Raw genomic sequence first — 55641 nt, 5'->3', positions numbered from 1 at the left:
CCGCCGACCCTGACCCGTCACGCAGCCGACACCGCCCGGCTCGCCGCGCCGCTCGCCATCGCGCAGCTCTCGCAAATGGCCATGGGCGTCACCGACACGATCCTGCTCGGCTCGCTCGGCCCCGACGCGCTGGCCGCCGGGGGCCTCGGCGCGAACCTGTTCTTCGTGGTGGTCACGCTGCTGCAGGGCGTGCTGACCTCCGTCAGCGTGAGCGTGTCGCACGCACGCGGCGCTCAGGACGAAGGCCGCGTGCCGCACATCTACTGGACCGGCCTCGTGCTGTCCGTGCTGCTGTCGGTGCCGGCGTTCATCCTGCTGTCGTTCGCCACGCCGATCCTGCTGGCGTTCGGCGAGCCGGCCCTGCTCGCGCACAACGTCGGCGAATACGCCGCGGTGTTGCGCTGGGGCTCCCTCGGCAGCCTGATCGGCGTCGGTCTGATGCGCTCCTTCCTGCCGGCCATCGGCGCAGCCAAGCGGCTGTTGTGGGTGTCGCTCGTGAGCGTGGGCGTGAACGGCTTTCTCAACTACGGCCTGATCCACGGCGCCTACGGCCTGCCGCGGCTCGGCTTTCTCGGCTCGGCGGCGGCGACGTCCATCACCGTCTGGCTGAGCGCGCTCGTGCTGATGGCGCTGCTGCATCTGCGTCCGCGCTACCGTCATTTCGTCGTCGCCACGCGGCCGAACGTGCCTTTGATGAGCGAGTTGTTCGGCATCGGCTGGCCGGTTGCGATCACCTACGGCGTCGAGTCGACGCTCTTCCTCGCCACGGGCCTGATGGTCGGCCTGCTCGGCGAGTCGCAACTGGCCGCGCATCAGATCGCGCTGAACGTTGCTTCGGTGGCCTTCATGGTGCCGCTCGCGATCGGCCAGGCCGCCAACGTGCGGGTCGGCTTCTGGTCCGGCGCGGGCCAGCCGCTCGCCGCGCGTCACGCGGGCTTTGTCGCGCTGGCGCTCGGCATCGGCTTCATGTCGATGTCGGGGCTCGTGCTGATCGCCGCGCCGCACTGGATCGTCGGCCTCTATCTGCATCTCGACGACCCGGCCAATGCCGCCACGGTCACGCTCGCGAGTTCGCTGCTCGGCGTAGCCGCGATCTTCCAGATCGTCGACGGCATGCAGACAGTCGGCTCCGGCTGCCTGCGCGGTTTGAAGGACACGCGCGTGCCGATGATCGCCGCCGCGTTCGGTTACTGGGTCATCGGTTTTCCGACCGGCTACACGCTGGCGTTTCACTTCGGCCTCGGCGCGCGCGGCTTGTGGTGGGGGCTCGCCGCCGGCCTCGCGAGCGTCGCGCTGCTGATGACGCTGCGGTTTCACAAGCTGAGCCTGCAGCATGCGCCGGACGCAGCTGGCGCCCCGCCCGCCCAATCCGTCTGAGCAAAACAAAGCGCCGCTTCGCACGTTGATGACGGTCCGGTGCCGAACGCGCGAACGCGGCCTGATTCCCCTTAGAATGAATTTTGCTACTGCATGGGTTACTCACGCGCAGCAGCGATGAGAAGCCCGCAAACAAGGGGAACAGTGTGCCGTCGAATCACAATCAGAACCTGACCACACCGCAGCACAAAACCGCGTTCGTCATATCCCGCAGAAAATCACGCTGGGAGGCAACGCGGCATGTCTTCCTGCTGTGCTGTGCCACGGCCATGCTGACCGCCTGTGCCACCAGGCCCCCTGCCACCGCGTTCGAGCGTCACGTCACCCACGCACTGCCGGTGACGCAAACCACGCCGCTTCACACAGCGCTCGCACCGTTCGAGGCCGCGCACCCGGATCAGTCCGGTTTCCGCGTGCTGGCAAGCGGCACCGACGCCCTGCAGATGCGCATCGCGCTCGCGCGCGCCGCGACGCAAACCCTCGACATGCAGTACTACATTGCCAACGAGGACACCACCGGCAAGCTGCTGCTCGGCGCCGCGCTGTATGCGGCGGATCACGGGGTGCGCGTGCGCATGCTGGTCGACGACCTGAACTTCAATGATATCGACCGCGTGATGGCGGGGCTGAACTCGCACGAGAACATCGAGATTCGCGTCTTCAATCCGTTCGGCAGCGCGCAGCAAGGCGTGTTCGAACGCACCACGAACGTGTTCACGCAGATCGGCCATTTCACTCGCCGCATGCATAACAAGGCGATGATCGCGGACAACCAGGCGGCGATCGTGGGCGGCCGCAATCTCGGCGACGAATACTTCAGCGCCAGCGAAACGCTGCAGTTCCGCGACCTCGACGTGCTGGCCGCCGGCCCGATTGCCGCCGACATCTCAGCCAGTTTCGACGACTACTGGAACAGCAGCATTGCCTATCCGTTGCGGGCGCTGAACAAGCAGAAATTCGACGCCAAGGTGCTCGACCAGACACGCGACGAGTTGCGCCAGCACTGGCGCACCAACGCCGATCCGTACAACGCGAAGCCGCTGAACGCCACGCCGCTCGCCGCGCAGATTGCCGGGCAGCAGTTGGGCCTGACATGGGCGCGCGCCGAGTTCAAAGCCGACCTGCCGGAGAAAATCGAACATCCGTCGCCGGACTATGTCAGTCCCCCCATGCAGCGTCTGGGCGAGCTGATGCACGATGCGAAGAAAGATTTCCTGATCACCTCGCCCTACTTCGTGCCGCATGATGCGGGCGTCAAGGCGCTCGGCGAACTGACGCAGCGCGGCATTCGCATCGCCATCCTGACCAATTCGCTCGCCGCGACCGACGCCGTCGCCGTGCAGGCGGGCTACAGTCCGTTTCGCGTGCCGTTGCTGCGGGCGGGCGTCGAATTATACGAATTCAAGCCGCAGCAGAACACGGCACCCACCAGTGCCGCCGGGTCGGGATCGCGGGCCAGCCTGCATGCCAAAACCTATGTGATCGACCGCGAGATTCTGGTGATCGGCTCGATGAACCTCGATCCGCGTTCGGCCAATCTGAATACCGAGCTGGCGTTGGTCATCCATAGCCCGGCGCTCGCCGGGCAGGTGGCGCAACTCTTCGATCGCGCCACCGCGCCCGAAGTGAGTTATCGCGTCACGCTCGCCGACGCGGCGCAGTTCGCCTACCTGCGCTCGATCGGAGCGCCGCCCTCGCCGCTCGTCTGGACCGATGTCGAAAACGGCACGCGCCGCACGTACATCTTCGATCCGCAAGCGGGGTTATACCGGAATGCGCTAACAGGTCTATTCTCCCTATTGCCCGTCAACGCAGAACTTTGAAAAGCGGAGTGGAACATGACTGAAGACGTACGAATGGAGCGCGACACGTTCGGTGAGATCGCCGTGCCGAACGCCCGTCTATGGGGCGCGCAGACTCAGCGCTCGCTGCAGAATTTCCGCATTTCGACCGAGAAGCAATCGCCCGAACTGATTACCGCGCTGGCCGTCATCAAACGCGCCGCCGCCGAGGTCAACCTGGGCCTCGGCGTGCTCGACGAAGGCAAGGCGAAGGCGATCATGCAAGCAGCCGACGAGATTATCGACGGCAAGCATCCGGAGGAGTTTCCGCTCGCGGTCTGGCAGACCGGTTCCGGCACGCAGACCAACATGAACCTCAACGAGGTGATCGCCAATCGCGCCAGCGAACTGCTCGGCGGCGAGCGCGGCGAGGCGCGCAAAGTGCATCCGAACGACGACGTGAACCGCGGCCAGTCGTCCAACGACGTGTTCCCTACCGCCATGCACGTGGCGGCTGCATACGCAATCGTCAAACATCTGCTGCCGGCGTTGAAAACGCTGCGCGATACGCTCGACGGCAAGGCCAAAGCCTTCGCCGAGATCGTCAAGATCGGCCGCACGCACTTGCAGGACGCCACTCCGCTCACGCTCGGCCAGGAGTTCTCCGGCTACGTCGCGCAGCTCGAACAGGGCATGCGTCATGTGGAATCGGCGTTGCCGCATCTGTACCAGCTCGCGCAGGGCGGCACCGCGGTCGGCACGGGCCTTAATGCGCATCCGGAGTTCGCGGACAAGGTGGCGGCGGCGATCGCGAAGCTGACCGGCGTGCCCTTCGTCTCCGCACCGAACAAATTCGAGGTGATGGCTGCGGCCGATGCACTGGTGTTCGCGCACGGCGCGCTGAAAACGGTGGCGGCCAGCCTGAACAAGATCGCCAACGACATCCGCTGGCTCGCGAGCGGCCCGCGTTGCGGTCTCGGCGAACTGTCGATTCCGGAGAACGAGCCGGGCAGCTCGATCATGCCAGGCAAGGTCAATCCCACCCAGTCCGAAGCCTTGACGATGCTGTGCTCGCAGGTGTTCGGCAACGATGTGGCGGTGAATATCGGCGGCGCCAGCGGCAACTTCGAGTTGAACGTGTTCCGTCCGATGATCGCGCACAACGTGCTGCAATCGGTCCGTTTGCTCGCCGACGGCGCGCATAGTTTCAACGACAACTGCGCGGTGGGGATCGAGCCGAACCGCGAGCGCATCGACACGTTGCTCAACGAATCGCTGATGCTCGTGACGGCGCTCAATCCGCACATCGGCTACGACAAGGCCGCGAAGATCGCGAAGAAGGCGCACAAGGAAGGCACCACGCTGAAGGCGTCGGCGCTCGCGCTCGGCTATGTCACCGAGCAGCAATTCGATGAATGGGTGCGCCCCGATGATATGGTCGGGAACACGGCGGGGTAATCAACCGTAAAGCCGCGCCAGGAGCGGCAGGCTCAGGCCACCAGACCACGGGGCCACCAGACCGCCGGGGCCATGCCGCGCCGAGCGGCTGGCGTGCTTCACCACGGGCCACGCAAACCTCAAGTTTGCGCGGCCGCCTGCCGATACCGGCGCGCCGCGCCCAGGCCATTCCCTCAGGCCTTGCCTTGCGCGACTTCTTCCGGCTTCAGTTCGACGATCGCGTCGAGCGCTTCCTTCACATCCATCGCGTATTTGGCAAGGCGTTGCTGCTCCTCCGTCTGCGGCACGAACGCGGGCACCGGCACCGGGTGGCCGTTTTCGTTGACGGCGACCATCACGACGAGGCAATCCGTGGTTTGCAGCAGCTCGCCGCCCTTCGGATCGCCCGCCTGCACCGACACGTGGATATGCATGCTGGTGCGGCCCGTTGCCACGACTCGCGCGCGCAATTCGACCAGATTGCCGACCAGAATCGGCCGGCGGAAACGGATATTGCCGACGCTGACCGTCACGCAGTAGCGCCCCGACCACACCGCCGAACACGCATAAGCGGTCTCGTCGATCCACTTCATCAGCGCGCCGCCATGCACCTTGCCGCCGAAGTTGACCGAAGTCGGTTCGGCGAGAAAGCGGAAAGTGGTCTCAGAACGGTCCATCGGCGCTACGGGAGGGGTGCTCATCTTGACTCCGGTCAATCGGATGCATTGAAAGGAGGCGATTATACGAGCGCATTATTGAGCGCGTCGCGGGTTGGCCGCACCTTCCGTGCGAAATTCCGTGCGGACCGGCGCCAGGTTTGCCAGGCGCCTGGCTTTTTGCGGTCCGTCTAATTCGTCTCGGCGACGGCTGAAACAGCGCCGCCATGCGGCGCGGCTGCCGACATGAAACGCTCGCGATAATCGAGCGGAAGCACGCCGAAGCGCCGCAAAAAAGCCCGTCGCAAGTTCTGTTCGCTGCCGAAGCCGCAATCGAGCGCAATCCGTTTGAGCGGTCGGCGCGATTCCGCCAGCGCCCGCGAGGCCGCCTCGAGACGCAGCGCCGACACGGTTTTGGCGGGCGTGCGGCCGACTTCGTCGACGTAGCGCCGCGCGAATGTCCGCGGACTCATCTGCGTGCGCTCGGCAAGCCGTTCGACTGACAGGTCGTCGCACAAGTGCGCCGCCATCCAGCCATGCAGCGCTTCGAATGGCCCGTCGGCCGAGGCCTGCGCCGCCAGCGCCGCGCTGAACTGCGACTGCCCGCCCGGCCGCTTCATGAACACCACCAGCCGCCGCGCCGCCTGCATCGCGACGGCGTGGCCGACGTCTTCCTCGATCAGCGCGAGCGCCAGATCGATGCCCGCCGTCACACCCGCCGACGTCCACACGACGCTCTCGCTTGGCCCCCGCCCGGCGTCGCGAATGAAGATCGGATCGGCATCCACCTGCACTTTGGGAAAGCGGCGCGCAAGCTGGGAGGCGTCGCCCCAGTGCGTCGTCGCGCGACGGCCGTCGAGCAGGCCGGCCGCCGCCAGATAGAACGCGCCGGTGCACACCGAGCACACCCGCCGCGCGCGCGGCGCATTACGCCGGATCCAGGCGACGAGTTCCGCTTGCAGCGTGCAGTGTGCATCGATCGGAACGCCGGGAATGATGAGCGTGTCGATGGGCTGATCGTCGAGCGTATCGAGCCGTTCGGTGACGATCGGCAAGCCGGGAAAGGTTTGCAGCGCGCCGCCGTCGATCGAGGCGACCGTCGTGCGGTAAGCCACCGGTTGTGCGGAGGTGCCCGCGGACCCGGCTGATCGGCCCGAATCGCCGGATCCGGCGGGCCTGCCTGCGGCGGCCGAGGCGGCAATAGTCAACTCCGCACGCCAGAAGGCCTCCAATGGCCCGCAAGCATCGAGCAGCACCAGATCCGGTGCGACCGCGAAAACGATATGACGCACTGCCATCAGGACATCTCCCTCATCGAGCTCTGCTTACGCGACCATGCATAACCCAGCGTGGCCAGCGCCGCCGCCCCGAGGAGCGGAAAGATCGCGGCGTTGATCGTCGCCCAGCCGAAGCGAGCCAGCAACTGGCCGGCGAACAGGGAGCCCAGCGCGGAGAACGCAAAGGTCGTGAACTCGCTGGCAGCCTGGGTCCTGGCCCGCTCAGACGGCCGGTACGACTGCGTCAGAAGCGTCGTGCCGCCGACGAACATGAAGTTCCAGCCCACGCCCAGACACGCGAGCGCGGCGTAAAAATGCGGCAGATCGGTCGACCGCAGGGCCAGCACGCCGCACAGCGCCGACAGCACGATGCCCGCGCCGATCACCCGCAGCACGCCGAAGCGCTGGATCAGCCGCGCGGAAAACAGCGACGGCGCAAACATGCCAACCAGGTGCCACTGGATGATCGCGGCACCGTCGCCGATCGTGTGGCCACAGGCGACCGCGGCGATGGGTGTCGCGGTCATCACGAACATCATGACGGCGTAGCCGAGCGCGTTGTTGGCCAGCGCCGCCATGAAGATCGGCTGTCGGACGACTTCGCCGAGCGGCCGCGCCGGCTCGTGAGTCGACGCCGTGTTCACGACCGGCGCCGCATCGCGATACAACAGCGCCAGCAAGGCGATCGATAAGAGCGCGAGGCCTGTGACGAGCGCGTAAGAACCCGCGAACGCCACCGGCGCCAGCCAGTCCTTGCTCCACGCGGCCAGCAGCGGCCCGCAGACGGCGGCGACCACACCGCCCGTCAGCACGGTCGAAATCGCGCGGCTTTTGCCTTCCATGCCGACGGCATCCGCGGCCGCCAGCCGGTAGTACTGCGCGAACGCCTGAAACACGCCGACCGTGGTGGTGCCGGCGCAGAACGCCCAGAAACTGTGGTGGAAGATCGCCCAGACGGAGACCGCGCCGCCCAGCGCGCCGACGCCCGCGCCGAGCACGAAGCCCGCGCGCCGGCCGATCCGCGCCATCAGAAACGACGCGAAGACCGTCGTCAACGCGGCGGCGACGGTGATCAGCGAGAACGGCAGCGTGGCGAGCGCCTTGTCGTCGGCGAGCGTGTAGCCGACCAGGCCGGTCAAAGTCAGATCGATCGAGACCGATGAGGTGTACAGCGCCTGGCACACGGCCACCACGCGCGCGGCACGCCGGCCATGCGGATCGAAGTCGCGCAAGCCAGCCGAACGAGGGGACAGGGAGGAGGCGGCGGAAGGTGGCATGAGCAGGTTCCGGGGCAACGGCAGTGGGGATGACACGATCGTCACACGCGCACCGATGGCAGAAGTGACAATGATGCATCAATTTCTGCCAGTTATTGCTTCGACCTGCTGGCCTCGACCTGATGAAATGCCCGAGCGGCGCTTATTTGCGCACGGTGATGCCCTCGTCGATCGTGCCGTACATCGTGATGCTGCCGGTGCCCGCGCCCGACCCCGAAGCACCGCCGCCTTGCGCGCACGCAGTGCACAACAGGACTGCGGCAATAGCGGCAAAAAGCGTTTTCATGACAGCGTGTTCCTGCAAGGACAGAGTTCGATTCTAGCCTGGCCGGCCCTGGCGGCGCCTGAGCGCAGGCTCGCCCGGACGGCCCCCGCCTGCCCTGCCCGCTCCGGGCGCCAGGTTTTCGTAGCTGCCGCATCCCACAGTTCACGCTAAGCTGAAACATCGAATACCGCAGCCGGATACAGTAGGCTGCATGGCGCCATGACGCGCCGCTCACTGGATGGAGACATCAGATGCCCGCTTCCCTCGCAGACGAACAGAATCACTTCCCTGGCTTGAGCCGCATTGGCGCGCTGCTCGCCGACCCTGGCCGCGCCGCGATGCTGTGGGCGCTGATGGACGGCAGCGCCCGCCCGGCCGGCGAGCTGACGATGATCGCCGGCCTGTCGCCATCGGCGGCCAGCGCCCATCTCGCGCGCCTGACCGACGGCGGCTTGCTGGCGCTCGAGGTGCGCGGCCGGCACCGCTATTTCCGGATCGCGTCGCCCGACATCGCCGCTTCGATCGAAGCGCTCGCGAACGTCGCACAGGTCAGCGCGCAGCAACGGCCCGTGCCGCGCCCCGTGCGCACCGTGCCGCTCGACATGCGCTACGCCCGCACCTGCTACGACCACATGGCGGGCGAACTGTCGGTGCGGGTGTTCGAGCGGCTCGTGCAAAGCAGGCTGCTGACGCTGGACGGCACCTCGCTGGAAGCGACCGACGAAGGCGCCGCGCGCTTCGCCGACTGGGGGATCGACATGTCGGCGCAGAAGACCCGCCGGCGCCGCTTCGCCTGCACTTGCCCTGACTGGAGCGAGCGGCGTCCGCATCTGGGCGGCGCACTAGGCGCGGCACTCCTCGATTCGTGGTCGGCGCATGGCTGGGTCGAACGCACGGAGCGGCCGCGTATGCTGCGCATCACTCCGGCCGGCCACCGTCATTTCGATACGTTTCTTGCGGCCTGACGCACTCCCAAGCTCCTGATGCCATTACAGGAAATCCGCAATCAGCTTACGAATCGCCTTATCGAGACCTTTTGTTACATGCTGGTGAGGCGGCCTTACAAAAGTGGGGGCCTTGAAACATACGCCGCTAGTACAGTGACTGCACGGATGCCGCAAAATGCCGGCTCCGTCGGAGATAGACCATGAGAACAGTCACCAAACACCGCCAATCGAACCGCCGGGTCATCGGCTACACGCTGATTGCAGCTGCCACCTTCCTGTTTGCCGCGCAGGCCACGTTCGCCCAGGAAAACCAGGAGGCGTCGCAGGGCGCCGTCGCCCTGCAGAATTCCGATCCGCCGGGGCGCGTGGCGCGCCTGAACTACACGTCAGGCGCCGTGACCACCGAACCGGCCGGCGCCAGCGACTGGTCGTACGCGCAGATCAACCGCCCGCTCACCACTGGCGACCAGTTGTGGAACGATCAGAACGCGCGCTCGGAGCTGCATATCGGCTCGACCGCGGTTCGCCTCGGCCAGTCCACCAGCCTCGACCTGCTGAATCTCGACGACAACAGCGCGCAGCTCAAGGTCGTTCAAGGCTCCTTGTCGGCGCGCGTGCGTGAACTGCCGCCGGGCTCGTCCTACGAGATCGACACGCCGAATCTGGCGCTCGGCCTGAACGGCCCCGGCGACTATCGCGTCGATGTCGCGCCGGACGGCAGCAGCACGACCGTCACGGTGCGCAGCGGCGGCGCGACCGTGTACGGCGACGGCGGCCAGGTGCCGGTCGCGGCCGGCCAGCAGATTACCTTTGGCGGCACCAACCTGCAGCAGGTCGCCGACAATTCCGCGCCCGGCCTCGACGGCTTCGATCAATGGGCCGCCAGCCGCGATGCCGCGGAAGACCGGTCGGTGTCGGCGCGCTACGTGTCGCGCGACATGCCCGGCTATCAGGATCTCGACAACAACGGCACGTGGCGCGAGAGCCCGCAATATGGCGAAGTCTGGGTGCCGCGCGCCACGCCCGCCGGCTGGGCGCCTTATCACGACGGCCACTGGGTATGGCAGGCGCCGTGGGGCTGGACCTGGGTCGACGACGCGCCGTGGGGCTTCGCGCCGTACCACTACGGCCGCTGGGCCTATGTCGACGATTCGTGGGCATGGGTGCCGGGCCCGGTCGCGGTCAGCGAGCCGCCCGTCTACGCCCCGGCGCTGGTCGCCTTCGTGGGCGGCGGTGGCGGCGGCGTGAGCTGGGGGGTGGATCTGGCAATCGGCGGCGCGGTGGCGGCCGGCTGCGCGTGGTTCCCGCTCGGCCCGGGCGAGCCGTGGCATCCGCACTGGGGCGATCACGATCACTGGAGCCCCGGTTACTACAACCGCGTCAACCAGACGACGATCGTCAATAACTACAACCGCAACGTGACGAACGTGAATGTGACCAACATTCACAACACGTATATCAACTACCGCGCGCCGGGCGCTGTAACCGCGGTGCCGGCAACGGCATTCGTGCACGGTCAGCCGGTTGCACGCTTCGCCCAGAAGGTCGACCCGCAACAATGGCGCAACGCGAAGATCAACCCGGGCGGTCCGGGCATCGCGCCGGTCAAGGAGAGCTTCGGGCCGGGCCTGCGGAATGCGAATTACCGGCCGCCCGCCGCCGTGATGGCGCGCCCGGTCGTGGCAACACGCACGCCCGCGACGCCGGCGGCTTACCACGACACGCTCGCGCAACGTTTCGCGCAAGGCGGCGGACAGGTGCCGGGCGCGGGTCAGCCGATCGTGCGGACGTCGGTGCCGGCGCACATGGCGGGCGGTCCGAGCGCGTTACCGGTGCAGAACGTGCGCGTCGTGCAGTCGCATATCGCCGGACGTGCCCCGGGCATGGCACAGGGTGCGCCGGGCGGGCCTAACGGCATGCCGCAGGCCGCAGCTCGGCCGGGCGAAGCACCGCGCGCCGGCGAGCAGCAGGCGCGGCCAGGCATGCCGCCGCAGATGGCCAACCAGCGTCCGCAGCCGGGCGAGGCGGGACATCCGGCGAATGGTGTGCCGCGTCCGCCGCAAGCGAACGGCGGTATCCCGCCGGCGGGGTTTGCGCAGCAGGCCCAGCAGCACGGCATGCCGCAACAGGCAGGCCAGCAGCCGGGTGGCAACGAGCGGCACGAACCCGCCTGGACGCAACCGCATACGCCGATGGCGCAGCAGGCCCAGCAGCACGGTGGCCCGCAGCAGCAGGCCCGTCAGCCGGAGTTCCGTGCGCAGCCGCAGCCTCAACAGGTGCAGCGTCAGCCGGAACCGCAGCAGATGCAGCGTCAGCCCCAGCCGCAACAGGTGCAGCGCCAGCCTCAGCAGATGCAGCGCCAGCCGGAGCCGCAAGCACCGCGCCCGGCTGAAGTCCAGGCGCAGCAGCCACGGCAGGAATACCATCCGCAGCCAATGCCGCAGCAGCAACCGCAGCCGCGTCAGGAACCGCGCCCCGAACCGCGTCAGCAGCAGGTGCAACAGCAGCCCCGGCCGGAGTTTCATCCGCAACCCGCGCCGCAGCCGCGTCCTGAGCCGCACCCGCAACAGGCGCAGCAACCACGGCCGCAACCGCAACCGCAGCCTCAACACGCCGAACAACATTCGGGCGGCGGCAATCGCGATGAGCATCACAAGGGCTAAACGCCCTGGCGCGTCCGGCTGTACGTTCAGGCGTCGGCCGACAGCATGAAAAAACCCCCGCAATTCACATTGCGGGGGTTTTTCTTTATACGGAGCGCGGAGCCCGCCGGGCTGACGCTCAAACGGCCATGGGCGCCGTGAGCGGTTCGTGATGCCGGTAGCCGACCAGCGAGAAATCCGACGGTTCGATCTTCTCGAGCCATTCCGGCTCGTACACACCGGTCTTCGCGTATTCCGGCACTCGGTCCGAGATCGCGAACGCCGGGCTTTGGTACGGCTCGCGCAAGAGCTGCTGCTGCAGCATGTCGAGCTGGTTTTCGTAGATGTGCGCGTCGCCGATGAAGTAGGTGAACCAGCGCGGCGTATAACCCGTCAGGCGGCCCACCAGGTGCAGCAACGCCGCTCCTTCGGTCAGATTGAACGGTGTGCCGAGGCCAACGTCATTGCTGCGAATATAGAGGCACAGCGAAATTTCGCGGCGCGCCGCGTTCGGCAGGAATTGGTAGAGCAAGTGACAAGCCGGCAGCGCGATCTGGTCCAGCACCGCGGGGTTCCACGCATGAAACAGAATGCGCCGGTCGGCGGGATTCTGCATGATCGTGTCCAGACACTGGCGCAGCTGGTCGATCGCCTTGTAGAGCAGCACTTTGCGGCCGCCGGCTTCTTCGAACTCGGTCACCACCTGAAAGCCGCGCGCTTGCGCATCGGCAAGCTGGGCGCTCGCACTCGCATCCAGCACCTTGTAGGCCGGCCACTGACGCCACTGCACGCCGTACACGTCGCCCAGATCGTCCGGCCCCTGCCGGTAGGGGTTGGCCAGCCATTGCGGATTCTGGTTGGCGTTTGCGTCCCACACCTTGCAGCCGAGGTCGCGAAAGTCCGCGGCGCTGCGCGATGCGCGCAAAAACCCGACCAGTTCGCCCACCGCCGACTTGAACGCCAGCTTTTTCGTGGTGACGGCCGGAAAGCCCTGCTGGAGGTCGAAGCGCAGCATGGCGCCCGGCATGCTGATGGTGCGGATGCCGGTGCGGTTCTCCTGCCACGTGCCGGTGTCGAGAATCGTGCGGACGAGGTCGAGGTATTGTTTCATGCGGGTTCCTTCGGCGAGGCGTGTGCCGGAACCGATCCGGACGCCACGAAGATTGAGCGGAAAACCCGATTTTAACAAGCGCGGCCGAAGGCCGTTCTGATACCCGCGTTCTGATACCCGTTTTACAAGCCGTGCTTTGCAAAACGGACTTTGGAAAAAACGTGGCCGGCCCACGAGACTCGTGAAGCCGGCCAGACGATTTGCAGAAGCGTTTTTACAGATGCGGCACCGAAGCGGGCAATTCTCCGTGCGGTGCGGCGAGCGGCTCGCCTTCCATATGACGCATGCCGTGCGAGCACAACAGACGGTAAAGCGTGACGCGCGAGATGCCGAGTTCCTGCGCCGCGTCGCCAAGCCGCCCGCGATGACGCAGCAGCGCCAGCTCGATGGCCTGACGTTCGGCCGCTTCGCGGGCCTGCGCGAGCGACACCGGCACGATTTCAACGTACTCGGCGAGCTCCAGATCACGCGCCGTGATAGCCCGCCCTTCCGACATCACGATAGCGCGCCGCACCCGGTTGATCAGCTCGCGCACGTTGCCCGGCCAGCCATAGTTATGGAGCGCCGCGATCGCGTCGGGAGCGAAGCCGCGCAAGCGGCGGCTGGCATCTTTCTTGAAACGTTCCAGCATGTGCCGCGCGAGCAGTTCGATATCCTTGCCACGCGCGCGCAGCGGCGGTTCGTCGATCTGCAGCACGCACAGCCGGTGATACAAGTCGGAACGGAAGCGTCCTTCGATCATCGCTGCCGTCATGTCCACGTGCGTGGCCGAGATGATGCGCACGTCGACCTCGATCGCACCGTGCCCGCCCAGCCGCTCCACCTTGCGTTCCTGCAGGAAGCGCAGCAGGCTCGCCTGGCTTTCGAGCGGCAGGTCGCCAATTTCGTCGAGAAACAGTGTGCCGCCGTTCGCCGCCTCGACCCGGCCGATCTTGCGCTGATTGGCGCCGGTAAACGCCCCGCGTTCGTAGCCGAATAGTTCGGATTGCAGCAGATGCGGCGGAATCGCGCCGCAGTTGATCGGCACGAAAGGCGCATTTCGCCGCGCCGAGCGTTCGTGGATCGCAACCGCCGTCAGTTCCTTGCCCGTGCCCGACTCGCCGGAAATGAACACGGGCGCGTCGGTCATCGCCACTTTGCGGATCGAACGGAACAGCGCGAGCATGGCGTCGCACGAACCGACCATTTCGCCCTCGGCCCCTTGCGAGCCGTCGTTGGACGCCGGTTCACCCAGCGAAATCATGCCGTATGCATGACCGACTGAGTCGACGATCCTGTCGCCCGAATACGGCACCGTCACATAGTCGAAGCAATAGTCGCGCACGAGCCGGCGCAGCGCGGCGTCCTGGAGTTGTCCGGGCATGGTGGCCGCCACCCAGCCGACGTTCGGCATGGTCAGGCAGGATTCGAAGGCGGCGATTTCGTGTGGCTGGAATTCACTAGACAGATCAAGCAGGCCGCCCGCAGCCATGCCGGCGCGAACCGCACGGCGCACGTCGCGCGCGGACCCCACGACTTCGACATGCCAGCCGCGCTGGTGAAAACGCGTGTTCAGTTCCGCGCTTGGATCACGCGAAACGTAAATCAGTTGCCGCGTTGCGGGTTCCATTATTCAGATCCTCTCGTCAACGAACGTTAAGGATGACGCACGCACCTGAACCGAGTTCAGACACGCTGACTCGTCCGGGATTGCGCAATAGCAAAAACCGAACGGCCATTCCATTCCGTGCGGACAGCTGATCCCCAAGAAAGCGGCGTGTGTGTTTGAGACGGCCCGTTAGTGGGCTTTTTTAAATCTGAAGCTCTTTTTCGAGAGCTTACTATACGCGCGCTGCTTGGAAAACAATTATGCGAATTTAATCGCGCACCCCTTACACAGAAAGGCTTCGCGGGCGATAAACAGTTATTCAGCCGACGAATAAAACATTAGTGGAAGCGCTTTTCCTGGCACAGACCCCAAGGTAGCTCCTACCGCGCGGATTAACAAATTACAGGTATTTCCTGCGTGCCGTTTCAGCGCTGAAACGTTTTCGACCGATTTTTCGAATCCTACTCCGAAGTTTTTACTCGCATCCTCATGGATCAATGGGTTGCGAGCGATGGCACACGTTTCGCTAAATGCCATGCACCAAGGAGACACATCATGCGATTCGCTTTCCGCATCGATTTGAACGGCATTGCACCATGTGCGGCACTCTGCACCGCCATTGCTCTGCTTGTGCCGCCCGTTGGCGTCCACGCACAGGAAACCCTGCAGGCCCAATCCGCCATGCTGGCGGAAGCCGGCGAGGCAGGATCGGCCACGGTTCCCGGCACCACGCTCGCCACAGCAGCCTCATTTGATCAAACGCTGCACTCCTCCGCCTTATTCCACCCGCTGGATGCCAACGTGCCGGCCATTCCGGCCGATGGTGCATCCGTGAACGATTTTTCGCTCGACGATCAGATGCTGTCGCGGCAACGCGGCGGCGCGGTCGGCATGGTCATGGTCGCCGCCACCCCGCAGCTCATGCACGGCAGCGGCGGCGGCAATGGCGTGACGCTATGGGACGAGATCGCCCCGCCCTCGCCGTTGCCGGTTCCCGTCGACGCCGCGCGCTCTGCGCAAGGCAACGTCGCCAACTACCAGAGAAAATAGCCCGAAATTATTAACGACGTACGACAGGCGGCCGGGGCATCACAAACACATCAGCCGCTCTTAAGACAAGACTAAAGCAAGGACCGACATGATTACCTCCATCCGGACGCTGTGCGCACCCACGTCGCGGGCTTTGTCGTCTACCTCGTCGTCCAGCGCATTGCCGGCCGCCGTGGTCACCGTCGTCGTCCTGCTCACCGCCGGCTTCGCTGTCAACGTCATGGCTCAACAGGTCGCCAATCCGGGCGACATCATCGTCGAGCGCACCGTGACACCGCGCGACGCCTTCGTGCCGGTGCCGAAGAATCAGGACCCGGTCGCCGTACGCGCTACCACCTTCCCGGCCAGCTCGTTCAATCCGGCGGTTGCCACGCTCGTTGGCGACACTGATCTGACGAATGCGCACGGGTCGAGCGGCGTGGCGGATGGCGGAGTGCTCGGCGGAACCGGCATGCAGGCCGTCACCCAGATCCTCAGCGGCAAGACGACCGGCAGCACCGTCGCGCTGAATGCCGGCGGCATCGGCATGCCCGCCCCAGGCATCGGCGGCACCATCACCTCGTCGGTGACCGGCTCGCTGGCGCCGCTCTCGAACGCGCTCAACAGCGCGCTCGGAGGTCTGAAATGAGCCCGCTCACGTTCCGTTCGCTGCATGCGGCGCTGTACGTCTGCGTGAGCGGCGCCATCCTGGTGGCAGGCCACGCGCACGCGCAAGCCGTGCCGACGCTCGCAGCCACCTCGACCATCGCCAACGGCGCGGCCGCCGGCGTAACCGGCGCGTTCGCGGTCAACGAAACGGCCGGCCTCGACAACGCCCAGGCCAACCAGATCACGGTCTCGAACGGCGGCGTGATCGGCAACGACAACGCCAGCTCGCAAAGCGCCACCGTGGCCGCGAAGGTTACGAGCGCGCGGGCGTCGATCGAAGCCAACGCATTTTCGAATTCATCCGGCGCGGTACTGGTGAACCAGTCCGCCGGAGCAGGGAATCTGCAGCGCAACAGCACCCAGTTGGGCACTGCCGCGCTCGGAGTCGAGACCGTCTCGGATGGGGAGCTATCCGCGACGGCCCCGAAAAACGGCAGTCAAGGTCAATCCTTCGGGCTTCATAGCGTACGCGAGGCAAATATTTCCAGCGATGCCTTCAAGAACGTCAGCGGGATCGTGCAGATCAACCAGACAGCCGGCGCCGGTAATGCCACGGCAAACAGTTTTGTGCTCCGTCCCCCGGCGGGCACTTTTTTTAACTGACCACACTTAAGTATCGGAGCGAATCATGAAGCGCACTCTTATTGCCGCAGCCGTTTTCGTTGCAGCATCCGGCAGCGTGTTGGCCGCACCACAGAAGGTCTACCTGTTCAATGCCACACTGGTTGGTGAGGAGATCGGCGTCGAAGGCATGGTCGGCCTGTACGGCTGCGTGCACGTGTCCAGCACCGCCGGCGCCGTCATCAACAACAACCAGTCGGTCACCGTGAACGCGTCGCTTGATCCGCAAGCCCAGACCTATACAACCGGCCACATGACGACCACCACGAACAACAATACCTCGTCGATCAAAGGCGGCGGCACGGCGTTTCTCACGACCAGCCAGAGCCATTCGGCCAGTTCCTCCATGTCGGAAGGCTCCAAGGCAAGCGCCAGCTATTCGTACGGTAATCAAAGCGCCGCGGTGGAAGGCACCGGGTATAAGAACAACCAGCAGGCAGCGGCCGTTGAAGGGGCCTTTACTCACACCAGCGAGAATTCCGGTGGCCATATCTCGGCAGGCGGTTCGATCGGCGGCAGCTACAGCTATCAGAACCACGACACGCCGACGCACGGCAGCGGTTCGTTCCATGCGGGTGGCGGATTCCAGGCCGGGTATCACGAATCGGACTACGCCAACACGTCAGCTGTAGCGGGCGGCTTCCAGGCATCGGAAGGATCTGGAAACGCCAAGGTGTGGGGCTATCAGGCCAACGAAGGATCGGGCTTCGCGAAGGCCGACGAACATTCGTCCGGCTATGAAAAGAGCCGGTCGTCCTCCTCGGACTCCTACCACGCGGCCTGGGGCGTCGACGCCAGCCTCGCTACGACAGATGTGACGACCAAAGGCTCGGTGACGGTGCACACCAACACGCAAGTGGCAGGCACGCTGAACGCCACGACCGGCGCCGACGCGGCCAAGGGCGTCTCGGGCAACCTCGGCATCAACGTCGCGGAAGGCATCAGCAACGCCCAAAGCAACGACGTGTCGCTCGCTTCGGTCGACATCGGCAACGTGTTCGGCAATGCGCAGATCTTCAGCACGCAAACCTCGGCCGGCACCGCCAAGATCAACAACTTCAATCTGAACGCGTCGATCGGGGATGGCTCGCTGTCGGGTGTGACGGGCAACGTCGGGGTGAACGTCGCCTCGGGTATCGGCAACGTGCAGAACAACAGCCTTGCCGGTGCGGTAACGACGACCAGCCCGGGCAACGCACTGACCACGGCAATGGTCGCCACGGATGACAACTCGCAAACCGCCGGCATGGCGGTCAAGGGTCAATTCCAGGGCACGGCGATGCTGGGGGCCAATACGCTGGCTAACGCGACCGGCAACATCGGCGTGAATATCGCCGGCGGCGCGGGCAACCTGCAACACAACGGCCTTGCGATTGCTGCGCTGAACAGCGGCCACTAAATCGGCAACTGAGCCGGCAACCCGGCAGAAGAAGCCAGAAAGCAGTTTTGGGGAAGACGCGCCGGCTGCCATCGCAGCAGCCGGCGCGTATAAGGCGGGAGACCAGCATGTCCGGGTTCAAGGGGTTCCCGGCGCTACGGTTCGCTGTAGCGCTGGCAAGCTGCACACTGTGCGTGGACCACCCTTACGCACAGGCGACCATCGACACGTCCACGCTGGCGGGCGTTCCGTTGACCAAGACGGTTCGCTCGATGAAGGACATCCGCTACAGCCACATCGTCAATCAGCAGTTCGATTTCAGCTGTGGTGCAGCGGCGCTCGCGACCCTCCTCAAATACGGCTATGGCATCGACATTCCGGAGACCGAACTGATCCGCCGGATGATGGTGTTCTCGACGCCTGAAGTCGTCGTCAAAAATGGCTTCTCCATGCTCGACATGAAGAAATTTGTCGAGACCATCGGTTTGCGCGGGCGTGGCTTCCGGGTCAACGCCGACGCACTCCAACACTTGCAGATTCCCGTGATGGTTCTGATGAACATCGACGGGTACGAGCATTTCGTGATCGTCAAGCATGCCCAGGATGGCCGCGTGTTCATTGCGGACCCGGCGCTCGGCAATCGCATCGTGCTCGAAGAGGACTTCGCCAAAACCTGGAATGGTCTTGTTTTCGCGGTCCTCGGCAAACCCTTCAGGGAGGATTCCCCGCTCTTGCAGGACAACGAGTCGCTCGCCCTCAAGCTGCGCGCCAGTGCGCTGGCCAACGGCACGGCGGCGACGCCCTTCGTCGAGTACGGCTTGATCAAGGCAGACCTGTTCTGACGCAACCATGAAGCAACACCTCACACAGCTCGGGCTTGCGATCTGCACGACGATGTGCGGCGTGACCGGCAGCGCCTGGGCGTCTTCGGGCGCGGCGCCGGTGCCCGAGTTTCTTTCTTCTCACGACAACGGCATCGATGCCATCAAAGTGCAGATGGTGGACGACGACGTGCTCGCCAGCCAGACCGGCAAAAATGTCGGCGGCACGATGATCTCCGGTTTTGTTCTGAACATTCTTTCCCAGTGGCAACTGCCCAACGGCGTGACCGCCCTCGCCCAGGGCACGCTTGCCGCGGTAGAGAATACAGCCGGCCAGCTCACCAGCACTGTCAGGACACAGGCGAGTGTGAGCGGCGGCGGCCCGGGCAGCGGTTCCGCCGGCTCGGGAGCCAATCCCAATGCTAAGGTGAGCGGCGGGCAGGGCATCGCGGTGAACGGTGTTTCACAAACGACTCAAGTGGCGGGCGACCACAACAGCGGCGCCAATTCGGCACTCATCGATTTCAACAACAACGCCGTGACGCCGACGGGCACCGTGAACGCACCCTCAGCAGCGGCCAGCAATTCGACCGGCTCGATCAAAGCCGGCATCTCGTTCGGCAGCAACGGCATCAGTGTCGCGCTGCAGACTCCGGCCGGGCTCGCCAGTCAGACCATCGCACCGGGCAACGGTCAAATCGCCCAGTTGTTACAGATTGCAGGCAATAACCAGCAAGTCGCCAACGCATTGCAGTTGCATTTGCAGACGCAGCAAATGTCGGCCGCGATGATCCGTCAGTTAGGCGTACTACAAGCCCTGCAAAACAGGAGATAAACATGCGGGCCGCCACCCGCCAACCGCAGCAAAAGCAGTACACGTAAGGCCGCGCACCGTCAGTAGCCGTCTTGCAAGAAACGGATGTTGCGCAGCCGGAATACCGGGGGAAGACAAAATGACCAGTGCTACATCAAGAAATGTGCCACGCATGGCACTGGCGGCCATTCCGGCCGCCGCCATGCTATTCGCACTTTCGCAAGGGGCGAACGCTCAGGCGCTCGCTGGACAATCTGTGGAAGAACGCCTCAATACGTTGATGCGGATAGTCGACGAGCAACAGCGGCAGATTCATTCGCTCGAACGCCAGGTCACCGATCTGGAGATGTCGCAGCGCGGCCGCGGCATGCCGGGTTCCGGCGCGCCGGCCGGCAGTGAAGCCGTGGCCGAACAGCCCGGCGCCGACGGCCTGCCGGTGCCGCTGCCGCCGCTCGCCCAGGTCAATCCCGGCGCACCGGTGCCGGGCGGCAACACGGGCACGGCGACCGGCGTGCCGGTCAATCCGCCGCCGCCTCAAGGCAACAGCGCCGGCGGCCTGCCGGCCGCGACCGACGGCAGCGGCGCCATCGGCCAGACGCAGAAGGCCGCCGAACCGGTGCGCACGCAGGCCGAAGAAGCCGTCGTGCAGCGCGAACACGCCCCGCTCTTCGATCACAAGCTGACGTTGGACTGGGGTATCAGCGACACCTACTACGACCGGCGCCAGTTGCAGTTGTCGGGCTTCCTCGCGCTCGACGCGATTTTTCTCGGCAACATCAACCTGGGCGAGACCAAGTCGCACCAGGTCATGGCCGATCTCGATACCCGCTACGGCCTGACCGACCGGATGAGTATCGACGTCGACGTGCCGTACATCTACCGGCATAGCAACTTCATTGTCGGCGGCGCGGGCGGCGCGGCGAACACGCTGTCGGACGCGTCGGTGAACGGCAGCGATATCGGCGACGTCAACTTCGGGATCTACTACCAGTTCCTGAAAGAGACCAACAGCCTGCCGGACGTGGTCGGCAGCCTGCGCATCAAGGCGCCGACCGGCAGCTCGCCGTTCGGCGTGAAGCTGCTCCAGGTGGACGCCAACAACACCAATCTGGTGGCGCCGAGCAAACTGCCCACCGGCACCGGCTTCTGGAACATCACGGCCGGCGTCTCGCTGCTGAAGACCTATGACCCGGTGGTGCTGTTCGGCAGTCTTTCGTACACCTACAACATTGCGCGCTCGTTCGAGGATATCTCGTCGGTGCAGGGACAAACCCAGCCGGCAACGGTCAAGCTCGGCGACATCGTGCAGTTCGGCGGCGGCGTGGCGCTCGCATTCTCCGACAAGGATTCCGCCAGCATCTCGTACACGATGGCGCTCGAACCTGAATCGAAGACGCGCGCGCCGGGTGGCTCGTACGAAAAGGTGCCGGGTAGCGAAACCACGGCCGCCGCGCTGAATTTTGGCTTGAACCACGTCGTGAACAAGCACCTGACCATCAACGGCTCGGTCTCCGTGGGTTTGACGCCGGACGCGCCGAACTTCGTGGTCGGCGTGCGGTTTCCCTATACCTTCTGACGTGCCAACGATACGAGGTCGAACGTGCGTGAATCACCTCATCTGACCAGTGTGGCTCCGCTAGCCGGAGCAGGAGCGCTTGGAACGCGCGCGCTGCCGAAGGAGCTCGCCGCGGGCCGGTCCTCAGCGATGGCGGCCACGCTCAGCGACGCTGCGCAACCCGCCCCCGCGGGCGACTCCGGTTTGCAGCGCCTGCTGCTGTACGTGGCGCGCACGCCAGACGAAAGTCTGATCGCGCATTTGAAGAGCCGCGGCTGGCACGTTGCGACGGCGCGCTCGGCACATGAGCTTGGCCGGCTGGTCAAACCCGACCTGGCCTGCGCCGGCATTGTCGATCTGGCGAGCTTTGCGCTGCGCGATCTCGCCGGACTCGAAGCGAGTCTGCGCCAGCAGCAGGTCGGCTGGATCGCGCTCGCCACCAGCGAGCGTCTCAACGATCCGGACGTGCGGCGCCTCGTGCGTCACTACTGTTTCGACTTCGTCAAGCTGCCGGTGGCGAACGCCACGGTCGACTATCTGGTCGGCCACGCGTTCGGCATGGTGACGCTGTGCGACCCCGAAGCCGCCCCCCCCGTGAGCGAGTCGGGCGACGAGGAAATGGTCGGCACCTGCGAAGCCATGCAGCAGCTCTTTCGCACCATCCGCAAGGTGGCCAATACCGAGGCGAGCGTGTTTATCTCCGGCGAGTCGGGCACCGGCAAGGAGCTGACCGCGCTGGCGATTCACGAGCGTTCGTCGCGCCGCAAAGCGCCGTTCATCCCGATCAACTGCGGGGCGATTCCGCACCATCTGCTGCAGTCCGAACTATTCGGCTATGAGCGCGGCGCGTTCACCGGCGCCAATCAGCGCAAGATCGGCCGGGTCGAAGCCGCCGACGGCGGCACGCTGCTGCTCGACGAAATCGGCGATCTGCCGCTCGAAAGCCAGGCGAGTCTGCTGCGCTTTCTGCAGGAGGGCAAGATCGAACGGCTCGGCGGACGCGAATCGACTCCGGTCGACGTGCGGATCATTTCCGCGACCCACGTCGATCTGGAAAGCGCGATGCGCGACGGACGTTTCCGCGCCGACCTGTTTCACCGCCTCTGCGTGCTGCGCGTGGACGAGCCGCCGCTGCGCGCGCGCGGCAAAGACATCGAAATACTCGCGCATCACATCCTGCATAAGTTCAAGACCGACAGTGCGCGCAAGATTCGCGGCTTCACGCCGTCGGCAATCGAAGCGCTGTACAACTACAACTGGCCTGGCAATGTCCGCGAGCTGATCAACCGGGTGCGGCGCGCGATCGTGATGGCGGAAAACAAGCTGATTTCCGCCGACGACCTCGATCTCGCGCACTTCACCGCGCAGCAGACCATGACGCTCTCGCAGGCGCGCGAAGCTGCGGAGAAGCGGGCGATCGAGGCGGCCCTGCTGCGGCATCGTCATCGGCTGAACGAGGCGGCGTTGGATCTGAATATTTCGCGTGTCACGCTGTACCGCCTGATGGGTCAGCATGGCTTGCGCGAATTGAGCGCGGCCGACGAGAAAGCGGCCTTCGCCGTCGGCGACAGCACGCACGAATGATGTCGCGCCTGGCGGGAGCGGCGCTGAAGCGCCGGCTCCCGCACTGGCCCAAACCGCCACGGCGCCCCCGGCCCGCGCCTCAGGTAGAATCAGTCTGGTTACGTTCCCCTTTCCATTCGATGACGACGCTCACCCTGATCGTCGCTCGCGCCAATAACGGCGTGATCGGCCGCGACAACCAGTTGCCATGGCGACTTCCCGAAGACCTCGCGTTCTTCAAGCGCACCACTATGGGTGCGCCCATCATCATGGGACGCAAAACGCACGAGTCGATCGGCCGGCCGCTGCCGGGACGCCGCAACATTGTCGTGACGCGCGATGCCACGCGGCGCTTTCAGGGCTGCGACGCCGCCACGACGCTCGAAGACGCGCTCAAGCTCGCGGCCCAGGATCAGGCGCCGGAGGCGTTTCTGATCGGCGGGGCGCAGTTGTACGCGGAAGGCCTGCGTCAGGCGGACAAGCTCATCATCACGGAGATTTCCGCCGACTTCGAGGGCGACGCCACGTTTCCGGAGCTCGATGAGAACGAATGGGAAGAAGTCGCGCACGAAACGCACCGTGCCCACGCGCCGAACGACTTCGACTATGCGTTCGTGACTTACGCGCGCAAACACGTTTGAGGGCGCCTGGCTGGCGGGACGCACTACGGTGATGCGGCATGCACGCGGTAGCCGCCGCCGGCCAGAACAGACTCATGTAAAAAAACGCCACGCAAGTTATTGCGTGGCGTTTTCATTGGTGCGACCAGACGGCCGCTACGCGGCCAGACTCGGTTATTGCCCTGCGATCGTCATCCGTTCAATCAGCACCGAACCGGTCCGCTTGGTGCCGCGCGTGATCGTATCCGCGCCGATCGCGACGATGTGGTGGAACATCTCCTGCAGCGTGCTCGCCACCGTGATTTCTTCGACCGGATACTGGATCTTGCCGTTCTCGACCCAGAAACCCGACGCGCCGCGCGAATAATCGCCCGTCACGTAGTTCACGCCCTGCCCCATCAATTCGGTCAGCAGCAGGCCGGTGCCGAGCTTACGCAGCATCTCTTCGAAGTCGTCTTCGGGGCGCGTGGCTGAGCTCAGCAACGACAGGTTGTGCGAGCCGCCCGCATTGCCGGTGGTTTGCATGCCGAGCTTGCGCGCCGAATAGGTGGAGAGGAAATAGCCCTCCACCACACCGTCCTTCACGACCGAGCGCTGCCGGGTGCGCACGCCCTCTTCGTCGAAAGGCGCGCTGCCCATGGCCCGCGCGACGTGCGGATCTTCGACCACCTGCACGTGCGGCGCGAACACCGGCTTGCCGAGGCTGTCGACGAGGAACGACGTCTTGCGGTAGAGGGCGCCGCCGCTCGTGGCTTGCACGAACGCACCGAGCAGGCCCGCGGCGAGCGGCGCTTCGAACAGCACCGGCACCTTGCGCGTGTCGAGACCGCGAGCGCCGATGCGCGCCAGCGCCCGTTGCGCCGCGTAACGGCCCACCGCCTCCGGATCGGCCAGTTCCTCGGCGCTGCGGGTCGACGTGTACCAGTCGTCGCGCTGCATGTTGCGCCCGCTGCCCGCGATCGGCGCGCACGCGACGTAGTGGCGCGAATACGGGTAGCCCGCAAGGAAGCCGCGCGAGGTGGCGAGCACGAACTGCGAGTGCTGCGCCGAGACGCTGGCGCCTTCCGAGTTCTTGATCTGCGGATCGGTCGCGAACGCGGCATCTTCCGCGCGGCGGGCGATTTCCACCGCCTCGTCCGCGGACAGGTTCCACGGGTGATAGAGATCGAGATCGCGCGGCGCGGTTTCGAGCAACTCGGCTTCCGCGAGGCCCGCGCAGTCGTCTTCCGCCGTGAAGCGGGCGATGTTGTAGGCCGCCGCGACCGTGTCCTTCAGGGCTTGCGACGAAAAGTCCGAAGTGCTCGCGTTGCCGCGCTTGTTGCCGATGAACACCGTCACTCCGACCATCTTGTCGCGGTTGTGCTCGATCGTCTCGACTTCGCCGCGCCGCACGGAAACGGACAGGCCGTCGCCCTCGGAAATTTCGGTTGCCGCGTCGGTGCCGCCGAGCGACTTCGCGTGACGAAGGATGTCCGAGGCGATTTCCTTCAGTTCATCCTGGGTATGCGGAAAAAAGCGCTGCTTGACGTCCATGTCTGCTGCCATTGTCGTTGCCGTCCTGTTCGGGGCCCAGCGGCCCTGGGTGTTCGCTCATGTCACGCGCATGCGGACGCACGTGTGCGAGATTATGCATCCCGCGATCATAGCAAGGTCCGCGATGCTGCACCTGGCATTCGCTGATACAGCGATCTCCGCCGCTTTGCGGAACAAGAAGCCTTGTGCGGGGCAGCACGGCCGGTTCGGCGGACGCGGCAGGCTACAATATCGGTATGACACGCAAAACCCGCATTCAACCCATCGAATCCGCCGAGCCGGAAGTCGACGAGAACGGCTACGACCGCCCCAGCAAATCCCAGCTCAAGCGCGAAATGCACGAGCTGCAGGAACTGGGCGCGGCGCTGATCGCATTGCCCAAAGACGCGCTCAAGCGCATGCCGATGCCCGAAAAGCTCGACGACGCCGTACGCGAGGCGCGCCGCATCACCGATCACGAAGGCAAACGCCGCCAGGTGCAATACGTCGGCCGCGTGATGCGCTCGCTGCTGGACGAGGAAACTGCCGCGCTGCGCACGGCGCTCGACACCTATAACGGCGTCAACAAGGCGGAAACAGCCAAGCTCCACTGGATCGAGCGCACCCGCGAGAAACTGCTCGCCGACGACGCCGCGCTGACCGAGTTCATCCGCCAGCACCCGAACGCCGACCCGCAGCAGGGCCGCACGCTGATCCGCAACGCCCGCAAGGAAGCGCAGCAGAGCAAGCCGCCGCGCTACTTCCGCGAACTGTTCCAGTGGATCAAGAATGCGGACGGCCCGTCCGCCGAAGCCGATTCCGACACCGACGAAGCCCTGGACGAAGACGATGACGAGCGCGACGCATAACGTGGCTCAAAAGCAACCCCGTCGGCATCCCGACGAGATCGTGATCGGCCTCGTGTCGATCAGCGACCGCGCATCGACCGGCGTGTACGAGGATAAGGGCCTGCCGTCCCTGCAGGAATGGCTCGGCGCAGCGCTGAGCTCGCCGTGGCAGGTCGTTACCCGCCTGATCCAGGACGACGCACCGACCATTTCCGCCACACTGATCGAGCTGGTCGACGAGGTCGGCTGCGATCTGGTGCTGACCACCGGCGGCACCGGCCCATCACGCCGCGACGTGACGCCTGAAGCAACGCTTGCGATCGCGACCAAGGAAATGCCGGGTTTTGGCGAGCAGATGCGCCAGATCAGCCTGAATTTCGTTCCGACCGCGATTCTGTCGCGCCAGGTCGCCGTGATCCGCGAAACGGCGGATCATGCGGCGCTGATCATCAACTTGCCGGGCCAGCCGAAGTCGATCAAGGAAACGCTGGAAGGCTTGCGCGACGCTGAAGCCGGCGGCGCGGTGAAGGTGCCGGGCATTTTCGCCGCGGTGCCGTACTGTATCGACCTGATCGGGGGTCCGTATGTGGAAACCCACGCCGAGGTGGTCAAGGCGTTCCGGCCGAAGAACGCGCAGCGCGCTCCCCGGCAGGCTTAGGTTCGGCGCACTTATTCGGCGGCGGCGGCGGGCGTGTCCGGTGCTTCCGGTGCTTCCGGTGCTTCCGGTGCTGCCGGCGCCGACGGAATCAGGAAGTGCTCGCGGTAATACTTCAGCTCGTCGATCGACTCGTGAATGTCGGCGAGCGCCGTGTGCATCGCGCGTTTCTGGAAACCCTTGTAGATGGCCGGCTGCCAGCGGCGGCACAGTTCCTTCAGCGTGCTGACATCGAGGTTGCGGTAGTGGAAGAAGCTCTCCAGTTCCGGCATCCAACGCGCCATGAAGCGGCGGTCCTGGCAGATCGAGTTGCCGCACATCGGCGATTTGCCGGGCGGCACGTAAGCGCCGAGGAAATCGCGAATCAGCACCGTGGCATCGGCCTCGCTCACCGTGGAAGCCTTCACGCGGTCGATCAGACCCGAGCGGCCATGCGTGTTCTGATTCCACTGGTCCATTTTTGCGAGCGTCTCATCGCTCTGATGAATCGCCAGCACCGGTCCCTCGACCATTCTGTCGAGGGTGGAGTTCGTCACCACCACCGCGATTTCGATGATGCGGTCCGAATCGGGCTCGAGCCCGGTCATTTCCATGTCCAGCCAGACGAGATTCATGTCGCTGCGCACGAGCGGCGGCTGTTCGGTGGATGCGAGGATGTCAGTCATGAAGGCAGCCCTGATAGCCCGGCGGAAGGCTGGCCGGAAGCCCGCCTCGCCGCGGCGAATGTTCGTTTGAGATTGGTTTGCGTCGGTTTGACCGCATTGCCCGCCGCGAGGCGGGAAGAAACATATAATTCTCGCATAGATACCACGGAATCCCCGGATGCCTACCCTGTACTTCACCGTTCTGTTCGTCGTCGCCGTCGTGGCGATGGTCGGCACCAAACTATGGCTCGCGTCGCGGCAAATCCGCTTCGTGGCCGGCCATCGCGAACAGGTGCCGAACCAGTTCGCCGGCACCATCGCGTTGAGCGCGCACCAGCGTGCCGCCGACTACACCGTCGAGCGCACCCGTCTCACCATGATCGAAATCGTCGTCAGCGCGGCCGTGCTGATCGGCCTGACGCTGCTCGGCGGCGTGCAGGCCCTCGACCTGTCGATCTCCGACTGGCTCGGACGTGGTTATATCGGCCAGATCGCGTTGGTCGCGGCGGTGATCGCGATTACCAGCGTGATCGACCTGCCGTTCGATTACTACCGGCAGTTCGTGATCGAGCAGCGTTTTGGCTTTAACCGCATGAGCAAGGGCATTTTCTTCGTCGACCGGATCAAGGGCGTTCTGCTCGGCGCCGCGTTCGGCCTGCCGCTGCTGTTCGTCGTGCTGTGGCTGATGAATCAGGCCGGCAGCCTGTGGTGGCTGTGGACCTGGATCGTCTGGGTCGTGTTCCAGATGCTCGTGCTGGTGCTGTATCCGTCGTTTATCGCGCCCCTCTTCAACAAGTTCGAGCCGCTCAAGGACGAAGCGCTGAAAAGCCGCATCGAGGCGCTGATGCAGCGCTGCGGCTTCGCGGCCAAAGGTCTGTTCGTGATGGACGGCAGCCGCCGTTCGGCGCACGGCAACGCCTATTTCACGGGTTTCGGCGCGGCCAAGCGGATCGTGTTCTTCGACACGCTGCTCGCGCGCCTGTCGGGCAATGAGATCGAGGCCGTGCTCGCGCACGAGCTCGGCCATTTCAAGCGCCGCCACGTGATCAAGCGCATGCTCGTCACGTTCGCGATCAGCCTCGCGATGCTCGCCCTGCTCGGCTGGCTCACGCAGTGCGTGTGGTTCTATGAAGGGCTGGGCGTGCGGCCGTCGCTGATCGGCGGCAATAGCGGCCTCGCGCTGGTGCTGTTCTTTCTCGCGCTGCCGGTGTTCCTGTTCTTCGTCACGCCGCTCGGCAGCCTCAGCTCGCGCAAGCACGAGTTCGAAGCCGACGCGTTCGCCGCGACGCAGACTGACGCGCAAGACCTCGTCAACGCGCTCGTCAAGCTGTACGAGGACAACGCGTCGACCCTGACGCCCGACCCGCTCTACACCGCGTTCTACTATTCGCATCCGCCGGCTTCGCAGCGGATCGACCGCCTGCTGCGCCACGCATGAGCGGCCGCTCCCCCAAAGCGCCGCGCGCGCCGTCCAGCACGCGCGCAGGCGGCCTCGTCATCGCCGCCCATGGCCGTCACTATCTGGTCGCACCGGACGACGGCGGCGCCATGTTCCAATGCTTTCCGCGCGGCAAGCGCAGCGAGGTAGCGGTTGGCGATCGTGTGATCTACGAGCCGACCTCCGCGGATCAGGGCGTGATCGTCGAGATCGGCGAACGGCGCAATCTGCTGTACCGCTCGGATCAGTACAAGTCGAAACTCTTTGCCGCCAACCTGGATCAGTTGCTGATCGTGCTCGCCACTGAACCGCATTTCAGCGAGGACCTGCTCGGGCGCGCGCTGGTGGCCGCCGAGGCGAACGAGCTGAAGCCGTTGATCGTGCTGAACAAGATCGATGTGACCGTTGCGCTCGAAGGCGCGCGCAAGCGGCTCGAATCGTATCGCGCGCTGGGCTATCCGGTGGTGGAGGTGTCGATCAAGATGCAGCCCGAGGCCGCTCGTGCCGCTTTGATCGAACATCTGCATGGGCACTCGACGCTGCTGCTCGGCCAGTCCGGCATGGGCAAATCGACGCTCGTGAATCTGCTGATTCCGGACGCCGAAGTCGCCACGCGCGAGATTTCGACCGCGCTGAACAGCGGACGCCATACCACCACGTTCACGCGCCTCTATCCGCTGCCGGGCAGCGCGAACGGCGCGGGCGGCGCGCTGATCGATTCGCCTGGCTTCCAGGAGTTTGGCCTGCATCACCTGACGGAAGGCCGGCTCGAACGCGCGTTTCCCGAGTTCCGGCCGCTGCTGCCGAACTGCCGCTTCTACAACTGCCATCACCTGCACGAACCCGGCTGCGCGATCCTCGAAGCGGTCGCGGACAGCCGCATCCGCCGCGAACGGCATGCGCTGTATGCGCAACTAGTTCACGAAGCTAGCCAGATCGTCCGTTGACATGAAGCTGATGCGCGCGCCGAATCTGATCATCGGACAGCATTGGATCAACGTGCTGGCCACCGCCGGCATCGCGTGCGAGTTGCACAACCGTTATCTGAACGGCGCGCTCGGCGAGATTCCGGCGGATCAGTGCTCGCCGGAGTTGTGGCTTCTCGATGACCGCGACGAGGCGATGGCGCGAAGCTTGATCGATGCGGCTTCGCGCGGGCCGGCGGCGGGAGCGCCTGGCTGGCAATGCCGTCAGTGTGGTGAAACGCTGGAGGCGCAGTTCACGGTGTGCTGGCAGTGTGGGACGGCTCGGGATCCTCTGGATGGGTGAAATGACATGCGCAATAAAAAAACCGGACATGAGTCCGGTTTTTTTTCGTGTTCTGCGCTAGCCAGGCGTCAAGCGAGCCACACCGCAATCGTCAGCATCAGCAGCAGAATCATCCACAGCACCACCGCACGCCACACCAGGCCGACCGCCGATTGGAGCGTACGCGGCGTGCAGTCGTCGCCGACCTGCATCGGGCCGCCGTCGCCGGTGGCAAGCGCGTCGAGGCTCGACGGCTCGGCGAGCGGCCCGCTCAAACGCGCGCCCAAGGCTCCGCTACCCGCGGCCAGCAACACGCCGTCGTTCGCATCCGGCCACTGACGCGCATGATTGCGCCACGCATAAATCGCGTCTTCGAAATTGCCGACAATCGCAAAGCCCAGCGACGTCAGCCGCGCCGGCACCCAGTCGATCACGAAGAAAGCGCGCTGTGCGAAGCTCGAAAACGCGACGGTACGGTCGTCGGCCGGTCGCGCCCACGAGCGCGCCAGATATTCGGCAATCCGATACAGCACCGCGCCCGCCGGGCCGACCGGAATCAGGAACCAGAAGAACACGCCGAACACGTGCCGATGCGAAGCGACCACAGCGTGAATGAGCGTATGGCGCACGATCTCGCTGACGGGCATATCGACGGTATCGAGCCCGGTCCACTCATTCAGGATTTCGCGCGCGCGCGGCACGTCGTCGTTATTCAGCGCGAGGTGGATGTCCGTAAAGTAATGGCTGAACTGACGGAAGCCGAGCGTGAAGTACAGCACCGCGACGTTCCACAAGAACGCCAGGGCAAAGTGAATGTGATACAGCACGTAGTAGACGAGCGCCGCAGCCAGCGTCCAGGGCACCACCACGACGAGCCAGGCAAGCAGGCCATGCTTGGGCTTGCCGGCGTCAAATCCGTGCGCCGCCGACTCCGCATGGTATTGAAGCAGCGCCGACACCGGATTGTTCGGCGACAGCGCGCGCACCTGTTCAATGATCAGAGCCAGCAATACGGAGAAAAAAGTCATGCGATGCGCCGTGCTTTTCGAGTTTTTACGATTGTTTTATAACGATAGCACAGGGTCGGATGAGACTGAGAGCCGACGTTGACAAACACCCAACAACTGCACGGCCCGGCCTCGATCACGCCATGAGGAAGCGATAGAAGTTGCGCAACATCGCCGCCGTCGCACCCCAGATGAAATAGTGGCTGCCTACCTCGCTGGCGGGCTCTCCTGTCTCAGCCGACGCCATGCGCGGATAGGGCATCGCAAAGAAACGGCGCTCGCCCCCTTCATACCGGAACACGCGCACTTCGTGATGCGCGGGGTTCATGAGGAACGCGAGCGGCACTTCGAAGACTTCCGCCACTTCCAGCGCGTCCGCTTGCACCGTGAACGGCGGATGCACGAGGCCGATTACCGGCGTCACACGAAACCCCGTGCCCGTCAAATAGTCGGGCAAGGCGCCAAGAATTTCCACCCGGGACGGCGCAAGACCGACCTCTTCCTCTGCCTCGCGCAGTGCGGTCGCGGTGGCGTCAGCATCGAAGGGTTCGTGGCGGCCGCCGGGAAAGCTGACCTGGCCCGCGTGATCGTTCAGATGATCGGCACGCTGGGTGAGAAGCACAGTCAGGCCGTGATCGCGGACCACCAGCGGCACGAGCACGGCGGCAACGCGCGGATCGGTGCGGAGATCGCGCCAGGGCGGTTCGACAATCGGCTCGGGCGTCCAGGAAAGATGCTGCTCGAAGCGTGCGCGCAGACCGTCAGGCGTGAGGCGCTCGCCGGCCACCGGTGGCAGATCGGCACTGGTCGCTTCGACAGGCAGGGCTTCGGGCTCAAAGACGGGGCGGATCAACGGGTCTCTCGAAATGAGCGGATATGGGACATGCCGCTATTTTGACCTGGCAAACAAAAAAGCACCCGCGAGGGGTGCTTTTTCTTACAGCATTTACGCTTGGGAAGCAGCGCGGTCTTTCGAGACCAGCTTTTCCTTGATTCGAGCCGACTTGCCCGAACGGTCGCGCAGGTAGTACAGCTTCGCACGACGCACATCGCCACGACGCTTCACGACGATGCTTGCCAGCAGCGGCGAGTACGTCTGGAACGTACGCTCGACGCCTTCGCCCGACGAAATCTTACGGACGATGAACGACGAATTCAGACCACGGTTACGCTTGGCGATCACGACGCCTTCGTAAGCCTGAACACGCTTACGCGTACCTTCAACCACGTTCACGCTAACGATCACCGTATCGCCGGGAGCGAATTCGGGGATGGTCTTCTCGCCGAGGGCGCGCGCGATTTCTTCCTGCTCGAGTTTTGCAATCAGATTCATCACTGACTCCTAAGTCCATCTTGTCGGCGTTCGCACCTGCCAAGCGCCAAGTTTCCCTGTTGCGCCAGGCTACGGCCCCGATAGAGGATGGGTTCACGTCAGGCGCCGGGCACGCATGCACGGCGCCGCCTAATGTCCGCTCGAAATGCCAAGGCTTTACGCCTTCGACGCTTCCTTCGCGAGACTCGTGAGCCATGCCTCGTCGGCACGGCTCAACATCTTGTTCTTTCTGGCCTTCACGATCAGATCGGGCCGTTTGTTCAACGTGTTGCGCAACGCTTCACGCCGACGCCACGCCTCGATTTCCGCATGATGGCCGCCAAGCAGCACATCGGGCACACGCACACCGTTGTATTCCTCGGGACGCGTGTAATGCGGACAATCTAGCAGCACGTCGACAAAACTGTCCTGCACGGCCGACTGCGAGTCATTGAGCACACCGGGCAACTGACGCACCACGGCATCCATCAACGCCATGGCCGGCAATTCGCCACCCGACAGCACGAAGTCGCCAAGGCTGACTTCCTCGTCTACGACACGGTCGAGCAAGCGCTGATCGATCGCTTCATAGCGCCCGCACAACAGGATCAGACCGGGCTCGGCAGCGAACTGCATGACACGGTCATGATTCAGCGTGGCGCCTTGCGGCGACATCATCACCACGCGCGGCGCGCCGATGCCCTGCTCCGCCTGCGCGGCTTTCGCCGCACCGATCGCGTCTTCCAGCGGCTTGGCCAGCATCACCATGCCGGGGCCACCGCCGTACGGGCGATCGTCGATCGTGCGGTAGTTGTCGGTCGTGAAATCGCGCGGATTCCACGTACGCAACCCATAGCGCTCCTGCTTTGCCGCCCGGCTGGTGATACCCCAGTCGGTCAGCGCGCGAAACATGTCAGGAAAGAGCGTCACGACATCGAACTGCATCGCTCTCTCCATTCAGCGAATTATTTAGTAATCGGCTTCCCAGTCGACAGTGACCTGCTTCGCCGTCTGGTCCACCGTTTTGACAAAGACGCCGACGAACGGGATCAAACGCTCGCCGGTCACCGGCTTGCCGTTTTTGTCGGCGGCCGGGTATTCGATGCGCAACACCGAGTGCGCACCGTTGTCGATCATGTCTGCAACCTTGCCGAGATTGACGCCGGCGAGGTTCACCACATCCAGGCCGAGCAGGTCGACCCAGTAGAACTCATCGGCCTCGAGTGCCGGAAATTCGCTGCGGCTGATATACACGCGCGAGCCGCGCAGTGCCAGCGCGACATCACGGTCAGTGACGCCGCCCAGATGGGCCACCACACTGTCGCTATGCGTTTTCGCCTGCAATGACGGTGCCGACTTGCGCTCGCGGCCTTTTAGCAGCCACCAGCGCTTGGCGCTCAGCAACGCATCGCCGCCGTGCCCGGCATCCGCATGAGCGGCCACCTTGACCCAGCCTTTGAGGCCGTAGGCGTCGACGATTGCGCCGACCTCGACCGCGTCGGCCGGCCAGCTTTCCACCGTTTCCATGCGCATTTCTGCTGCATCAGAACCGGCGTTTGCAACATTGGCTTTCGCCTTGCCCCCGGCTTTTTCGACCGGCTTGCGGACGAATGCACCGAACGGCGTCTGATCAGACGTCTTTGCGCGCGGGCCTGCAGCTTTTGCCGCAGCTTCTGTCTTTACGCCCCCTGAACTGCCGGAATCACGCTCAGACATAAGAGAACCTCGCTACCAGCTTCGACGCCTGTTTCAGCAAAACACTTCGCGCATCGGACTGCTCACGCAAGCTGCGCGAGCCGCCGGCCGAACCGACGACGATACGCATGCGAGCTACCATTAAGCAGCCGGCTGCGCCTTTGCAGCTTCCTTCACGAGACGCTCGACGGTCGGCGACAGTTGTGCGCCAACGCCTTGCCAGTACGTCAGGCGGTCTTGAGCGATACGCAGTGCTTCACCCTTCGTAGCGACCGGGTTGTAGAAGCCAACGCGCTCGATGAAGCGGCCGTCACGACGGTTACGCGAATCGGTTGCGACGATGTTGTAGAACGGGCGCTTCTTGGAGCCGCCACGAGCCAAGCGGATGATGACCATACTAGAATCCTTGAAAACCGGGGTTCGGAACGACTGAAACACGCGATTATAGCGGGAAACTGACGCCATAACAAACACTTACCGGGATAAACTGAGGAACGAAGTTGTGTCGGCCATACGGAACACACTCTCGAACCGCGTCGAAACGCCCGAATTACTTGACGAAACGCCCGTGAAACTCTTGCCGCCAACAGCGTTTTTGCTCGCTCTTTTTGTCGCCGTCACACGGTTTTGCGCCCGGATGCGCGTTTGGCGAAGCCGGCACCTGCGTATGGTCATGGCTTTTATGCTCGCCACGAGCACCCTGCCGGCGCTCGCCGCGCTGCCGGTGGAACTGATCAAACTGCCGCCGGGTTTTCACGTCGATATCCTGTCGGACGCCGTGCCGAGCGCGCGCGCCATGACGCTTTCGCCCAAGGGCATTCTCTATATAGGCAGCCTCGACGGCCACGTCTACGCGCTCGAAATGCAAAATGGGCACGTGACAGCTCGCCATGTGATCGCTTCCGGCCTGGAAACGCCGGCGGGCGTGGCATGGCGCGATGGTGCGCTCTACGTATCCGCGGTGTCGACAATTCTACGCTTCGACGCGATCGACACTCATCTGAACGACCCGCCTAAGCCTTCCGTCGTGATCGATACGTTACCTACGGAGGCGCACCACGGCTGGAAATTCATCGCTTTCGGCCCGGACGGCAAGTTGTACGTGCCGCAAGGCGCACCCTGCAACGTTTGCCTGAAAGATCGCAACCGGTTCGGACTGATCGGCCGCATGGATCCGGACGGCAACCACTACGAAGTCGTGGCGCGGGGCATCCGCAACTCGGTGGGGTTCGCGTGGCATCCGGTCACGCACGAACTGTGGTTCACCGACAACGGCCGCGACCTGATGGGCGACGACGTACCGGACGACAAGCTCAACCGCGCGTCGCGCGAAGGGATGGACTTCGGCTTTCCGTACTGCCACGGCGGCGACACGCCCGACCCCGAATTCGGCAAGGACCACCCGTGCAGCGCGTTCACGCCGCCAACCCTCAAACTGGGCGCACACGTTGCCTCGCTCGGCATGCGTTTTTACAGCGGCTCGATGTTTCCACCCGCTTATCGCAACTCCATTTTCATCGCCGAGCACGGCTCGTGGAATCGCAGCAAGAAGGTCGGCTACCGCGTCGTGCGGGTGATCGCCGACCCGGACGGCGCCCACGCACGCCAGGAAGTCTTTGCCGAAGGATGGCTGCAGCCCGGCGAAGTAGTCTGGGGCCGCCCCGCCGATGTGTTGCCGCTGCCCGACGGTTCGCTCCTGATCAGCGACGACTACGCCGGCGCGGTCTATCGCGTCACGTACTCGGCGCCCTCGCCCTAAGGAGCCCACCGCGGGCGTAGAATGCGCGTCGGTCCGCGCGACCCGCGCGCCGCTCCTTTCGACCGCCAGCCACTCTGCTCTCGCCTACATGTCCACTGTTGCCCCGACCTCCCCGTATTTCAGATCCAAGACGATTACCGCCGCGCTGGCATTCCTGCTCGGCAGCCTCGGCCTGCATCGCTTCTATCTCTATGGCAAGCGCGACATTTACGGCTGGGCTCACGTGATCGGTACGCTGATCGGCATTCCGGGCGCCATGCTGGTGGTGGCCAGCGAACGCACTTCGATGCTTGGCTGGGTACTGGCGTTTCCCGGCGCCGTGTCGCTGCTCGCCGCGTTCCTAGCGGCGATCGTCTACGGACTGCGCCCGGACGAGAAGTGGGACGCGCAGTTCAATGCACACAGCCAGCGCAAAAGCCGCTCCAGCTGGACGGTCATTTTCGTCGTGATCTTTTCGCTGCTGATCGGTGCATTTCTGTTGATGACCGGCCTCGCCATTTCATTCCAGACCTACTTCGAGAGCCAGGTGCAGGCGGCTAAAGAGCTCTCGCAGTGACCCGCCGCGCCCCGCGCTAGAAAAGGTCCAGTTGAGGATTGTCGCGCGCCGGTCCTTCGGCACGCCGGAGCTCCACTCGACGGAAGTGCGACATATCCAGAATGCCACGGTCGCGCTGATTCAAACCCAGCCGCCGCACCGCCTTCTGGAAACGCTGTTTGAGCAGATCAGCCCACAAACCTTCTCCCTTCATTCTGGTGGAGAAGGACGAATCGTAGTCCTTGCCGCCCCGCATATCCCGCACACGGCTCATCACCCGATCAGCCCGATCGGGAAAGTGCGCTGCGAGCCAATCCTTGAATAGCGGCGCGACCTCCCACGGCAGCCGTAGAACAATGTAGCTCGCGTTGCTTGCACCGGCCTCTGCGCAAGCCTCCAGCACGCGCTCCATATCTGGTTCTGTGACGAATGGGATGACGGGCGCGATGCTGACGCCGACCGGGATGCCCGCCTCGCTCAGCGTGCGGATGGTGCGCAACCGGCGCGACGGCGTCGCTGCGCGCGGCTCGAGCGTGCGCGCCATCTCCGCGTCCAACGTCGTGATGGTAATGGCCGCCATGAATTGCCCGCGCGCCGCCATGGGCGCGAGCAGATCAAGATCACGCTCGATCAGCGACGACTTGGTAATCGCCGCGAATGGATGATTGCGTTCGCTGAGCACTTCGATCACGCCACGCGTGATCCGCCAGTCGCGCTCAACGGGCTGCCAGGCGTCGGTATTGACGCCCAGCGCAATCGGCTCCGGCACGTAGGACTTCTTCGACAACTCCCGCTCGAGCAACTCCGCTGCGTTGACCTTTGCGTAAATGCGGCTTTCGAAGTCGAGTCCCGGCGACAGCCCCAGATAACTGTGCGTGGGCCGCGCAAAGCAATAAATGCAGCCGTGCTCGCAACCCCGATACGGGTTCAGGGATACGCCGAACGGGATGTCCGGCGATGCATTGCGCGTGAGAATGGTCTTGGCCCGTTCCTCGAAGACCTGCGTGCGCAAGACCTTCGCCTCATCGTGCTCTTCGCCCTGCGCCGGCAGCCAGCCGTCGTCCACTGCCTCGCGCTGGTCGACTTCGTAGCGGCCTTGCAGGTTCGTCACCGCGCCGCGGCCCTTGCGAGGCGCGGGCGGCGCGATCGGATATTCGTTGACGGAGTGGGAATCGGAGTCGGTCACGGCTGGAGCACGTCTTAACAGAACGGCAAACAAAAACGGCGCAAAACACCTGTATAAATATACAGTGTTTACGCCGTTTGTCGAGTCCCGCGTGCGTTTGCCGCGCGACCTAGTCTCCCACCGCGATCGTCAACGTTTCCTTGATTTCCTCCATCACCACGTAGCTTTTCGACTGCACCGCGCCGGGCAGCTGCAGCAGGATGTCGCCCAGCAACTTCCGGTAGTCGGCCATTTCGCCGATGCGCGCCTTGATCAGATAGTCGAAGTCGCCCGACACGAGGTGGCACTCCAGCACCTCGGGGATCTTCTGCACCTCGCGGCGGAACTGGTCGAACATGTTGCCGCTCTTGTGATCGAGCGTAATTTCGACGAACACCAGCAGCGCCGCGCCCAACTCCGCCGGATTCACGCGCGCGTGGTAGCCGGTGATCACGCCGTCGCGCTCCATGCGCTTGACGCGCTCGATGCACGGCGTCACTGACAGCCCCACCTGTTCTGCCAGGTCTTTCATGGCCATGCGGCCGTCCTCCTGAAGCAGACGCAGGATCTTGTGATCGAGTTTGTCGAGGGCCCGGACCGGCTGGCGCTGTGTACGCATGATGTTTTTTCTGAAAATCCTGAAAATACGATAACAAAACCTGCCTGACTGTTAATAGTATAGCGGCTAACACTGGCCGGCTCGCGTTTTACCTCGTGAATCGAATGAATTCCAACGAATCCACGAGCGCGCCGTCCTCAGACCTTATTTGAATACCTGGAGCAGTTATGCGAATCGTCGTTTTGGGCAGTGGCGTCGTCGGGGTGACGAGTGCGTATTACCTGGCGCGCGCCGGTCACGAGGTGACAGTGATCGATCGCGAAGCCGGCCCGGCGCTCGAAACCAGCTTTGCCAATGCCGGCCAGATCTCGCCGGGCTACGCATCGCCGTGGGCCGCGCCCGGCGTGCCGCTGAAGGCCGTCAAGTGGATGTTCCAGAAGCACGCGCCGCTGGCGATCCGCCTCGACGGCACGCAATTCCAGTTGCAATGGATGTGGCAGATGCTGCAGAACTGCACGTCGTCACGCTATGCGGTGAACAAGGGCCGCATGGTCCGCCTCGCCGAATACAGCCGTGACTGCCTGCAGGCGCTGCGCGCGGAAACCGGCATTCAGTACGAGGGCCGCACCGGCGGCACGTTGCAGGTGTTCCGCACCCAGCAGCAATTCGACGGTGCCGCGAAAGACATCGCCGTGCTGGAGGAAGCCAACGTGCCGTATGAACTGCTTTCGCCGGCCGAACTGGCGCAAGCCGAACCGGCGCTTGCCGCGGTGTCGCGCAAGCTGACCGGTGGCCTGCGCCTGCCGGGCGACGAAACCGGCGACTGCCAGATGTTCACCACGCGCCTTGCCGCGTTGGCCGAGCAACTGGGCGTCAAGTTCCGCTACAACACGCCGATCGACTCGCTCGCCATGGCGGGCGACCGGATTGCCGGCGTGCAATGCGGCAGTGAGCTGGTGCGCGCGGATTCGTTCGTGGTCGCGCTGGGTTCGTACTCGACCCAATTCCTGTCCGGTCTCGTGAAGATTCCGGTCTATCCGCTCAAGGGGTATTCGATCACGGCGCCGATCGTCAACGAAAAGTCCGCGCCGGTGTCCACCGTCCTCGACGAAACGTACAAGATTGCCATTACGCGTTTCGACGACCGGATTCGCGTTGGCGGCATGGCCGAGATCGTCGGCTTCGACAAATCATTGCGCCAAGCGCGCCGCGAAACGCTTGAGCTGTGCGTGAACGACCTGTTCCCGGGCGGCGGCGATACGTCGAAGGCCACGTTCTGGACCGGCCTGCGCCCCATGACGCCGGACGGCACGCCTATCGTCGGCCGCACGCCGGTGGCGAACCTGTTCCTCAACACGGGCCACGGCACGCTGGGCTGGACGATGTCGTGCGGCTCGGGCCAGTTGCTCGCCGACGTGATGTCGGGCAAGCAGCCGGCCATCAAGGCGGACGATCTGTCGGTGCATCGCTACCTCGGCGAGACCGGCGGCCAACCGCGCCCGGCTTATGCCTAAGGTTTAACCACGCTTCGCGAGCGGTTGCGCTGGTGGGTGGTTGTTGCGTAATCCCGCCTACCAGCCCGACAAAAACAAACGGCGCCTCCAACGTGAGGCGCCGTTTGTTTTCCAGCCGAAGCAGTGTCAGAACTGATCGTCTGACAAAGCCAGCACGCTCTCCGCACCCTTCGCACTGACAATCGACGCCTCGAGCGCCGACGCGAGCGGCAGCACATGCTCCGCGTAGAACTGCGCGGTCGCCATCTTGGCGCCATAGAACGAGGGGTCCTCGCCGTGCTTCTGTGCGGCCACGAGCAGCGCGCGCGCCATCTGCCAGCCACCCAGCACGACGCCTGCCAGCTTCAGATACGGCACGCTGCCGGCAAACACCGCGTTCGGATCGCCCTTCGCATTGGCAAGCACGAAATCGACCGCGGCGCTCAACGACCGCTGCCCCTGCGCGAGATACTTCTTCATCGAATCGAACGGCGCGCCTTGCTGCGAATCGAGCGCCGCCACCGTTTCGGCGATACCGGCGAGCAGCGACTTCGCCACCTTGCCGCCATCGCGCAACGTCTTGCGGCCAATCAGGTCGTTGGCCTGAATCGCGGTGGTGCCTTCGTAGATCGGCAGGATGCGCGCATCGCGGTAATACTGCGCCGCACCCGTTTCTTCGATGAAACCCATGCCGCCGTGCACCTGCACGCCAAGGCTCGTCACGTCGATCGACAGTTCGGTGCTCCAGCCTTTCACGATCGGCACGAGGAATTCGTAGATCGCCTGATGGTCGGCGCGTGTCGCCTCATCCGCATGACGATGCGCGATGTCGCAGTGAGCCGCGGCCACATACGCGAGCGCGCGCGATGCTTCCGTGAGGCCGCGCATGGTGGCGAGCATGCGGCGCACGTCGGGATGCTGGATGATCGCCACCGACTGTTTCGCCGAGCCATCCACTGGACGGCTTTGCACGCGATCTTTCGCATACGCCACCGCTTTCTGATACGCGCGATCCGATACGGCGACGCCTTGCATGCCCACCGCGAAGCGCGCCGCGTTCATCATGATGAACATGTACTCGAGGCCGCGATTTTCCTCGCCGATCAGATGGCCGATCGCGCCGCCATGGTCGCCGAACTGCAGCACCGCGGTCGGGCTCGCCTTGATACCAAGCTTGTGTTCGATCGACACGCAATGCACGTCGTTACGCTCACCGAGCGAACCGTCTTCGTTGACGAGGAACTTCGGCACGATAAAGAGCGAAATACCCTTTACACCTTCTGGTGCGTTCGGCGTACGCGCCAGCACGAGATGGACGATGTTCTCCGCCATGTCGTGCTCGCCCCACGTGATGAAAATCTTCGTGCCGAACAGCTTGAACGAACCGTCGCCCTGCGGCTCGGCGCGCGTGCGCACCAGCGCGAGATCGGAGCCGGCCTGCGGCTCGGTCAGGTTCATCGTGCCGGTCCATTCACCGGATATCAGCTTGGGCACATAGGTTTGTTTTTGCGCTTCTGTGCCGGCGGTGAGCAACGCTTCGATCGCGCCGTCTGTCAGCAGCGGACACAGCGCGAACGACAGGTTCGACGCGTTGAGCATCTCCACGCAAGGTGTTGCGATCAGCTTCGGCAGGCCCTGGCCTTCGTAGTCGAGCGGATGCTGAACGCCTTGCCAGCCGCCTTCGCTGAACTGGCGGAACGCTTCCTTGAACCCAGGCGAGGCGGTCACCACGCCGTCTTTCCAGCTGCTCGGATTGCGGTCCCCCTCGACGTTCAGCGGCGCCAGCACTTCGCCGCACAGTTTTGCCGACTCTTCGAGCACGGCCTGCGCCGTCTCCAGGTTCGCGTCTTCAGAGCCTGGCAGCGTCGCGATGTCGTCGAGACCGGCCAGTTCCTTCATCACGAACAACATGTCCTTGATGGGTGCCGTATAGGTCATTTCAGTTCTCCTCCCGCCTTGATGTGAAAAAGGGCGCTGGACCTGAACGGTCCTGCGCCCTTTCGTGTTCTGCCAGGTGCCTTTTACACGGCGCTACGGCGCTTAGCCGAGTTCGCTAACGAGCTCCGGCACGAGCGTAAACAGATCGCCCACCAGACCATAGTCCGCAACGCTGAAGATCGGTGCTTCGGGGTCCTTGTTGATCGCGACGATCACCTTCGAATCCTTCATGCCCGCCAGATGCTGGATCGCACCCGAGATGCCGACCGCCACGTACAGTTGCGGCGCGACGATCTTGCCGGTCTGGCCGACCTGATAGTCGTTCGGCACGAAGCCCGCATCGACGGCCGCGCGCGATGCGCCCAGCGCCGCATTCAGCTTGTCGGCCAGCGGCTCCAGCACCTTCGTGTAGTTCTCGCCGTTGCCGAGACCCCGGCCACCGGAAACGATAATCTTCGCCGACGTCAGTTCCGGACGGTCCAGCTTCGTCACTTCACGGCTCACGAACTGCGACAGGCCGCTGTCTGCTGCGGCTTCGATCTTCTCGATCGCCGCGCTGCCGCCTTCGGCCGCCACGGCGTCGAAACCGGTCGTGCGCACCGTGATGACCTTGATCGGGTCAGCCGACTGCACCGTTGCGATCGCGTTGCCTGCGTAGATCGGACGCTCGAACGTGTCCGGCGAATCGACCGCGGTGATGTCGCTGATCTGTGCGACGTCGAGCTTCGCGGCGATACGCGGCGTGACGTTCTTGCCCGCCGCCGTTGCCGGAGCCAGGATGTGCGTGTAGTTCTTCGCGATCGCGATCACCGTCGCTTCGACGTTCTCCGCGAGGCCCGCTTCGAGTTGCGGCGCGTCAGCCAGCAGCACCTTCGACACGCCTGCGATCTTCGCTGCCGCGTCCGCAGCCGCTTGCGCGTTGTGACCCGCCACCAGCACGTGCACGTCGCCACCAATCTTCTGCGCCGCTGCAATCGTGTTCAGCGTCGCGGCCTTGATCGACGCGTTGTCGTGTTCTGCAATTACCAGATTCGTCATTTGCTCTGTCTCCCTTACAGCACCTTGGCTTCGGTCTTCAGCTTCTCGACCAGCGTCTTCACGTCCGGCACCATCACACCGGCGGAGCGCTTGGGCGGCTCGGCGACTTTCAGCGTCTTCAGGCGCGGTGCGACGTCAACGCCGAGGTCTACCGGCTTGATGACTTCCAGCGGCTTCTTCTTCGCCTTCATGATGTTCGGCAACGTCACGTAGCGCGGCTCGTTCAGGCGCAGGTCAGTGGTGATCACAGCGGGCAAGCTCAGCGACAGCGTTTCGGCACCGCCGTCCACTTCACGCGACACGGTGGCCTTGCCATCTGCAACGACAACCTTCGAGGCAAACGTGGCCTGCGGCAGGTTCGCCAGCGCAGCCAGCATCTGGCCGGTCTGGTTCGAGTCGTCGTCGATGGCCTGCTTGCCCAGGATCACCAGTTGCGGCTGTTCCTTGTCGACCAGCGCCTTCAGCAGCTTGGCCACGGCCAGCGGCTGCAGGTCTTCGTTCGACTCGATCAGGATCGCGCGGTCCGCGCCGATTGCCAGCGCCGTGCGCAGCGTTTCCTGCGACTGCGTCACACCTGCCGACACGGCGATCACTTCCGTCGCCACGCCCGCTTCGCGCAGACGCACCGCTTCTTCCACCGCGATTTCGTCGAACGGATTCATCGACATCTTCACGTTGGCGATATCGACGCCCGTGCCGTCCGATTTCACCCGGACTTTCACGTTGTAATCGACCACTCTCTTCACTGGCACCAGGATTTTCATGCACACGCTCCAAAGTTACGAATACGTCAACCCGACGGACATTATAGCGACTGCCCTCACGGCAGCCGCTGTCGCGGGCGCTCTAGCAAGAGGATATCGCTCCTCAGCGGCGTGACGGCAATATCGAACGGTCGTTCTATTTTAATCTCGAAAAAACCCGGGTGACAACCCCGGGTTCCGATTTACGACTCTAATTTTGCATTGCCGTCGTGTCTAGCTACATCGATAGGCCGCCGGCTCACCACGCGGTGATCACCGACCCGCCAAATTTGCTTTCAACGAACTGCTTCACTTCCGGCGAATGATACGCCGCGACCAGCTTGGCGACCCACGGTTTGTTCCGGTCGGCCTCGCGGATCGCGATGATGTTCACGTACGGGCCTTTCGGATCTTCAATCGCGATCGCGTCCTGCTTGGGCTTCAGGCCCGCTTCCATCGCGAAGTTGGTGTTGATCGCCGCGGCGTCCACATCGTTCAGCGAGCGCGGGATTTGCGCGGCGTCGAGTTCGACGATCTTCAGCTTCTTCGGGTTGTCGACGATGTCGAGCGGCGTCGCCTTCAGGCCGGCGTCGGCACGCAGCTTCAGGAGACCCTGCTTCTGCAGCAGCAGAAGCGCGCGGCCGCCATTCGTCGGATCATTCGGCACCGCGATCTTCGCACCCGGTTGCAGCTCGGCCAGCGTCTTCACTTTCTTCGAATAGATACCCATGGGGTACGTGACGGTGTCCGCGACACGGATCAGCTTGTAGCCGCGGTCCTTCACTTGCGCCTGCAAGTACGGGTCGTGCTGGTAGCTGTTCGCGTCCAGATCGCCGCCGGCGAGCGCGGCGTTCGGCTGCACGTAATCGGAGAATTCGACGATCTTGATGTTCAAGCCGTTTTTCGCCGCGACCGTCTTCACGACTTCCATGATCTGCGCGTGCGGACCGCCGGTCACGCCGACCTTGATCGTGTCTTCAGCGTGCGCCGCGCCCGCGGCGAAGAGCGATGCGGCGCCGAGCGCGGCGGCCAGCTTGAGAATGAAACGACGTTGCATGTTGGACCTTTGCGAATCTCTGGATTGTGTTTATTTATGGCTCAAACGACGCACGAGCCAATCCCCGAACGACTGCACCAGTTGCACGAAGACGATCAGAATCACCACGACCGTCAGCATCACTTCCGGCAGAAACCGCTGATACCCATAACGAATGCCAAGATCGCCAAGACCGCCGCCGCCGATCGCGCCTGCCATAGCCGAATAGCCGACCAGCGAGACGAAGGTGATCGTCAAGCCGGCAACCACGCCCGGCAGCGATTCCGGCAGCAGCACCTTGAAGACGATCTGGCTGGTGGTCGCGCCCATCGCCTGCGCCGCTTCGATCAGGCCGCGGTCCACTTCGCGCAGCGCCGTTTCGACGAGACGCGCGATGAACGGCGCGGCGGCAATCGTCAGCGGCACGACGGCGGCTGCCGTCCCGATCGACGACCCCACTACGAGGCGCGTGAACGGAATCACCGCCACCAGCAGGATGATGAACGGCGTCGAACGGACCGCGTTCACGATCACGCCCATCACGCGATTGACCGCGATGTTCTGCAACACGCCCTGACGATCCGTCAGATACAGCAACACGCCGAGCGGCAAACCCACCGCCGCGCCGACCAGTCCGGAAATGCCCACCATGACGAGCGTTTCCCAGAACGACTGGACGAACATATCGAACATTTCACTCAACATACGAGAGCTCCTCCACCACCACGCCTTGCTCGCGCAGATACGTCAGCGCCTGCGCCACCTTCACCGGTTCGCCGCCCGCGAGCACCGCGAGCGAGCCGAACGCCTGCCCCTGGATCTCGTCGATCTGGCCGTGCAGGATGTTGAAGTCGAGTTCGTAGCGGCGAATCGTTTCCGACAGAATCGGTTGATCGACGCCCGAGCCGGTGAACGCGAGCCTCAGCAGATGGCCGCTGCCGGTCTTGAGCCGCTCGGCGACGCGTGCCTTCATGGCAGGCGGCAACTCTTGCGCGATCACGTCGCCGATCAACGCGCGCGTGACTTCGTGACGCGGTTGCAGGAACACGTCGATGACCTTGCCCTCTTCCACCACGCGGCCCGCATCCAGCACGGCGACGCGGTCGCAGACCTGCTTGATCACATCCATCTGGTGCGTGATCAGCACGATCGTCAGGTTCAGTTCGCGATTGATGCGCTTGAGCAGGTCGAGAATCGCGCGCGTGGTTTCGGGATCGAGCGCGGAGGTCGCTTCGTCGGAGAGCAGCACTTTCGGCTTGCTCGCAAGCGCGCGGGCGATACCCACGCGCTGCTTCTGCCCACCGCTGATCTGCGCCGGATAGCGATCCTTCTGTGCCGAGAGACCAACCAGATCGAGCAGCGGCAGCACGTTCGCTTCGATTTCGTCGCGCTTGATGCCGGCGAGCTCGAGCGGCAGCGCCACGTTCTCGTAGACCGTGCGCGACGAGAGCAGGTTGAAGTGCTGGAAGATCATGCCGATCTCGCGGCGCGCCTCGCGCAATTGCGCGGCAGGCAGCGTCGTCAGATCGCGGCCGTTGACGACGATATTGCCTTCCGAGGGACGCGTCAGCAGATTGAGGGTGCGCACGAGCGTGCTCTTGCCCGCGCCGCTGCGGCCGATGATGCCGAACACCTCGCCCGCCGGAATCGACAGATTGACGTTGTGCAGCGCCTCGACCCAGCCCCGGGGCCCGGCGAACCGCTGGGAGATATTGCGTATTTCGATCATGAAAAAACGAAACGGCGGAGGCTGCCAGCGAGCGCTGTGCGCTCCCGACAAGCGGCCGCCGTTGCTTTTATTGGGATTTGAACCCGCGATTCTACCGCAGCGCTGACATACCCTTTAATAATCAATTACGATCTTTTCATAACCTGAGGGCATTAGAGGCTCATTCGGTGCGAGATGCTCGCGCACGCACTGCCGCTACGACTATGATCGGGCGGAACAAAATCAGGACAAACGGCGGCCATGGAGACATCCCAAAGCAGCAACGTGCGGCCCATCTCGGGCGACAGGAATGACGGCGCGCCGCAGCGCACGTCGGTCATGACCGGCGACGGCGTGGAATTGCCGCTGTACCGCTGGCCGGCCACCGCGCCGACGCGCGCCACGGTCGCGCTGATCCACGGACTGGCCGAGCACGCCGGCCGCTACGCGGCGCTGGCCGCACGGCTGAACGCGGCCGGCATCGAACTGGTTGCGATCGATCTGCGCGGCCACGGTCACGCGCCGGGCAAGCGGGCGTTCGTGAAGCGCTTCGACGACTATCTGCAGGACGCTCAAGCCTTGCTCGACGCCACGGCCGAGCGTGGCGCGCCGCTCTTCCTGATGGGGCACAGCATGGGCGGAGCGGTGGCCGCGCTCTACGCGATCGAGCGCCTCAAGGCGAGCGGCCGGCGGCTGAACGGCCTGATTCTGTCTAGCCCGGCCCTCGCGCCGGGGCACGACGTGCCGCGCTGGATGCTCAAGCTGAGCCAGGTGATCAGCCGTCTCTATCCGAGCTTCCCGGCCATGAAAATCGACGCGTCGTTGCTATCGCGCCTGCAGCCCGTGGTGAACGCCAATCGCAATGACCCGCTCGTGCATCACGGCGCAATCCCCGCGCGCACCGGCGCGGAACTGTTGCTGGCGATGGCGCGTATCGAACGCGGCCGCGCGGATCTGCGTGTGCCGCTGCTGGTGTATCACGGCACCGCCGACAAGCTCACCGAGCCTGATGGCAGCCGCGAGTTCGGCGCGCACGCAGGTTCGCTGGATAAGACGCTGACGCTGCATGAAGGCAGCTACCACGAGACGATGAACGACATCGACCGCGATCAGGTAATCGGGGCGTTGATTGCGTGGATCGAAAAACGGCTGGTGATTCAGGCCTGATGCTTCCAGTCGGGCGGCCGTTTGTCGATGAAGGCCTGCACGCCTTCGAGCGCCGACTCATCCATCATATTGCAGGCCATGGTCTGGCCCGCAAGCTGATACGCCGCCTCGATGCCCATCTCCAGTTGACGATAGAAGAGCCCCTTGCCGGCGCTCACGGCCTCGACGGGTTTCGCGCAGATGCTGGTGGCGAGCCGCGCGAGCTCCGAGTCGAGCGCGTCCTCGGGAGCCGTGCGGTTCACGAGACCCTGGCGCTTCGCCTCGGCGGCATCGATAAAGTCGCCGGTGAGCAGCATTTCGAGCGCCGCCTTGCGCGACAGATTACGCGACAGCGGCACGGAAGGCGTCGCGCAAAACAACCCCAAGTTCACACCCGAGACGGCAAAACGGGCGGTGTCAGCCGCAACCGCGAGGTCGCACATCGCGACGAGCTGACAGCCCGCCGCCGTGGCAATGCCCTGCACGCGCGCGATCACCGGCTGCGGCATGCGCTGGATCGTCATCATCAGCTTCGTGCAGCGGGCGAACAATCCTTGGTAGTACGCCAGCGACGGCGAAGCGCGCATTTCCTTCAGGTCGTGCCCCGCGCAAAACGCGCGGCCCGCGCCGGCAATCACGACCACGCGCGCATCGGACTGCGCGATCCCGGTCAATGCCTTTTGCAAGTCATCGAGCAAGGCTTCGGACAGCGCATTGAAGGCAGCGGGCCGATTCATCGTCAAGCGCACGACGCCCGGCACGCCGTACGCGCCATGTTCGATCTCGATCAGTGAAGCGTTATGCGCGTCGGCATTCATGACCCGCCTCCTTCGAAATGATTGCGCCGCGCGCGGCGCAGCAGCTCAGTCTCAGATCCCGGCGAGCGAGCGCACGTGGGCGACCACGCTGCGCCCGAGCGCGGACAGGTTGTAGCCACCTTCGAGGCAACTGACGATCCGCCCGCGTGCATAGCGTTTCGCAATCTCGCGCATCTGCCCGGTAATCCACGCGTAGTCGTCTTCGACGAGACCCATATTGCCGAGGTCGTCTTCGCGATGCGCGTCGAAGCCGGCCGAGATGAAGAGCATTTCCGGCTTGAATTCATGCAGGCGCGGCAGCCACATCATGTCCACCACCTCGCGCACTTCCATGCCTTTCGAGCGCGCCGGCATCGGCACGTTGCACATATTGGGCGCCTGATTATCGGCGCCGGTGAACGGATAGAACGGATGCTGGAAGAAGCTGCACATCAGCACGCGGGAGTCGCCCGAGAAGGCGGCTTCGGTGCCGTTGCCATGATGCACGTCGAAGTCGATGATCGCGACGCGCTGCAGGCCATGCACTTCGAGCGCATGACGCGCGGCGATCGCGACGTTGTTGAAAAAGCAGAAGCCCATGGCACGCGCCGGCTCCGCATGGTGGCCAGGCGGGCGCACGCTGCAGAAGGCGTTGTCGTAGCGGCCTTCGATCACCGCATCGGTCGCGGCTACCGCGGCACCGGCCGCCCGCAACGCGGCTTGCAACGTGTGCGGGGTCATCGTCGTATCGGGATCGATTTCCGCGATGCCTTCCAGCGGCGAAAGGCTGCGGATGTAATCGACGTGCGCTTGCGTATGCACGCGCAGCAACGCGGCTTCGTCGGCAAGCGGCGGCGACTCGCGCTCGATCAGCGAGTCGATACGGCTCGCGATCAATTGATCTTCGATTGCCTGCAGGCGCGCCGGGCATTCGGGATGCCATTGCCCCATATCATGCCGCAGACAGTCGGCGTGAGAATAAAAACCTGTTGCCATGATTTTCTTGCGCGGCGCGGCGTCTTCGAAACGCGCGCGGCGTGTCTCCATCGAGAGGCGCGCACCCTCTGCGCGCCAACAGTCGTCAAGTTACCACACGAACCGGCTGTGACGCCCGCTGCGACGCCGGTTGTGACGCGTCAGGCACAGTTTTCCGGGAGGCGTCGGGTATACTGCCCCGATCGGTTTCCCGCTGTTTTTCCCTCGTCTTTTACGCAACGCGCCCCTAGCTCACTATGACCGTCAAGCTTGCCCTGTCCGCACGAAACCGGCTACGCAACAGAACCTTGGCCGCCGCAATATCCGTCGCAACGTGCATGTTCATGGCAACCAGTCCGGCGATCGCGCAAAGCGCCGGCAAACAACCGCCGGTGCAGCTCGCTCAAAGCCAACCGCAATCGGCGGTGCCGCAAGGGCAAACGTTTGAGGAAGAAATCATCCCTCAGCGCTATGCGAATAATCCCAATGTCGACGCGTTTATCAACGACATGGTCGCGCGCTACGATTTCAACGAGACGGCGCTGCACGCGCTGTTTGCGGGCGTGAGCTATTCGGCAACCGCGGTCAAGCTCGTGACGCCGTCGCCCTCGCCCACGGTCAAGAACTGGCGCGTCTACCAGTCGCGCTTTCTCGACCAGGTCCGCATCAACGCCGGCGTGCGCTTCTGGCGTGCGAATCAGGCCACCTTGCAACGCGCGTATGAAGAGTTCGGCGTGCCGCCGGAGGTGATCGTCGGCATCATCGGCGTGGAGACGATTTATGGCCGCTTCATGGGCAACTTCCGCGTGCTCGACGCGCTGACCACGCTCAGCTTCGACTACCCGAACACCGCCAATCGCGCGGATCGCCAGGCGACCTTCCGCAAAAACCTCGAAGACTATCTGGTGTGGACGCGCGATTCGCAGATCGATCCGACCACGGTGCTTGGCTCCTACACCGGCGCGATCGGCATTCCGCAGTTCCTGCCGAGCAGCATCGTGCAATACGCGGTGAGCTACGACGGCAACAAGCAGATCGACCTGCGCACCAGCCAGGCGGACGCGATCGGCAGCGTGGCGAACTATCTGCGCCAGAACGGCTGGGAGAACGGTCGTCCGGTGGTGTGGAAAATCGGCTCGGACGCCGGCAGTCTTGGCGTCGCGCAGGCGGCCGCCGACGGCAAGCCTGAACCGCACTGGCCACTCGATCAATTGCTGCGCGCCGGACTGCTGCTCAATGAGCCGGACGTGGATGTAGCAACGGAAGCCGGCACGCCAGTGACGGTGGTGGATCTGCCCTCGCCGGGGCGCGGCACCGAATACATGCTGGGCCTGAAAAACTTCTACGTTTTGACGCGCTATAACCGCAGCTTCTTCTATGCCCTCGCGGTGTATCAGTTGGGTCAGCGGGTGAAGGCGCAGATGGAGGCAGGCGACGCGGCAGCAGCGGCAGCGCCGGCTGCACCGGCAGCGGCTTCACAATAAACGGCGGGGTGCGTGGCCGTTGTGTCGCGCGCGTGGGTGGCATAAAAAAACGCCGGTTCACAATGAACCGGCGTTTTTTTCTTGCAGGGCGCGACTACGCGTTCATGCGGGAAACACACCCGTCGACAGATAGCGGTCGCCGCGATCGCAGACGATAAATACGATCGTTGCGTTCTCGACCTGGCGTGCGATGCGCAGTGCCACTTCACAAGCGCCGCCCGACGAGATGCCCGCGAAAATGCCTTCGACCGATGCCATGCGCCGCGCCATGGCCTCGGCGGCGGCCTGGCTCACGTTCTCGACGCGATCCACGCGGCTGCGATCGAAGATTTTCGGCAGATAGGCTTCCGGCCATTTGCGGATGCCCGGAATACGCGAACCCTCTTCCGGTTGCGCGCCGATGATCTCGATCGCCTGATTCTGTTCCTTCAGATACGTGGACACGCCCATGATCGTGCCGGTCGTGCCCATGGACGACACGAAGTGCGTAATGCGTCCTTCGGTGTCGCGCCAGATTTCCGGGCCTGTGCCTTCCACATGCGACGCCGGATTATCCGGATTGGCGAACTGATCGAGAATGATGCCCTTGCCTTCGCGCTGCATCTGCTCTGCCAGATCGCGCGCGTACTCCATGCCGCCCGTGACCGGCGTGAGCAGGATCTGCGCGCCGTAGGCGGCCATGCTCTGACGGCGCTCCACCGACAGATCTTCCGGCATGATCAGGACCATTTTGTAGCCACGCACCGCGGCCGCCATGGCGAGCGCGATGCCAGTGTTGCCGCTGGTCGCTTCGATCAGCGTGTCGCCCGGTTTGATCCGCCCGCGCAACTCCGCTTTCTTGATCATCGACAACGCCGGGCGATCCTTCACCGACCCTGCGGGATTGTTGCCCTCGAGCTTCGCGAGAATCACGTTATTGCGGCTGCGGATCTCGTCGTCGGGAAGCCGGACGAGTTGCACGAGCGGCGTATTGCCGATCGTATCTTCAATCGTTTTGTAAGCCATATCGGTTCTGGTGCCGTCGATGCGCGGAGTCTCTAATCCATCGATTCTAAACCACCAGCCGAATGGCTGCCGTGCGGCCCTTCTGCCCGCATGGATGCATGTTCTTGCCCGCGAGTTCGTGTGGCGCGCGTTCGCCGCCCCGCCAATAGCGGTAAGGTCCGCGCACAAACCGCGCGACAGCCACGCAAGATCCGCGCAATTTCCACGCAACGGCGACGGCAAAAAGCCCGCGGCTGAGAACCGCGGGAGCCAGTCATCTGCATGACAGCTGAAGGAGTGTTCCTGCCCACTCCGACCATGAAGGGGTACGACGCAAACGAACCCCGCGCGAGAGCGGCTAGGCCCGCGCGCGGAGTTCGCGCCAGGCTATTTCTTCACCGCCACCGTGGTGTTGTCCTTTGGCGTGTGGGCCGGAACGGCCGCGCCCTTGGTTTGTGCAGCCGCCGCAGCCTGCGTGTTAGCAGCCGCGCCAGCCGGACCGACAGCGAGACCCTCCGCCTGCAGGCGCTCGACGGTATGCCCGCCCATGCCCTTGACGCGCTTGCCGAGATCGGCCGGGTCCTTGAACGGACCATGCGCCGCACGCTCTTCGAGAATGGCTTTCGCTTTGGCAGGACCGATGCCCTTGATGCCGCGCAGCGCGTCTTCATTCGCCGTGTTGACGTCGACCGCCGCGTACGCGTGGCCGAAAGCGGCAAGCATGGCCGCGGTAACCAGAATTTTTCGAAACATATGGAATCTCCCTCATACAACCGGTTGGCGACCATCACCAACCGGGAGATTCCAGTTTAAAGAGGTATCCGAAAGATTTACACCTGGCCGAATAGCCAACGTACGTAGCGATCGACACCTTCCTGCACGCTCAGAAACGGCGCATCGTAACCGGCCGCGCGCAGTTTCGACTGGTCCGCTTGCGTGAAGCACTGGTACTTGCCGCGCAAGGCGTCCGGGAACGGAATGTATTCGATCAGTCCGCGCTGCACCTGTTCCGCGAGCGACAGCGCCGGTTCGTTGCTCAACGAGCGCAGCGTGTTGACCACCGTGCTTGCGATGTCGTTGAACGGTTGCGCGCGGCCGCTGCCCAGATTGAAAATGCCCGATTTCTCCGGGTGGTCGAGGAAAAACAGATTGACCTTCACCACGTCTTCCACGGAGACGAAGTCGCGCGTCTGTTCGCCCGCGGCGTAGCCGTTGTATTCGCCGAACAGCTTGACCTTGCCCTCGGCGCGGAACTGGTTGAAGTTGTGAAACGCCACCGACGCCATGCGCGCCTTATGCGTTTCGCGCGGCCCGTAGACGTTGAAATAACGGAAGCCGGCGATCTGGCTCTTCGCCGTGGGCAGCACGCGGCGAATCACCTGGTCGAACAGGAATTTCGAATAGCCGTACACGTTCAGCGGCTGCTCGACTTCACGCTCTTCGACGAAACGGCTCGACCCGCCATAAGTGGCCGCCGAAGACGCATACAGGAACTGGATGTTCTGTGCGAGGCAGACGTCGAGCACTTCGCGGCTGTAGCGGAAGTTGTTCTCCATCATGTAGCGGCCGTCGGTTTCCATCGTGTCCGAACAGGCGCCTTCGTGGAAAATCGCGCGCACCTTGCCGAAGTCGCCGCGCCTGAAGCGCTCGACGAAGTCGGTCTTGTCGAGATAGTCGTCGATCTCGCAGTCGACCAGATTCTTGAACTTGTCCGCACGCGTCAGATTGTCGACCGCGATGATGCGTTGCTCACCGCGCTCGTTGAGCGCCTTCACGAGATTGCTGCCGATAAAACCGGCCGCGCCGGTGACGATGAGGGTCATGATGATCCTGCGGTAGTGAGCTTTGCATGGGCCCTCGCGGGCCGCATCAATTGAATAGTTCGTCGTAGTTGACGGTGGCGGTGCCCAGTTTGCCGACCACGATGCCGGCCGCGCGATTCGCGAGCCCGACCGCCTCGACCAGCGAAAGGCCCGCGCCGAGCATGGCGGCGAGCGTGGCGATCACGGTGTCGCCCGCACCCGAAACATCATACACTTCGCGCGCGACAGCCGAAGCGTGCAGGATGCCGTCGTCCGAGAAGAGCGTCATGCCCTCTTCCGAACGCGTCAGCAACAGCGCCTTGAACTGCAGATCGGCGCGCAGCTTCGCCACCCGCGCGATCAGATCTTCTTCGGATTTCCACTGGCCGACGACCTCGCGCAACTCCGCGCGATTCGGCGTGATCAACGTGGCGCCGCGATAGCGCTCCCAGTCGTCGCCCTTCGGATCGACCAGGACTGGCTTGCCCGCCGCGTGCGCCTTCGCGATCATTTGCGTGACGTGGGTCAGGCCGCCTTTCGCGTAATCGGACATCAGAATCACGTCGTGCGAGGGCAGCAGTTCGTCGAAACGTGCGAGGCCCGCGAGCAGCACTTCGTGCGCGGGCGAATTTTCGAAGTCGACGCGCAGCAACTGCTGCTGACGCGACAGCACACGCAGCTTGATCGTGGTGAGGAGCGCCGGATCGCGCTCGAGATGCGGCTTCACGCCACTCTCGCTCAACAGCTGCACGAGGCGCTCACCGGGCTCGTCATGGCCGACCACACACAGCAGACCCGCCTGCGCGCCGAGCGCGACGGCATTGCGCGCAACGTTCGCCGCGCCGCCTAGGCGGTCTTCCTGGCGCTGCACGTGCACCACCGGCACCGGCGCTTCCGGCGAGATACGGTTGACGTCGCCGAACCAGTAGCGATCGAGCATCACGTCGCCCACCACCAGCACGCGCGCAGCGCCGAGCTGTTCGCGCGGCACGACGGTGAGTGCCGGCGCGGGCGTGGATGCAACGGCCCCCGGGGTGGCCTCAGGCATTGGCCGGAAGTTCAGTGGGTTGGGCATAAGGACGTCCAATCGAGTGATAGTCGATGCCAAGCTCGGTCATCGTCTCCGGTTCGTACAGGTTGCGGCCGTCGAAAATCAGCGGCGACTTCAGCACCGATTTCAGATGCACGAAATCCGGGCTCTTGAATTCCTTCCATTCGGTCACGATCACGAGCGCATCCGCGCCAGTGAGGGTTTCATCCTGTGTGCCCGTGAAGGTGAGACGCGCGAGCTGATCAGGTGCATCGTGCAGATCCAGTGCGAACACGCGACGCGCTTCGGTCACTGCAACAGGATCGTACGCGCGCACGTGAGCGCCGCGCGTCAGCAGTTCCGCAATCAGGCGGCGGCTCGGCGCCTCGCGCATGTCGTCGGTATTCGGCTTGAACGCGAGCCCCCACACGGCGAACGTCTGGCCGCTCAGGTCCTCGCCGAGCTTGTCCGTGATCTTGCGGACCAGCACTTCCTTCTGCTTATGGTTCACTTCCTCGACCGCTTCGAGGATGCGCAGATTGTGGCCGCTTTCGCTGGCGGTGCGAATCAGCGCCTGCACGTCCTTCGGGAAGCACGAGCCGCCGTAGCCACAACCGGCGTACAGGAAGTGATAGCCAATCCGCGGGTCGGAGCCGATGCCGCGACGCACTGCTTCGATGTCCGCGCCGACCCGGTCGGCCAGATTCGACATCTCGTTCATGAACGAGATGCGGGTGGCGAGCATGGCGTTGGCGGCGTATTTCGTGAACTCGGCGGAGCGCACGTCCATGTACAGCGTGCGTTCGTGATTGCGGTTGAACGGCGCGTACAGACGCTTCATCAGCTCACGCGCGCGCACGCCGGCTTCGTCCTCATCAATACCGATCACGATACGATCGGGGCGCATGAAGTCGTCGACCGCCGCGCCTTCCTTCAGGAACTCTGGATTGGAGACCACCGAGAAGCGATGCTGCGCGCTATTGCCGAGCCCGCGTTTGACCAGTTCTTCTTCGACCACCGCACGCACGCGCTGCGCAGTGCCGACCGGCACGGTCGACTTGTCGACGATCACCTTGAAGCCGTTCATCGTGCGGCCAATGTTGCGTGCCGCTTCGAGCACATATTGCAGATCGGCCGAGCCGTCTTCGTCCGGCGGTGTACCGACCGCGATGAATTGAACGTCCCCGTGAGCGACGCTCGCCTCGACGTCGGTCGAAAACGTGATGCGGCGAGCCGCGCGCGTGCGGGCGATCATCTCCTGCAAGCCCGGCTCGTGAATGGGCACGCCGCCGTTATTGAGGATTTCGATCTTGCGCGGATCGACGTCGAGACAGAAGACGTCGTGGCCGATTTCAGCGAGACACGCGCCGGTGACGAGACCCACATAGCCCGTGCCAATAATGGTGATTTTCATATGCTTTCCGGTAGAGGGTTCCGGTGACGATTCCCGGCGATAAAGCCGATCTTGAACACATTGCTCAGTCCGCCCGCGCACGGGCTGTTGCCGTGCGCGCGGCGGAGCGGCCGCGCCGCCGGCGAGGCGTCAACTCGATCCGGTGATCGGTTCGACGCGGCGCGGCGCATAGGTTTCCCAACCGCTGCAGCCCGGGCATTGCCAGTAGAAAAGCCGCGCCCTGAAGCCGCAATTCTGGCATGTATACC

54 protein-coding genes (2 of these 54 running past the window's edge) are annotated in these 55641 nt (G+C 64.0%); 24 read left to right on the top strand and 30 right to left on the bottom strand.

The window, feature by feature from the left end:
• From A6V37_RS23690 to fumC, 3 genes are all read left to right on the top strand, one after another.
• Positions 1 to 1377, top strand: the 3' portion of a protein-coding gene (locus A6V37_RS23690; RefSeq protein ID WP_064268479.1) for an MATE family efflux transporter. Its footprint begins 36 nt before the window's first position; 1377 of the gene's 1413 nt are visible here — the last part of the coding sequence; the start codon falls outside the window, past its left edge; it ends in the stop codon at positions 1375 to 1377.
• 269 nt (positions 1378 to 1646) lie between these two features.
• A complete protein-coding gene (locus A6V37_RS23685) occupies positions 1647 to 3200 on the top strand; it encodes a phospholipase D family protein (RefSeq protein ID WP_082902739.1) in 1554 nt (517 codons plus the stop codon).
• A gap of 15 nt (positions 3201 to 3215) precedes the next feature.
• A complete protein-coding gene (fumC, locus tag A6V37_RS23680) occupies positions 3216 to 4616 on the top strand; it encodes a class II fumarate hydratase (protein ID WP_064286399.1) in 1401 nt (466 codons plus the stop codon).
• Between the two features lie 173 nt (positions 4617 to 4789).
• On the opposite strand, the gene A6V37_RS23675 is transcribed toward fumC, so the two are convergent.
• The 4 genes from A6V37_RS23675 to A6V37_RS41505 all read right to left on the bottom strand — a co-directional run bounded on the left by A6V37_RS23675 (position 4790) and on the right by A6V37_RS41505 (position 8091).
• Entirely contained in the window at positions 4790 to 5296 is a 507-nt protein-coding gene (locus tag A6V37_RS23675) for an acyl-CoA thioesterase (protein WP_064268482.1), read from the bottom strand.
• Positions 5297 to 5442: 146 nt separating this feature from the next.
• Positions 5443 to 6549 (bottom strand): GlxA family transcriptional regulator, encoded by a 1107-nt coding sequence (locus tag A6V37_RS23670; protein WP_064268483.1) that lies wholly within the window; start codon positions 6547 to 6549, stop codon positions 5443 to 5445.
• On the bottom strand, positions 6549 to 7805 hold the full coding sequence (locus A6V37_RS23665; RefSeq protein WP_064286398.1) for an MFS transporter: 1257 nt from the start codon (positions 7803 to 7805) through the stop codon (positions 6549 to 6551). Before A6V37_RS23665 ends, A6V37_RS23670 begins: the two co-directional genes overlap by 1 nt.
• Positions 7806 to 7947: 142 nt before the next feature.
• Positions 7948 to 8091, bottom strand: coding sequence for a hypothetical protein (locus A6V37_RS41505; protein WP_165614449.1), 144 nt, complete (start codon positions 8089 to 8091; stop codon positions 7948 to 7950).
• 230 nt (positions 8092 to 8321) lie between these two features.
• Between A6V37_RS41505 and A6V37_RS23660 the strand changes: the two genes are divergently transcribed.
• A complete protein-coding gene (locus A6V37_RS23660) occupies positions 8322 to 9035 on the top strand; it encodes an ArsR/SmtB family transcription factor (protein ID WP_064286397.1) in 714 nt (237 codons plus the stop codon).
• A 182-nt stretch (positions 9036 to 9217) separates the two neighbouring features.
• Positions 9218 to 11680 (top strand): DUF6600 domain-containing protein, encoded by a 2463-nt coding sequence (locus tag A6V37_RS23655; RefSeq protein WP_064268486.1) that lies wholly within the window; start codon positions 9218 to 9220, stop codon positions 11678 to 11680.
• 118 nt (positions 11681 to 11798) lie between these two features.
• Here the strand turns inward: A6V37_RS23655 and A6V37_RS23650 are convergent, their stop codons facing one another.
• The gene (locus A6V37_RS23650) at positions 11799 to 12770 is read right to left on the bottom strand and encodes a thymidylate synthase (RefSeq protein WP_064268487.1); all 972 of its coding nucleotides are present in this window, start codon (positions 12768 to 12770) and stop codon (positions 11799 to 11801) included.
• Between the two features lie 214 nt (positions 12771 to 12984).
• A complete protein-coding gene (locus tag A6V37_RS23645; protein WP_064268488.1) occupies positions 12985 to 14379 on the bottom strand; it encodes a sigma-54 dependent transcriptional regulator in 1395 nt (464 codons plus the stop codon).
• Between the two features lie 534 nt (positions 14380 to 14913).
• On the opposite strand from A6V37_RS23645, the gene A6V37_RS23640 reads away from it, so the two are divergent.
• From A6V37_RS23640 to A6V37_RS23600, 9 genes are all read left to right on the top strand, one after another.
• Complete coding sequence (locus A6V37_RS23640; protein WP_064268489.1) at positions 14914 to 15408, top strand: hypothetical protein; 495 nt, start codon at positions 14914 to 14916, stop codon at positions 15406 to 15408.
• A gap of 88 nt (positions 15409 to 15496) precedes the next feature.
• Positions 15497 to 16036: a hypothetical protein gene (locus A6V37_RS23635; protein ID WP_064268490.1), complete on the top strand. Its 540-nt coding sequence runs from the start codon at positions 15497 to 15499 to the stop codon at positions 16034 to 16036.
• Positions 16033 to 16659 carry a hypothetical protein gene (locus A6V37_RS23630; RefSeq protein WP_064268491.1) on the top strand — a complete coding sequence of 209 codons (627 nt, stop codon included), beginning with the start codon at positions 16033 to 16035 and terminating at the stop codon, positions 16657 to 16659. The genes A6V37_RS23635 and A6V37_RS23630 overlap by 4 nt, the downstream gene beginning before the upstream one ends.
• A gap of 25 nt (positions 16660 to 16684) precedes the next feature.
• Entirely contained in the window at positions 16685 to 18076 is a 1392-nt protein-coding gene (locus A6V37_RS23625) for an autotransporter outer membrane beta-barrel domain-containing protein (RefSeq protein ID WP_064268492.1), read from the top strand.
• A 107-nt stretch (positions 18077 to 18183) separates the two neighbouring features.
• Positions 18184 to 18897, top strand: coding sequence for a C39 family peptidase (locus A6V37_RS23620; RefSeq protein WP_064268493.1), 714 nt, complete (start codon positions 18184 to 18186; stop codon positions 18895 to 18897).
• Between the two features lie 7 nt (positions 18898 to 18904).
• Positions 18905 to 19711, top strand: a complete 807-nt coding sequence (locus tag A6V37_RS23615; RefSeq protein ID WP_064268494.1) for a hypothetical protein — start codon at positions 18905 to 18907, stop codon at positions 19709 to 19711.
• A gap of 151 nt (positions 19712 to 19862) precedes the next feature.
• Positions 19863 to 21266 carry a hypothetical protein gene (locus tag A6V37_RS23610; protein ID WP_100249395.1) on the top strand — a complete coding sequence of 468 codons (1404 nt, stop codon included), beginning with the start codon at positions 19863 to 19865 and terminating at the stop codon, positions 21264 to 21266.
• A 129-nt stretch (positions 21267 to 21395) separates the two neighbouring features.
• Complete coding sequence (locus tag A6V37_RS23605; protein WP_423213132.1) at positions 21396 to 22829, top strand: sigma-54 dependent transcriptional regulator; 1434 nt, start codon at positions 21396 to 21398, stop codon at positions 22827 to 22829.
• A 119-nt stretch (positions 22830 to 22948) separates the two neighbouring features.
• Complete coding sequence (locus A6V37_RS23600) at positions 22949 to 23449, top strand: dihydrofolate reductase (protein ID WP_064268497.1); 501 nt, start codon at positions 22949 to 22951, stop codon at positions 23447 to 23449.
• 153 nt (positions 23450 to 23602) lie between these two features.
• On the opposite strand, the gene pmbA is transcribed toward A6V37_RS23600, so the two are convergent.
• Complete coding sequence (gene pmbA, locus A6V37_RS23595; RefSeq protein ID WP_064268498.1) at positions 23603 to 24973, bottom strand: metalloprotease PmbA; 1371 nt, start codon at positions 24971 to 24973, stop codon at positions 23603 to 23605.
• Positions 24974 to 25197: 224 nt separating this feature from the next.
• Here pmbA and yjgA point away from each other — a divergent pair, with 224 nt between their 5' ends.
• Complete coding sequence (yjgA, locus tag A6V37_RS23590) at positions 25198 to 25809, top strand: ribosome biogenesis factor YjgA (protein WP_064268901.1); 612 nt, start codon at positions 25198 to 25200, stop codon at positions 25807 to 25809.
• Positions 25790 to 26446, top strand: a complete 657-nt coding sequence (gene mog / locus A6V37_RS23585; protein WP_064286396.1) for a molybdopterin adenylyltransferase — start codon at positions 25790 to 25792, stop codon at positions 26444 to 26446. Before yjgA ends, mog begins: the two co-directional genes overlap by 20 nt.
• Before the next feature lie 11 nt (positions 26447 to 26457).
• Here the strand turns inward: mog and orn are convergent, their stop codons facing one another.
• Complete coding sequence (orn, locus tag A6V37_RS23580) at positions 26458 to 27108, bottom strand: oligoribonuclease (protein ID WP_064268500.1); 651 nt, start codon at positions 27106 to 27108, stop codon at positions 26458 to 26460.
• Positions 27109 to 27265: 157 nt separating this feature from the next.
• Between orn and A6V37_RS23575 the strand changes: the two genes are divergently transcribed.
• Genes A6V37_RS23575 through A6V37_RS23565 form a run of 3 tightly spaced genes read left to right on the top strand, consistent with a single transcriptional unit; the run spans position 27266 to position 29794 of the window.
• Positions 27266 to 28525, top strand: coding sequence for a M48 family metallopeptidase (locus A6V37_RS23575; RefSeq protein WP_064268501.1), 1260 nt, complete (start codon positions 27266 to 27268; stop codon positions 28523 to 28525).
• A complete protein-coding gene (rsgA, locus tag A6V37_RS23570; protein ID WP_064268502.1) occupies positions 28522 to 29472 on the top strand; it encodes a ribosome small subunit-dependent GTPase A in 951 nt (316 codons plus the stop codon). The genes A6V37_RS23575 and rsgA overlap by 4 nt, the downstream gene beginning before the upstream one ends.
• A gap of 1 nt (position 29473) precedes the next feature.
• The gene (locus tag A6V37_RS23565) at positions 29474 to 29794 is read left to right on the top strand and encodes a putative signal transducing protein (protein WP_064268503.1); all 321 of its coding nucleotides are present in this window, start codon (positions 29474 to 29476) and stop codon (positions 29792 to 29794) included.
• Positions 29795 to 29862: 68 nt separating this feature from the next.
• Here A6V37_RS23565 and A6V37_RS23560 read toward each other — a convergent pair whose 3' ends face one another.
• The 6 genes from A6V37_RS23560 to rpsP form a co-directional block, all read right to left on the bottom strand.
• Positions 29863 to 30801 (bottom strand): CobD/CbiB family protein, encoded by a 939-nt coding sequence (locus tag A6V37_RS23560; RefSeq protein WP_064268504.1) that lies wholly within the window; start codon positions 30799 to 30801, stop codon positions 29863 to 29865.
• A gap of 115 nt (positions 30802 to 30916) precedes the next feature.
• Entirely contained in the window at positions 30917 to 31633 is a 717-nt protein-coding gene (locus A6V37_RS23555; protein ID WP_064268505.1) for a CoA pyrophosphatase, read from the bottom strand.
• 93 nt (positions 31634 to 31726) lie between these two features.
• Complete coding sequence (gene rplS / locus A6V37_RS23550; protein ID WP_020069334.1) at positions 31727 to 32113, bottom strand: 50S ribosomal protein L19; 387 nt, start codon at positions 32111 to 32113, stop codon at positions 31727 to 31729.
• A 156-nt stretch (positions 32114 to 32269) separates the two neighbouring features.
• Positions 32270 to 33037, bottom strand: a complete 768-nt coding sequence (gene trmD, locus A6V37_RS23545; RefSeq protein ID WP_064268506.1) for a tRNA (guanosine(37)-N1)-methyltransferase TrmD — start codon at positions 33035 to 33037, stop codon at positions 32270 to 32272.
• A 24-nt stretch (positions 33038 to 33061) separates the two neighbouring features.
• Complete coding sequence (gene rimM, locus A6V37_RS23540; RefSeq protein WP_064268507.1) at positions 33062 to 33808, bottom strand: ribosome maturation factor RimM; 747 nt, start codon at positions 33806 to 33808, stop codon at positions 33062 to 33064.
• Between the two features lie 120 nt (positions 33809 to 33928).
• Entirely contained in the window at positions 33929 to 34183 is a 255-nt protein-coding gene (gene rpsP, locus A6V37_RS23535; RefSeq protein WP_064268508.1) for a 30S ribosomal protein S16, read from the bottom strand.
• Positions 34184 to 34454: 271 nt separating this feature from the next.
• Between rpsP and A6V37_RS23530 the strand changes: the two genes are divergently transcribed.
• Both A6V37_RS23530 and A6V37_RS23525 read left to right on the top strand, forming a co-directional pair.
• Positions 34455 to 35546 carry a PQQ-dependent sugar dehydrogenase gene (locus A6V37_RS23530; protein WP_242665818.1) on the top strand — a complete coding sequence of 364 codons (1092 nt, stop codon included), beginning with the start codon at positions 34455 to 34457 and terminating at the stop codon, positions 35544 to 35546.
• An 88-nt stretch (positions 35547 to 35634) separates the two neighbouring features.
• Entirely contained in the window at positions 35635 to 36102 is a 468-nt protein-coding gene (locus A6V37_RS23525; protein ID WP_064268509.1) for an NINE protein, read from the top strand.
• 16 nt (positions 36103 to 36118) lie between these two features.
• On the opposite strand, the gene A6V37_RS23520 is transcribed toward A6V37_RS23525, so the two are convergent.
• Positions 36119 to 37267 (bottom strand): PA0069 family radical SAM protein, encoded by a 1149-nt coding sequence (locus tag A6V37_RS23520; protein ID WP_064268510.1) that lies wholly within the window; start codon positions 37265 to 37267, stop codon positions 36119 to 36121.
• A gap of 109 nt (positions 37268 to 37376) precedes the next feature.
• Positions 37377 to 37865 carry an Lrp/AsnC ligand binding domain-containing protein gene (locus A6V37_RS23515; RefSeq protein WP_064268511.1) on the bottom strand — a complete coding sequence of 163 codons (489 nt, stop codon included), beginning with the start codon at positions 37863 to 37865 and terminating at the stop codon, positions 37377 to 37379.
• A gap of 167 nt (positions 37866 to 38032) precedes the next feature.
• On the opposite strand from A6V37_RS23515, the gene A6V37_RS23510 reads away from it, so the two are divergent.
• Positions 38033 to 39319 (top strand): D-amino acid dehydrogenase, encoded by a 1287-nt coding sequence (locus A6V37_RS23510; protein ID WP_064286395.1) that lies wholly within the window; start codon positions 38033 to 38035, stop codon positions 39317 to 39319.
• Positions 39320 to 39445: 126 nt separating this feature from the next.
• Here the strand turns inward: A6V37_RS23510 and A6V37_RS23505 are convergent, their stop codons facing one another.
• The 6 genes from A6V37_RS23505 to A6V37_RS23480 form a co-directional block, all read right to left on the bottom strand.
• A complete protein-coding gene (locus A6V37_RS23505) occupies positions 39446 to 41236 on the bottom strand; it encodes an acyl-CoA dehydrogenase (RefSeq protein WP_064286394.1) in 1791 nt (596 codons plus the stop codon).
• Positions 41237 to 41338: 102 nt separating this feature from the next.
• The gene (locus tag A6V37_RS23500) at positions 41339 to 42274 is read right to left on the bottom strand and encodes an electron transfer flavoprotein subunit alpha/FixB family protein (RefSeq protein ID WP_064268514.1); all 936 of its coding nucleotides are present in this window, start codon (positions 42272 to 42274) and stop codon (positions 41339 to 41341) included.
• Positions 42275 to 42288: 14 nt separating this feature from the next.
• Positions 42289 to 43038 (bottom strand): electron transfer flavoprotein subunit beta/FixA family protein, encoded by a 750-nt coding sequence (locus tag A6V37_RS23495; RefSeq protein ID WP_064268515.1) that lies wholly within the window; start codon positions 43036 to 43038, stop codon positions 42289 to 42291.
• A gap of 238 nt (positions 43039 to 43276) precedes the next feature.
• A complete protein-coding gene (locus tag A6V37_RS23490) occupies positions 43277 to 44074 on the bottom strand; it encodes a MetQ/NlpA family ABC transporter substrate-binding protein (RefSeq protein ID WP_064268516.1) in 798 nt (265 codons plus the stop codon).
• Positions 44075 to 44104: 30 nt separating this feature from the next.
• A complete protein-coding gene (locus A6V37_RS23485) occupies positions 44105 to 44758 on the bottom strand; it encodes a methionine ABC transporter permease (RefSeq protein WP_064268517.1) in 654 nt (217 codons plus the stop codon).
• Positions 44748 to 45782 carry a methionine ABC transporter ATP-binding protein gene (locus tag A6V37_RS23480; protein WP_064268518.1) on the bottom strand — a complete coding sequence of 345 codons (1035 nt, stop codon included), beginning with the start codon at positions 45780 to 45782 and terminating at the stop codon, positions 44748 to 44750. Before A6V37_RS23480 ends, A6V37_RS23485 begins: the two co-directional genes overlap by 11 nt.
• Before the next feature lie 240 nt (positions 45783 to 46022).
• On the opposite strand from A6V37_RS23480, the gene A6V37_RS23475 reads away from it, so the two are divergent.
• Positions 46023 to 46928, top strand: coding sequence for an alpha/beta hydrolase (locus A6V37_RS23475; RefSeq protein ID WP_064268519.1), 906 nt, complete (start codon positions 46023 to 46025; stop codon positions 46926 to 46928).
• On the opposite strand, the gene A6V37_RS23470 is transcribed toward A6V37_RS23475, so the two are convergent.
• The gene (locus tag A6V37_RS23470) at positions 46919 to 47725 is read right to left on the bottom strand and encodes an enoyl-CoA hydratase (protein ID WP_064268520.1); all 807 of its coding nucleotides are present in this window, start codon (positions 47723 to 47725) and stop codon (positions 46919 to 46921) included. The genes A6V37_RS23475 and A6V37_RS23470 overlap by 10 nt on opposite strands.
• Positions 47726 to 47776: 51 nt before the next feature.
• Complete coding sequence (locus tag A6V37_RS23465) at positions 47777 to 48700, bottom strand: histone deacetylase family protein (protein ID WP_064268903.1); 924 nt, start codon at positions 48698 to 48700, stop codon at positions 47777 to 47779.
• A gap of 317 nt (positions 48701 to 49017) precedes the next feature.
• On the opposite strand from A6V37_RS23465, the gene mltB reads away from it, so the two are divergent.
• Positions 49018 to 50163 (top strand): lytic murein transglycosylase B, encoded by a 1146-nt coding sequence (gene mltB, locus A6V37_RS23460; RefSeq protein ID WP_064286393.1) that lies wholly within the window; start codon positions 49018 to 49020, stop codon positions 50161 to 50163.
• Between the two features lie 102 nt (positions 50164 to 50265).
• On the opposite strand, the gene cysM is transcribed toward mltB, so the two are convergent.
• The 6 genes from cysM to lapB form a co-directional block, all read right to left on the bottom strand.
• Positions 50266 to 51168, bottom strand: a complete 903-nt coding sequence (gene cysM / locus A6V37_RS23455) for a cysteine synthase CysM (RefSeq protein WP_064268522.1) — start codon at positions 51166 to 51168, stop codon at positions 50266 to 50268.
• Positions 51169 to 51534: 366 nt separating this feature from the next.
• Positions 51535 to 51900 (bottom strand): ComEA family DNA-binding protein, encoded by a 366-nt coding sequence (locus tag A6V37_RS23450; protein ID WP_064268523.1) that lies wholly within the window; start codon positions 51898 to 51900, stop codon positions 51535 to 51537.
• Positions 51901 to 51977: 77 nt separating this feature from the next.
• A complete protein-coding gene (gene rfaD / locus A6V37_RS23445; RefSeq protein ID WP_064268524.1) occupies positions 51978 to 52970 on the bottom strand; it encodes an ADP-glyceromanno-heptose 6-epimerase in 993 nt (330 codons plus the stop codon).
• 46 nt (positions 52971 to 53016) lie between these two features.
• Complete coding sequence (gene rfaE1 / locus A6V37_RS23440; protein WP_075643545.1) at positions 53017 to 54024, bottom strand: D-glycero-beta-D-manno-heptose-7-phosphate kinase; 1008 nt, start codon at positions 54022 to 54024, stop codon at positions 53017 to 53019.
• Entirely contained in the window at positions 53990 to 55393 is a 1404-nt protein-coding gene (locus A6V37_RS23435) for a UDP-glucose dehydrogenase family protein (RefSeq protein WP_064268526.1), read from the bottom strand. Before A6V37_RS23435 ends, rfaE1 begins: the two co-directional genes overlap by 35 nt.
• A 129-nt stretch (positions 55394 to 55522) precedes the next feature.
• Positions 55523 to 55641: the end of a lipopolysaccharide assembly protein LapB gene (gene lapB / locus A6V37_RS23430; RefSeq protein WP_064268527.1), read on the bottom strand. 1057 nt of this gene lie beyond the right edge of the window; the window shows 119 of its 1176 coding nt (coding positions 1058-1176); its start codon lies beyond the right edge, outside the window; the stop codon is at positions 55523 to 55525.

The sequence above is a fragment of the Paraburkholderia ginsengiterrae genome (genome assembly GCF_001645125.1).
Classification (GTDB): domain Bacteria; phylum Pseudomonadota; class Gammaproteobacteria; order Burkholderiales; family Burkholderiaceae; genus Paraburkholderia; species Paraburkholderia ginsengiterrae.
Note: the sequence above shows the minus strand (reverse complement) of the source record. Positions and strands in the feature narration are given on the sequence as shown.

Excerpts from the sequence above, each read along its gene's own strand:
- A6V37_RS23685 (WP_082902739.1), top strand. The coding sequence starts at position 1,647 with ATGCTGACCGCCTGTGCCACCAGGCCCCCTGCCACCGCGTTCGAGCGT.
- fumC (WP_064286399.1), top strand. The coding sequence starts at position 3,216 with ATGACTGAAGACGTACGAATGGAGCGCGACACGTTCGGTGAGATCGCC.
- A6V37_RS23675 (WP_064268482.1), bottom strand. The coding sequence starts at position 5,296 with ATGAGCACCCCTCCCGTAGCGCCGATGGACCGTTCTGAGACCACTTTC.
- A6V37_RS23670 (WP_064268483.1), bottom strand. The coding sequence starts at position 6,549 with ATGGCAGTGCGTCATATCGTTTTCGCGGTCGCACCGGATCTGGTGCTG.
- A6V37_RS23665 (WP_064286398.1), bottom strand. The coding sequence starts at position 7,805 with ATGCCACCTTCCGCCGCCTCCTCCCTGTCCCCTCGTTCGGCTGGCTTG.
- A6V37_RS41505 (WP_165614449.1), bottom strand. The coding sequence starts at position 8,091 with ATGAAAACGCTTTTTGCCGCTATTGCCGCAGTCCTGTTGTGCACTGCG.
- A6V37_RS23660 (WP_064286397.1), top strand. The coding sequence starts at position 8,322 with ATGCCCGCTTCCCTCGCAGACGAACAGAATCACTTCCCTGGCTTGAGC.
- A6V37_RS23655 (WP_064268486.1), top strand. The coding sequence starts at position 9,218 with ATGAGAACAGTCACCAAACACCGCCAATCGAACCGCCGGGTCATCGGC.
- A6V37_RS23650 (WP_064268487.1), bottom strand. The coding sequence starts at position 12,770 with ATGAAACAATACCTCGACCTCGTCCGCACGATTCTCGACACCGGCACG.
- A6V37_RS23645 (WP_064268488.1), bottom strand. The coding sequence starts at position 14,379 with ATGGAACCCGCAACGCGGCAACTGATTTACGTTTCGCGTGATCCAAGC.
- A6V37_RS23640 (WP_064268489.1), top strand. The coding sequence starts at position 14,914 with ATGCGATTCGCTTTCCGCATCGATTTGAACGGCATTGCACCATGTGCG.
- A6V37_RS23635 (WP_064268490.1), top strand. The coding sequence starts at position 15,497 with ATGATTACCTCCATCCGGACGCTGTGCGCACCCACGTCGCGGGCTTTG.
- A6V37_RS23630 (WP_064268491.1), top strand. The coding sequence starts at position 16,033 with ATGAGCCCGCTCACGTTCCGTTCGCTGCATGCGGCGCTGTACGTCTGC.
- A6V37_RS23625 (WP_064268492.1), top strand. The coding sequence starts at position 16,685 with ATGAAGCGCACTCTTATTGCCGCAGCCGTTTTCGTTGCAGCATCCGGC.
- A6V37_RS23620 (WP_064268493.1), top strand. The coding sequence starts at position 18,184 with ATGTCCGGGTTCAAGGGGTTCCCGGCGCTACGGTTCGCTGTAGCGCTG.
- A6V37_RS23615 (WP_064268494.1), top strand. The coding sequence starts at position 18,905 with ATGAAGCAACACCTCACACAGCTCGGGCTTGCGATCTGCACGACGATG.
- A6V37_RS23610 (WP_100249395.1), top strand. The coding sequence starts at position 19,863 with ATGGCACTGGCGGCCATTCCGGCCGCCGCCATGCTATTCGCACTTTCG.
- A6V37_RS23605 (WP_423213132.1), top strand. The coding sequence starts at position 21,396 with ATGGCGGCCACGCTCAGCGACGCTGCGCAACCCGCCCCCGCGGGCGAC.
- A6V37_RS23600 (WP_064268497.1), top strand. The coding sequence starts at position 22,949 with ATGACGACGCTCACCCTGATCGTCGCTCGCGCCAATAACGGCGTGATC.
- pmbA (WP_064268498.1), bottom strand. The coding sequence starts at position 24,973 with ATGGCAGCAGACATGGACGTCAAGCAGCGCTTTTTTCCGCATACCCAG.
- yjgA (WP_064268901.1), top strand. The coding sequence starts at position 25,198 with ATGACACGCAAAACCCGCATTCAACCCATCGAATCCGCCGAGCCGGAA.
- mog (WP_064286396.1), top strand. The coding sequence starts at position 25,790 with ATGACGAGCGCGACGCATAACGTGGCTCAAAAGCAACCCCGTCGGCAT.
- orn (WP_064268500.1), bottom strand. The coding sequence starts at position 27,108 with ATGACTGACATCCTCGCATCCACCGAACAGCCGCCGCTCGTGCGCAGC.
- A6V37_RS23575 (WP_064268501.1), top strand. The coding sequence starts at position 27,266 with ATGCCTACCCTGTACTTCACCGTTCTGTTCGTCGTCGCCGTCGTGGCG.
- rsgA (WP_064268502.1), top strand. The coding sequence starts at position 28,522 with ATGAGCGGCCGCTCCCCCAAAGCGCCGCGCGCGCCGTCCAGCACGCGC.
- A6V37_RS23565 (WP_064268503.1), top strand. The coding sequence starts at position 29,474 with ATGAAGCTGATGCGCGCGCCGAATCTGATCATCGGACAGCATTGGATC.
- A6V37_RS23560 (WP_064268504.1), bottom strand. The coding sequence starts at position 30,801 with ATGACTTTTTTCTCCGTATTGCTGGCTCTGATCATTGAACAGGTGCGC.
- rplS (WP_020069334.1), bottom strand. The coding sequence starts at position 32,113 with ATGAATCTGATTGCAAAACTCGAGCAGGAAGAAATCGCGCGCGCCCTC.
- trmD (WP_064268506.1), bottom strand. The coding sequence starts at position 33,037 with ATGCAGTTCGATGTCGTGACGCTCTTTCCTGACATGTTTCGCGCGCTG.
- rimM (WP_064268507.1), bottom strand. The coding sequence starts at position 33,808 with ATGTCTGAGCGTGATTCCGGCAGTTCAGGGGGCGTAAAGACAGAAGCT.
- rpsP (WP_064268508.1), bottom strand. The coding sequence starts at position 34,183 with ATGGTCATCATCCGCTTGGCTCGTGGCGGCTCCAAGAAGCGCCCGTTC.
- A6V37_RS23530 (WP_242665818.1), top strand. The coding sequence starts at position 34,455 with ATGGTCATGGCTTTTATGCTCGCCACGAGCACCCTGCCGGCGCTCGCC.
- A6V37_RS23525 (WP_064268509.1), top strand. The coding sequence starts at position 35,635 with ATGTCCACTGTTGCCCCGACCTCCCCGTATTTCAGATCCAAGACGATT.
- A6V37_RS23515 (WP_064268511.1), bottom strand. The coding sequence starts at position 37,865 with ATGCGTACACAGCGCCAGCCGGTCCGGGCCCTCGACAAACTCGATCAC.
- A6V37_RS23510 (WP_064286395.1), top strand. The coding sequence starts at position 38,033 with ATGCGAATCGTCGTTTTGGGCAGTGGCGTCGTCGGGGTGACGAGTGCG.
- A6V37_RS23505 (WP_064286394.1), bottom strand. The coding sequence starts at position 41,236 with ATGACCTATACGGCACCCATCAAGGACATGTTGTTCGTGATGAAGGAA.
- A6V37_RS23500 (WP_064268514.1), bottom strand. The coding sequence starts at position 42,274 with ATGACGAATCTGGTAATTGCAGAACACGACAACGCGTCGATCAAGGCC.
- A6V37_RS23495 (WP_064268515.1), bottom strand. The coding sequence starts at position 43,038 with ATGAAAATCCTGGTGCCAGTGAAGAGAGTGGTCGATTACAACGTGAAA.
- A6V37_RS23490 (WP_064268516.1), bottom strand. The coding sequence starts at position 44,074 with ATGCAACGTCGTTTCATTCTCAAGCTGGCCGCCGCGCTCGGCGCCGCA.
- A6V37_RS23485 (WP_064268517.1), bottom strand. The coding sequence starts at position 44,758 with ATGTTGAGTGAAATGTTCGATATGTTCGTCCAGTCGTTCTGGGAAACG.
- A6V37_RS23480 (WP_064268518.1), bottom strand. The coding sequence starts at position 45,782 with ATGATCGAAATACGCAATATCTCCCAGCGGTTCGCCGGGCCCCGGGGC.
- A6V37_RS23475 (WP_064268519.1), top strand. The coding sequence starts at position 46,023 with ATGGAGACATCCCAAAGCAGCAACGTGCGGCCCATCTCGGGCGACAGG.
- A6V37_RS23470 (WP_064268520.1), bottom strand. The coding sequence starts at position 47,725 with ATGAATGCCGACGCGCATAACGCTTCACTGATCGAGATCGAACATGGC.
- A6V37_RS23465 (WP_064268903.1), bottom strand. The coding sequence starts at position 48,700 with ATGGCAACAGGTTTTTATTCTCACGCCGACTGTCTGCGGCATGATATG.
- mltB (WP_064286393.1), top strand. The coding sequence starts at position 49,018 with ATGTTCATGGCAACCAGTCCGGCGATCGCGCAAAGCGCCGGCAAACAA.
- cysM (WP_064268522.1), bottom strand. The coding sequence starts at position 51,168 with ATGGCTTACAAAACGATTGAAGATACGATCGGCAATACGCCGCTCGTG.
- A6V37_RS23450 (WP_064268523.1), bottom strand. The coding sequence starts at position 51,900 with ATGTTTCGAAAAATTCTGGTTACCGCGGCCATGCTTGCCGCTTTCGGC.
- rfaD (WP_064268524.1), bottom strand. The coding sequence starts at position 52,970 with ATGACCCTCATCGTCACCGGCGCGGCCGGTTTTATCGGCAGCAATCTC.
- rfaE1 (WP_075643545.1), bottom strand. The coding sequence starts at position 54,024 with ATGCCCAACCCACTGAACTTCCGGCCAATGCCTGAGGCCACCCCGGGG.
- A6V37_RS23435 (WP_064268526.1), bottom strand. The coding sequence starts at position 55,393 with ATGAAAATCACCATTATTGGCACGGGCTATGTGGGTCTCGTCACCGGC.